Below are 56,181 nucleotides of genomic sequence, written 5' to 3'. Positions count from 1 at the left end.
CGCCCGCATCGCCATCCCCGGCGCGATCGCGGGTGCGACGCTGGCGGAGTGGCTCGCCAGCGGCACCGGTCTGGGCAGCCTTCTGGTCGCCGACTACACGGCCAGCCGCTTCGCGTCACTGTGGTCGGGCTCGGTGCTCATCGTGCTGGTCTCGGTGGGCCTTTACGCCATTGTCGCCATGCTGGAACGCCTCGTGGTGGCGCGCTACGCACCGCAGAGAGTGGATTAGCCCTGTGAATACACAAAGGCCACCCGCGATGATCGCGGGTGGCCTTTTCGTGTTTCAGCAGGACGCCACGACCGTGTAGGCGACGTACAACTTCCCGGAATTGTTCACGTTGACATTGATGTTCGCCCACGAGACGCCGGGCGGAATGTAGCCGTACAGCGGGATGGAGCCGACCGTGAGCCGGGCCTGCGTGGTCGACGTGCGGTCGAGCACCGCCGCGGAGATCGACTGGCCCCACGTGTTGCTTCCCCAGCAGGCGGCCCAGCTGCCGCCGGACTTCCGGTAGAGGACGAGGTTGCCGTCCGTCTGCATGATGAGCTTGTAGTTTCCGTTGGTGCTGAGAATGTAGTGGTCCGACGGCAGGGTCTTGAACAACGTGCCGGCGTAGACGTCCGCGTGGGCCGGCGAGGCGCCGACGATCATCGTCGCGAACAGCGCGATGACGAATGCGCCCACCACGGCCCGGAATGAACGCTTTCCGCTGCGCGCTTTGTTCTCTGCGATCTGGAGATTGGCCACGACATACCTGCTTTCGCCGGAATTGTAACGACCTCGCCAGAATATTCGACGTATCAGCGCCATCCGTATAATGGTGCATATAAGACGGGTATATCGAATTCAGACCGCTTTATTCTTGCGGCCCGGCGTCCACCAGGTGAGGTCGCCGAGCATCGCCATCGTGGCCGGGACGAGCAGGCAGCGGACAACCGTCGCGTCCACGGCGATCGCGACCGCCAGGCCGACGCCGAACATCTTGATGGTCGGGTCGTTGTTGGGCACGAAGGCGAGGAAGACGCCGACCATGATCGCCGCCGCCGCCGTGATCACCCGGCCGGTGCCGAGCAGGCCCTCGCGGACCGACCGCAGGTTGTCCCCCGTCTGGTGCCAGCGGCGCCGGACGTCGCTGAGCAGGAACACCTCGTAGTCCATCGACAGGCCGAACAGCAGGGCGAAGAGCATGAGCGGCACGAAGCTCGGAATGGGGATCGGACCGGAGAGCCCGATCCACGTGACCCCCCATCCCCAGGTGAACACCGCCGTCAGCACGCCGTAGGCCGCCCCGATGGAGATGAGGTCCATCACCGCGGCCTTGAGGGCGAGCAGCGGCGCCCGGAAGGCCAGGAGCAGCACCACCACCGACAGCAGCAGCACGACCCCGATGACCAGCGGCAGCCTGTCGGTGACCCGCTCGGCCAGGTCGACCCGGGCGGCGACGGTCCCGCCGACGTGCACGGTCATACCCGGCACCGGCTCGCCCCGAAGGCGGTGGACGAGGCCCGCCGTCGCCGGGTCGCCGCCCGAGGTCGACGGGACCGCCTGGACCGTGACGACCCGCCCGTCCCCATGCGGCGTCGGCGGCCCCACGGCGGCCACCTCCGGCTGGGCCCGCACCATCGCCACGAGGTCGGCTACCTGAGGGTCGGTGAGCGGCGTCGACGACCGGCCGAGCACGGTCACCGGAGTGCCTGTCCCTGGGCCGAACGCCGTAGAGACGGCGTCGTTGGCCTGGCGGACGGCGGTGACCTCCGGTGATGACCCGGCGTCGAGCTGGCCGAGCCGCAGGTCGATCGCCGGTGCGGCGAGCAGGACCAGCAGCACGACCGCGAACCCGCCGGCCAGCCAGGGCCGCCGGGTCACCCGGTCGGCCTGACGCGCCCAGAATCCGCCGGAGCCGGTGCGGCGGGTCAGCCGGTTGTACAGCACGCCGCCCCGGGCGAGCCGGGCCCCGGCGAGCGAGGTCAGCGCGGGGAGCAGGGTGAGCGCGGCGAGCACGGCGAACAAGACCGCGATCCCGCACGTCCAGGCGAGGGTCCGCAGCAGGGGCACCCCCGTCAGGCTCAGCCCGGCGAGCGCGACCGCGACCGTCACACCGGCGACGGCGACCGCGGTGCCGGAGTCGCGGGCCGCGCGCTCGATCGCCTCCGGCACCACCAGGCCCGACCGGGTGAGGGTGCGGAACCTGTTGAGCAGGAACAGCGAGTAGTCGATGCCGACACCGAGGCCGATCATGAGAGCCAGCGTCGACGCCTGGGCCGGCATCGAGGTCAGGTTCCCCGCCAGCCCCACGATCTCCAGCGTCGCGACCACCGAGAGCGCCGCCGACAGCAGCGCCAGCACCGCGCCGACCACGCCGCCGAGCGCCAGGAAGAGCACGAGGGACGCCAGGATCACGCCGAAGTACTCGTCGCCCGTGCTGCCCGAGCCGTCGATGGCCTGGGCGAACGCCCCGCCGGGAAGGACCCGCGGCCCGTCGTCGCCGGCTGCGGACCGGGCGGCGTCGGTGACGGCGCGGGCGACGGGTTTGGTGAGCTCCGCCCTGCGGACGTCCAGGCCCACCGTGAACCAGCCGGTGCGCCCGTCGGCCGACAGCGACCCCTCGCGTGCCGAGGGCGGCTTCACCGAGGTCACGTGCTCGGCGCCCCGCAGGGCGGCGGCCGTCGCCGCCAGGGCCGTGTCGTCGAGCCGCGCGTCTGCGGCCACCAGGATCACGGTCCCGGTGGTGAGGGGCGCCTCCGGTGACGCGGTCAGGTCGCGGACGAGCTGGGAGTCGGTGCCCGGCAGGCTCACGTCGTTGTCGGTCGGCGTGCCGATGGCCCTGGCGGCCAGCACCAGCGTGAGAACCAGCAGCACCCACGCGCCGATGACGGCGAACCGGTGCCGGACGCACGCCCGGCCCACCGCCGCGACGGTCCGGGCGGCCTTGCCGTCATGTACCGCAGCGCTCATGTGTCCTCCGGCCCTCACCGAAGTGGCGGGCGATGTCGGGTGATCTTTCCGCCGCTGCGCACGTATCGGCGGGGCACGCACCGGGCGAACCAGGCGATCACTTTGTAGACCGGGCCCGGCACCGAGATCACCCTGCCTCTGTCGACGTCGGCGAGGCAGTCGCGGACGACCCGGCCCGCGTCGAGCCACAGGGCGTCGGGCAGCTTATCGACGCTGATCTGGGACCGCCGGTGGAACTCCGTACGGACGAACCCCGGGCACAGCACCGTCACGGTGACCCCGGCGGGGGCCAGTTCGGTGGCCAGTCCCTCGCTGAACGCGATGATCCACGACTTGGCCGCGGAGTAGGTGCCGCCCGCGACCCAGCCCGCGATGCTGGCCACGTTGACGATCGCGCCTTCGCCCCGGTCCCGCATGCCACGCCCGGCGGCGTGGCTGAGCACCAGCACCGCACGGCACATCACGTCGAGGAGCGCCTCCTCGACGGCCCGCTCATTGCCGAGAAACCACTTCCTGAGCCCGAACCCGGCGTTGTTGACCAGGATGTCGACGGCGCCCGCGCGTTCGGCGACCCGTGCGACGTCGGCGCGCACCGACAAGTCGGCGAAGACGGCCTCGGCCTTGACGCCGTAGGTTTCGGCGAGCTCCGCGCAGACCATTTCGAGGCGATCGGCCTCGTTGGAGACGAGAACGAGGTGGTGGCCGCGCGCGCCCAGCTGACGGGCGAACTCCAGCCCGATCCCCGAACTGGCCCCGGTGATCATCGCAGTCGTCGTCATGTCCGGCGGGCCCCCGCCACGGCGGTGCCGCTCCGCCGGACGAGACGCCGGGGAGCCAGCCGCGCGGCCGTCACGATCGCCTTGTACCGCCACCCCGGGACCGAGATCACCTTTCCCCTGTCCGCGTCGCGCAGGCAGTCGCGGACGACCCGCCGCGCGTCGAGCCAGGCCTGAGCCGGGATCGTCTCGGTCCCGATCCCGGCCCGCTGGTGGAACTCGGTGCGGACCAGGCCGGGGCACAGGGCGGTGACGCCGACTCCGGCGGGGGCGAGCTCGCCCGCCAGGCTCTCGCTGAACACCGTGACCCAGGATTTCGCCGCCGAGTACGTGCCCGTGGCCAGCCAGCCAACCACGCTGGACACGTTGATGATCTGTCCGCCGCCGCGCTCCCTCATCCCCTGCCCGGCGGCATGGCAGACGGCGAGCACGGCCCGGCACAGGACCTGGAACATCTCCTCCTCGGCGGCGAGGTCGTTGTCCAGGAACCTCTGGCGCAGGCCGAATCCGGCGCTGTTCACCACCCTGTCGGCGGTCGCGGCCCGCTCGCCGACCCGGTCGACGTCGGCCGGGACGGCGAGGTCGGCGACGAGCACCTCGACCGGGACGCCGTAGGCGGATTCGAGCTCGGCGGCCACTTCCCGCAGCCTGCTTTCCGTCCGTGCGACGAGCACGACCGCGTCGCCGCGAGCCGCCAGCTGACGTGCGAATTCCAGCCCGAGACCGGCCGTGGCACCCGTGACGAGAGTGTTTGGCATTTCCCGAATATAAGTGAGAGTTCAACTCGTTTTCGAGAGTGCGGGGAACTCAATGTTTCTCATCGGTGTCGGTGAAGTCGTCCGGGACCGGCGCCGGGAACGTTCCCGGCGCACCGATTGTCTTGGAATGCTCACTGATGGCTACAATTCAGATGTCAGGTGTATGGGCTGTACTCCCCCGACGTAATGGCATTATTGTTTTTCCGTGGCAATCGCGAGCATTCCCAGCCCATCTGTCGGAGTCTGGTCGGTGGACCTCGGGTTTGCTGAGATTCCGATCCGGGCTTATGCGCTGTGCATGATCGCCGGCATCGTCGCCGCGAGCATCGTCACCGACCGGCGGATGCGCAGCCGCGGCGCGCCGCCCCGGCTCGACTCGCAGATCGTCACGTGGGCGGTGCCGTTCGGTCTCGTCGGCGCGCGTCTCTACCACGTCATCACCAGTCCGGAGAAGTACTGGGGCGCCGGAGGCGAGGGCATCGTGGGAGCCCTCAAGATCTGGGAAGGCGGCATCAGCATCTGGGGCGCGGTCGCCGGAGGTGCGCTGGGGGCCTGGATCGCGTGCAGAAGGCTGGGGCTGAGCTTCACGTTCTTCGCCGACTGCATCGCGGTGGGGCTGCCGGTCGGGCAGGTCATCGCCCGTCTGGGCAACTGGTTCAACAACGAGCTCTACGGCGGCCGGACCGATCTGCCCTGGGGCCTCGAAGTGCACCAGATGGCCAACGGCGCCGCGGAGATCGGCGTCGACGGCAGGCCGGTCCTGTTGGAGGGGCTCTACCATCCCGCGTTCCTCTACGAGATGGTCTGGAACCTCGGGGTGATCGCGCTGGTCCTCTGGCTCGAACGCCGCCACGGGCTCGGCAGGGGACGCGCGTTCGCGCTCTACGTGATGGCCTACACCGCGGGCCGCGCCTGGATCGAGGCACTGCGGGTGGACGACGCCCTGGTGTTCTTCGGCCAGCGGCTCAACGTCTGGGTCGCGATTGCGCTATTCCTGCTCGCACTGGCCTATTTCCTGCTGCGTAGGGGGCCGCAGGAGTTCGTCATTCCCCATCCCGGCGGCAGGGGGTTCCTGTCCGTCACCGAAGAAGAGTTCCGCGACCACGACGCGGGTGAACAGACCGCATCACGATCAGACGAAAGACAGGTGCACTGACCGCGGCTGTCGCGCCGCACGGGGGTGAGTCAGGTCATGGCCATTTCCATGGCTGGTATTTTCACATTTGCGCCACGATTATCGTCCACTCGTCAACCGGTTTTATGGCGGTGGCCCTTCCTGGCGGGGGGCGTTCTGCTGTCCGTGGTGAACACGGCGATGTTCGTCCTCCGCGTTCCCCTCTTTTTCCTGCTCGCGCTTCCCGTGGTCGTCTGGGGCGTGTCACTGGTGCTCGGGCGCAAGGGGAGGCGGCGGAACGACGCGTGTCCGCGGCAGTTGCCGGACGAGCGCGCGCGGATCGCCCGCGAGCTGCACGACATCGTGGCGTTCCACATGTCGGTCATCGCGGTCCAGGCGGCGACCGCGCCCTATCGCATCGAAGACGGGGTGTCGGAAGAGGTGAGCAGGGAGTTCCAGACGATCAACGTCGGGGCCCGGGAGTCCCTGCGGGAGATGCGGCAGCTCCTGTCCGCGCTCCGCCACGCGGGCGACGCGCCGTCGCCCGGTCTGGCCGATCTGCCCCGGCTGGTGGAGTCCACCCGCCACGCGGGGCTCGCGGTCCGGCTGACGATCGCCGATCCGCCCCATCCACCCGGCCCCGCCGTGTCCCTCACCGCCTACCGGATCATCCAGGAGGCGCTCAGCAATGTCGTACGCCACGCCACCGGAGCGCCGACGGCGGTGCGGGTGCGGACGAACGACGCGGGAGACAGGTTGCTGGTCGAGGTGGAGAACGGGCGGCCCGGCGCCGACCTGCCCGACCTCACGTCGGCGCGGTCCGGGTTCGGGCTGGTCGGCATGCGGGAGCGGGTGGCCGCCCTCGGCGGCGAGCTCACCACGGGCTCGGACGGCCACGGCGGTTTCACGGTCAGCGCGACCCTGCCGCTGGCGGCCACCCGATGATCACTGTGGTGATCGCCGACGACCAGGCGATGGTCCGGGCGGGGTTCGCGGCGCTGCTGAACGCCCAGCCGGACATCCGGGTGGTGGGCGAGGCCGGTGACGGCGTCCGGGCGGTGGCGGCCGTGCGGGAGTCGCGTCCCGACGTCGTGCTCATGGACATCCGCATGCCGGAGCTCGACGGCCTCCAGGCGACGCGGCAGATCTTCGACATGGCCGCCGACCGCGGCTACCGCCCGAAGGTGCTGATCCTCACCACCTTCGACGTCGACGACTACGTCTACGCGGCGCTGGGCAGCGGGGCGAACGGGTTCCTGCTGAAGGACGCGCCCCCGGACGACCTCATCAACGCCGTCCGGATCATCGCCCGGGGAGACGCCATGCTCGCCCCGTCGGTGACGCTGCGGCTGATCGAGACGTTCGCCACCCGGACCCCCGCCGACGCCTACGAGGCGACCCGCCTCAACGCGCTGACCGCCCGCGAGATCGACGTGCTCCGGCTCATCGCGGGCGGCCTGTCCAACACCGAGATCGCCGCGGCGCTGAGCGTCGCGGAGGAAACGGTGAAATCACACGTCGGCCGGGTATTCCGCAAACTCGGTCTGCGCGACCGGGCACAGGCCGTAATCTTCGCCTACGAAAGCGGACTCGTCGGTGCGGGAAGGCGCGGCGGCTGACCGTCTAATCACCCCCCGAGGGGTGAATCGGACGCGCGGGATTGGCTCCCCAGTGGGATATACCGCCTCGCATTCCCGCGTTTAGGTTCGACCGTGTGAATAGCGCCTTCCGGCTCAGTGTCCTGGACATGGCATTGCGTGGTTGTGCCACCGTGTCCATCAGCGAGCCAGAACTGCTCGGGCTGGCTCAGCTCGTCCGGCCCGGCGACGTGTGCTTCGACGTCGGCGCCTCGTACGGGATGTACACCTATCCGCTGGCCGGGCTCGTGGGCCCGGCCGGGCAGGTGCACAGTTTCGAGCCGCTGCGGAGCCCCTACCGGATCCTGGCGGCGGGCCGCCGCGCCTCGGGGGCCGACCAGATCCACGTGTACAACGCGGCGCTCGGGCCGGTCGACGGCTCTCACCAGATGACGCTGCCCTACCGGTTCGGCCTGCCGATCTCCACCTGGGCGCACCTGCAGATCGGGCTGCAGCGCCCGCTGCGCAAGGTGTCGCGCCGCACGCTGACGGTCCAGGTCCGCACGCTCGACGAGATCTGCGCCCGGCAGGGCATCGACCGTGTCGACTTCGTGAAGGTGGACGTCGAGGGGTTCGAGGCGGGGGTGCTCGCGGGCGCCGAGGGGGTCGTCGAGCGGTGCCGCCCGACGCTCCTGCTGGAGATCATCGAACGGCATCTGGACAAGTACGGCATGACCCCCGACGACATCGTCGGCTACCTGCGCGACCGCGGTTACACCATGTACCGCTGGGCGGCCGGCCGCTGGGCCGGGGCCGAGCGGGTGACGGCCGCGCGCCGCAATTACCTTTTCTCGGCAAAGGACCTGGTGTGACATCGGGAACAGAGTTCCGCGGCTCATTGCCGGATGAATACTTCCGTCCAGTCTCCTGGCAGATGTGGAAGTTCCCGGCCTATGTCTTGTTGCTGATCGCGGCGGTCGCGTTCGGGTCGAATTATTCGGGTTCATTGGAAATACTGGTGAAAGCGATCGCCCTCGTCGTCGGCGCGTTCTCGTTCATCGGCGTCTTCGGCCTGATGCACGAGTCGGCGCACGGGCATCTGGCGCGGCGCGGCAAGGTCAACAGGCTGATCGGCGAGGCGCTGTCGATCGTGGTCGGGACGTCGTACACGGGCTATCGCATCGCCCACCTGACCCACCACGCGCGCTTCCGCACCGAGCGCGACCCGCAGGAGATCATCTATCCCCGCAAGCCGAAGCCGGTCACGATGGCGCTGCTCGCGGTCGCGGCCGTGATCGGCGCGCCGATCTTCCTGCTGGTGCGGGCGCCGTTCCTGGCGTTCCGGCAGAAGGGCGGGGTGGCGGCGCTCCGGGGTCCGCTCCTGGCGGTGGCCTTCTACTGGGGGTGGAGCCTGCTGCTGCCGGCGGCGCAGTGGCAGTTCCTTCTCTGGACGATCCTCGCCGGGTGGGTCCTCGGCAGCATGAACGACATCGTCTACCACCAGGGGCTGGACGACGACGACACCCTGGCGGCCAGCACGTCCTTCGACTGCGACGTCTTCGGGCAGGCCTTCCTCAGCGGCGCGAACCGCCACGCCGAGCACCACCTCTATCCGGCCGTGCCCGGACCCCGGCTGGTCGCGGCCGCGGAGGCGCTGCGCGGTGATCTGCAGGCCGCCGGGGTGCCCTACGAGCGTGGGTTCGCCGTCGCCTTCGTCCGGCGGCTGATCGGCAACCCCCTCTTCCTGCCCAAGTCCTGGCAGCGGAAGGTCGGTGCGAATGACTGAGGCCCAGCCGTACCGGATGATCCCCGCGAAACTGGGCGTTGCGGGCACCGGCGCGGCGCTGCCCGGCAAGTCCCGCTCCAACGAGGACATGGTCGAGTTCATGGCCCTGCGGGCCGGCAAGCACACGTCCGAGTTCGTCGGCGCCATCGCGGGCCAGCTCGGCATCTACTCCCGCTACCTGTCCCGTGATCTGGCCGCGCCCCGCGAGCTGCCCCGTCCCGGCGACACGAACCCCGAGCTGTGCGAGCGGGCCGTCCGCGCCGCGCTCGACGCGGCCGATCTCACGGTCGGCGACGTCGACCTGCTGATCGGGCACACCACCTCGCCCCACACACTGCTGCCCCCGAACATCGCGTGGGTCGCCGACCGTCTCGGCTACCCCGGCCAGTTCATGGAGCTCCGGCAGGCCTGCACCGGCTTCGCGAACGCGCTCATGATCGCCAGTGCCATGCTCACGTCGCGGGCCGCCGACTGCGTCTGCATCGTGGGGAGCGAGACCGGTTCCGTCCTCTTCGACCCCGAAGACGCGCTCGTCGACCGGGGCCAGCTGGTGAACGTCGCGCAGATGGGCGACGGAGCGGGCGCGGTGATCCTGACCCGGTACGACGACGGCCCGGGAGCCCACCTGCACAGCGTCTACTTCGGCTCGCAGGGGCTGGGGAGACCCGCCGGTTTCAGCCTCGCGGCCGGAGGGTCGTCGCACCCGGCGCATTCCGCCGGGGACTCCCCGGTCCGGCGCAGTTTCATCAACGACTACGCGCTGACCCGCGAGCACGGCCTGGCGCTGTTCAGCGCCGGTTTCGAGGCGCTGCGGGCCGCCGGCGTCGACGAGGTGTCGCGCTACCTCGCCCACCAGACCAACGGACGCCTGGCCGAGATCCTGGCGCCCATCCTCGGCGTCCCCGAGGACAGGTTCCACAACTGCGCGGCCGACTACGGCAACACCGGTTCCGCCTCGACGTGGCTCGGCCTGCACAGCGTCCGCGAGCAGCGCATGCTGCGCCCCGGCCAGACGCTCGGCGTGCTGGGCGCGGAGGCCACCAAGTTCATGTACGGCGGCTTCGCCTACGTCGAGGGGGTGCGCTGATGCGGCTGAGTCTCATGTTCTTCTCCGGCGAACTGGAGGCGAAGACCGGTGACCAGTACCAGACGATCCTCGACCTCGCCGAGATCGCCGACCGGCGCGGTTTCGCCGGAATCTGGCTGCCGGAGCGGCATTTCTCCAGCTTCGGCGCGCCCTTCCCGAACCCGATTCCGCTGCTGGCGGCCATCGCCGTCCGGACCAGCCGCCTCACGCTCCGCTCCGGCAGCCTGGTGGCCACGCTGCACCATCCCCTGCGGCTCGCCGAAGAGCTCGCGATGCTCGACCACCTCTGCGGCGGGCGGCTGGAGGCGGGCTTCGCCTCGGGCTGGATGCCGAGCGACTTCGCGTTCTTCCCCGACCGCTACGAGCGCCGGCACGCCCTGCTGTTCGAGCTGATCGACGAGATCCAGTCCCTGTGGCGGGGCGGCCTGCACGACGCCCGCTCCGGGAGCGGCGAGACGGTCCGCGTGCGGGCGCTGCCGCGTCCGGTGCAACGCGACCTGCCGGTCTGGATCGCGGCGGCGCAGAGCATCGAGACCTTCCGCAGCGCCGGGCGGCGCGGTGAGGGCGTGCTGACCCACGTCCTGGACGGGAACCTCCAGAAACTGGCGGAGAACATCGGCGTCTACCGCGAGGAGTTCGCCCAGGCCGGGCACGATCCCGCCGAGGGACGGGTCGCGGTCATGCTGCACACCTTCGTCGGCCAGGACCGCGACGAGGTGATCGAGACCGTCCGGGCCCCCTACTGCGAGCACCTCAAGCAGATCGCGCCCCTGGCCAGGGGCCTGGCCACCGCGCGGAACCGCAGCGTCGACCTCAACCGGCTGAACGCCGGCTACGTCGACCAGTTCGCCCGCGTCCACTTCGAGCGCGCCCTGGACGGCCGGTCGCTGATCGGGACGCCCCAGGACGCCCTCCACACGATCAAGGTCATGCGGGACATCGGCGCGGACGAGATCGCGTGTCTCGTGGACTTCGGCCTGCGCGGCGAGCGGGTCCGGCAGCAGATGCCCCATCTCGGTGAGGTCAACGATCACGTCGTACGGGGGAACAGAGCATGACCATGGACGCAGCGGACGACGTCCGCATCCTGACGCCGTACTGGGAGAAGACCGGCGCGTTCGAGCGGCGCGCGGGCAAGGAGGCGACGTGGGTCGTCCGATCGTGGGGCCCGAGCCGGACCGCCGACCGCCTCGCCGCGATCCTGCCGGCGGCGCGCGAGGACCTGCGCTCCGCTCCGGGCACCGCCGAAGGCGACCATCACGTCTTCTTCGTCGAGGAGAGCGCGGGCGACTGGGAGTGGGCGCACGCCGTCGTCCGGGCCTGTCAGCGGGCCTCGTCCCGGCCGGGAACCCGGCTGTGGATCGTCACCAGAACCGGCCTGCGCGGCCCCGCCAGGGACGGCGTGCCCCGCCCCGAGCAGGACTTCGCCTGGGCGCTGGGCCGCTGCCACGCCGTCGAGAACCCCGGCAGCTGGGGCGGGTTGGTGGACCTGGACGTCGACGACCCCGGGGTGGCCGCCGCGATGCTGGCGGACTACCTGCTCTCCGGATCCGCGGAGGACGAGGTCGTGCTGCACGACGACGGCTGGTCCGTCGCCCGGCTGCGGGCCTCCACGCTGCCGCCCGTCGTCAGCGGCCGGGGCATCTCGATGGAGCGCCTGCACATCGTCAGCGGCGGCATGATGGGCCTCAGCTTCGAGATCGAGCGCTGGCTCGCCCGCAACGGGGCGAAACGGCTCCTCGTCCTTGGCCAGAGTGCGCTCGACGGCGACCGGAAGCGGAACCTGCGCCAGCTCGAGAGCCTGGGCTGCGCCGCCGAATACGAGGTCCTCGACGTCGGCGACCCTGAGCCGGTGCGCCGGCTCACCGCGCGCCTGCGCGGCGAAGCCGTCGGCGGCGTGTTCCACCTGGCCTCCCGGTGGCAGGCCGACGGCCGTTCGTCCGTGGCGTCCCTCGGTTCCACCACCCCGGAGCAGACCCGGCTGCTGCTCGGCGCCAAGGCCGGCGGGGCGCTGCTGCTGAGCGAGCTCGCCGAGGAGGTGGGCGCGGAGGCGATGGTCCTGTTCTCCTCGGCCGCCGCCACACTCGGCTCACCGGGACAGGCCAACTACGCGGCCGCGAACGCCGTGCTCGACGGCGTGGCCCGCCGCCTCCACGGCGGCCCGGTACGCCCCGTGAGCATCGCCTGGGGCCCGATCGGCGACGTGGGCTTCGGCGCCACACCCGAGGGAGCCGACCTGCACGAGGTGTGGGAACGCCTGGGCCTCAGGCGGCTCACCGTCGACCAGGTGCTCTCCACGGTCGGCATGGCCCTGGCGCAGGACGAGCCGAACCTCACCGTGGTCGCCTGGGACGAGTCGGCGCTCAGCGCGCTGCCGTGGTTCCGGGAGCGGCCGGTGCTGGAGCAGCTCGCCGCCGTCGAGTCGGTCGGGATGTCACTGGAACTCCTGACCGGCCTGGACGAGGAGCGGCGCGTCGACCTCGTCGCTGAAGTGATCCGGGCGCATCTGGCCACCATGCTGCTCCTCGATCTCCAGGACGTGGACCCTCATCGGCCGCTGTTCGAGCTGGGCATCGACTCGCTCATCGCGCTCGAACTGCTCTTCGTGATCGACCGCGAGTTCGCCGTCCGCTTCGAGCTGGACGAGCTCCTGGTCAACATGGACATCACGCTCAGGACCCTGGCCGTCAAACTCGGCGAGCGCATCCGATGAACGGCGTCACGGTGTCCGGCGCGGGCGTCCTGACCTCGATCGGGTCGACCCTGGACGAGTTCTGGACGTCGCTCACCCACCCGCTCCCCCACTTCGCCCCGCCGTCGGCCTACCCGCAGGTGAAGGTCCCCGTGGCGGAGATAAAGACCGACTTCCTCACGGACTCCCTGCTCAGACCGGCCCTGAGCGACCGCTCCGCCCTGATCGCCGTGGCCGCCGCCCGGAGCGCCCTCGACGACGCCGGACTCAAGGCCGAGCTCTGCGACCCGGACCGGGTCGCGGTGATCGTCGGCAGCGGCGCGGCGGGCGTGGCCACCATCGACGAGCAGTACGACCTGCTCTACCGTCAGCGCCGCCCGCGCGTCAGCCCGCTGACCGTGCCGAGAATGATGAACAGCGCGGTCGCCAGCTGGATCGCCACCGCCTTCGGCTTCCAGGGCCCCGCCTTCGTGGTGAACAGCGCCTGCGCGTCGGCCACCCACGCGATCGGCATCGCCGCCAAGCTCGTCGAGTCGGGCGTCGTCGACGTCGCCGTCTGCGGCGGCGCCGAAGCCTGCCTGGCGGAGGGCCCGCTGACCGCCTGGAACGCCCTCGGCGTGCTCTCCAAGGACACCTGCCGTCCGTTCGCCCGGGGACGCGCCGGCCTCGTCCTCGCCGAAGGCGCGGGCATGCTGGTCCTCGAATCGGCCGCACACGCGCGCGCCCGGGGTTTCGTCCCCCGCGCCGAGGTGCTCGGCACCGGCTGGAGCGCCGACGCCGGGCATCTCACCAGGCCGTCCGCCGACGGCATGGCCATGGCCATGCGGAAGGCGTTGCGGGAGTCGGGGATAGGGCCCGGCGACATCGACTACATCAACGCCCACGGCACCGGGACGCGCGCCAACGACCCCACGGAGACCGTCGCGCTCAAGACGGTGTTCGGCGCGGGCGACGTGCCGCTCATGTCGTCGACCAAGGGCACCACCGGCCACAGCCTGGGCGCGTCCGGCGGGATCGAGGCGGTGGCGGCGCTGCTGTCGATGGACCACGGGGTGGCCCCTCCGACCGCCAACTTCGACGAGCCCGACCCCGAGTGCGACCTCGACTGCGTGCCGAACGTCCCCCGGGAGCACGCCATCCGCACCGTGATGTCGAATTCGTTCGCCTTCGGCGGGCTGAACGCCTCCATCGTGTTCCGGCAGGCGCCGTGATGTTCCTCAGAACGGCCGTCGCCGTAGTGGCCGCGGGCGCGTTCCTGGGGGTTCACGCCGCTGTCGACGGCATCACCGTTTCGCGCGTGATTTTCGTCTGTGTGGGCGTATTCACCATTGCCATGCTGGAGCGATGGCGACCGGTCGCCAGTTTCCTTCTTCCCGCCATTCTCCTGGTCGCCGCCTACGACATCCACGGTTTCTTCGTGCCGAGGTTCTTTCCCAGAACCGTTTATGTGGGCGAGCTACGCGACTGGGAACTCGCGTGGTTCGGCATCGCCACACCGGCGGGCGAGATAACGCCGGCGGCCTGGTTCCAGACGCACACACTGCCATTGCTGGACCTGCTCTGCGGCCTGGCCTATTTGGGGTTCTATCCCATATTCCTGCTCTTGGCGGCCTGGTGGCGCTTCGGCCGACGCAGGGCCGACGCGCAACTGGTGACGTGGGCGATGCTCTGGCTCCATCTCGCGGGCTACGTCGCCCACCTGGCCTTTCCGGCACCGGCGCCCTGGTATGTCGATCACTACGGCGTCGGGCCCGCCGTCCTCACGGCACCGGGCGAGGCGTCGGGCGCGGCCCGGTTCGACGAACTCGTGGGCATCCCCTGGTTCTCCAACAGCTACCCCAACGCCGTGAACATCTTCGGCGCCTGCCCTTCGCTGCACGTCGGGCTGACGTTCCTGGCCGTCCTGTTCGCCTTCAGATTCCGTTCACTGCGCGTCGTCGCGGTCACGTATTGGGCGTTGGTCACCTTGGCATCGGTCTATCTGAATCACCATTACATCGTCGACGGACTGACCGGAATGGTTTTCGCCGCCGGTGTCTACTCTTTGGTCGCCATGAAACTCAACCGCCCGGCCGATCGGCTGCCGGGAAACACCGACCAGGTCCTGGAGAAGGCGGGGTAACAAAGATGACCACACTATTGGCACTGCTGGCGAATTTCGTCGCGGGAGCCCTCACCTGGACCTTCCTGGAGTGGCTCCTGCACGGGCAGCTCTTCCACACCCGCAAACTGCGCAACTCCTTCGCCAAGGAGCACGCGCTCCACCACGCCGACCCGACCCACATGGTCGGCTGGCCACGCAAACTCCTCGGCGTCGCCTTCGTCATCGGCGTCGGCGTCGCGGTCCTGCGGCTGGCCCTCGGCGACTTCGAGGCCGCCACGGCCTTCCCCGTCGGCCTGGGCCTCATGTACGTCGTCTACGAATCGGTCCACCGCATCATCCACATGAAAGCCCCCCGCACCGCCTACGGACGGTGGCTGCGCCTGCAGCACGTCCAGCACCACTTCCACACCCCGAGACGCAATTTCGGCGTCACCTCGACCGTGTGGGACCACGTCTTCGGCACCTACGTGCCGTTCACCACGCCGCTGGCGGTCCCCAGACGCCTCGCCATGCCCTGGCTCCTCGACCCGGAGACGGGAGAACTCGCCGACGCCTACGTGGACGACTACGTCCTGGTCCGCCGGACCCGGGACGTTCCCGAGTCCGCGGTCCCGGCCTGAGGCCGGTCGTCAGCGGCCCAGGACGATCAGTCTCAGCGCCCGGCCGGGACGCTTCCGGTGGAACTCCGCGCGCTCGTTGACCCGAGGGAACGGCTCGTCGGGGACCGGCACGCCGAGGAAGGCGCACAGCGGCTCCCAGCCCTCGCGGCACTCGAACACCAGCAGGCGCTCCGCCGGGATGGCCGCCCTGACCTCCTCGACGTGGCGCCGGAACACCTCGACGCAGTGGTCGCGGTCGCCCACCCGGCCGTCGAACAGCCGGTCGTTGACCGTCGCGTTCACCATGCGCGGGAGCAGCGCGAAATCGGGCACCCGGCGGGTGATCAGCCAGGTCACCAGCCGCCGCCACCACGGCCGGGGAACAGACGCCTCGATCGCGCGCCGGAAGATGGTGTCCCGGGCGCTGTCGTACCAGCGATCCGGGTCGCGCACGGTCAGGACGACCTTCGCCTCGGGATAGTGGGCGGCCAGTTCCCGCCAGTAGGAGGAGGCCGGGAAGTCCACCGCCGAGCGGAACCCCTGGAAGATCGTGTTCCAGTCGGATGAACGCCCCTCGCCCACGTCGAGCCACTGCCGCACCCGGCGCGGCTCGGCGATGACGTCGGCCATGTGGTGGCAGGGGTCGAATCCCAGCACCTCAAGGGCCGCCTTCAGAGATCTGGTCCCGGTTCTTCCGAACCCCGCGCCGATCACGTCCATGAGTCGCCTCCGGCCGATCTGATCCGGCTCTGATGTCACGGTGGTTGTATCGCGATCGCCGCCGATTTCCCAGAGGCAGTCCCGAAGGAGAACGCGATGGTCTTCCCCGAGCCGCTGACGGCCCTCCTGCGAACCGAACCCGACCGGCCGGTCTTCGAGCACGGCCCGCGTGTCGTCACCCGCGCCGAACTGCATTCCATGATCGGCCGGATGACCGGCGCCCTGCACGCCATGGGCCTCCAGGGGAAGGCCATCGCGTTCCGCACGTCGGTCACCCCCGAGGCGTTCGCCGTCCAGATGGCCGCCCACGTCCTGGGCTGCCGGGTGGTCGGCGTCCGGCCGGGCTACTCCAAGCCGCAACTCGACCACGTCCTGGCCATGGACATCGACCACGTCATCGACGACGAGGGCATCCCGGCCGACGGCGAGGAATGGCACCCCGACCCGATGGGCCGCCCCGACGACGTGGCCCTGCTGGTCTTCACCAGCGGCAGCACCGGCCGCCCGAAGGGCTGCGCCATCACATATGGGGCACTGGACGCCCACTGGTCCTGGCAGCCGGCCAACTGGTCCCCCGTCGCCCGGAGGCTGGCCGGCGAATTCGAGCGCTATCTCCTGTTCGGCACCCTGGCCAGCATGGTCGTGGTCGACTTCCTCGCCCTCGCGATGCTAAACGGCGGCGTCTGCGTCATCCCGGAGAAACCGGACTTCCCCGCCGTGTACCAGGACCTGCGCATCACCGGCGCGATCATCACCGTGCCGAGGCTGACCCAGATCATCGACACCGAGACCCGGCTGCCCGACATGCGCGCCCTGATGGTGTCCGGTTCCCCGATCTCCGCCACGAGGCTGGAGCAGGCGACCCGGCTGCTCGGCCCGATCGTCTACCACGGTTACGGCGCCACCGAGGCCGGGTCGATCTCCGTGCTCCCCCCGGAGGAACTGGCCGCGAAGGGCGACACGGTCGGCCGTCCCCATCCGGGGGTGCGGGTCAGGTCGCACGAGGGGGAACTGCTGGTGTCCAGCCCGTACCAGATGAGGGGGTACTGGAACGCCGACGAGGACCCGTTCCTCGACGGCTGGTTCAGGACCCGGGACCTCGGCCACGTGGACGACGACGGATACGTCCACATCGTCGGCCGCTCCCGCGAGGCGGTCATGGTCAACGCCATGGTCGTCTACCTGGGTCCCATCGAACGCGTCCTGGAGTCCCACCCCGGCGTCGAGGAGGCCTACGTCGTCGGCGCCCCCGACCGGTCCACCGGTGAGGCCGCCCACGCGTTCGTCGTCGGCGCGAACCCCGACATTGAGGGCCTGAAGGCGCACGTGCGGGAGGAGCTCGGGGCCGACCACGTCCCGGCGACCATCACGGTCATCGACCAGGTCCCGATGGCCGAATCGGGCAAACCTGACAAGCGGGCACTACTGGCTCTGACCATTCTCTGAGAATCGCCCGCCAACACTGGGGGCATGCTGGATTACCTGGTGATCGGCGCGGGACCGGCCGGTCTGCAGATGGGAAGGTCTCTGGGGGCGGCCGGAAGGTCGTACACGATCATGGAGGCGGGCCCGGCACCGGGCACGTTCTTCGCCACCTTCCCCCGCCACCGGACCCTCATCTCGATCAACAAGAAGTACAACGGCACCGACGACCCCGAACTGAACCTCCGCATGGACTGGAACAGCCTGCTCTCCGACGACCCGGAGCTGCTGTTCACCCGCTACAGCGACCGCTACTTCCCCACGGCCGAGGACATGGTGCGCTACCTCGCCGACTACGCGACCGGCCTCGATGTCGTGTACGGCGCCCGCGCCGAGACCGTCACCAGAATTTCCGAGGGCTTCACCGTCACCGACGGCCACGGGGTGGTGCGCGAGGCCAGGCGACTGATCGTCGCCACCGGCGTGAGCCGGGAGAACATCCCGAACATCCCGGGCATCGAACACGCCGAGCAGTACGGCGAGGTCTCCGTCGACCCCGAGGACTTCATCGACCGGCGGGTGCTCATCATCGGCAAGGGCAACTCGGCGTTCGAGACCGCCGACAACCTGGTCGCGACCGCCGCCGTCGTCCACGTCGCCGGTCCGCACTCGATCAAGATGGCCTGGCGCACCCACTACGTCGGCCACCTGCGCGCGGTCAACAACAACTTCCTCGACACCTACCAGCTCAAGTCCCAGAACGCCCTGCTCGACGGCGAGATCAGGAACATCGAGCGCCGCGACGACGGCACCTACCGCGTCACCGTCGCCTTCATCCGGGCCGACGAGGTGACCAAGGACATCCCCTACGACCGCGTCATCGTCTGCGCCGGCTTCCGCTTCGACACCGGCGTCTTCGACGACACCTGCCGCCCCGACCTCCACTTCAGCGGCCGCTTCCCCGAGCTGACCCCGGCCTACGAGTCGGTCAACGTCCCCGGCATGTACTTCGCCGGCACGATCACCCAGTCGCGCGACTTCAAGCGCGGCACCAGCGGCTTCATCCACGGCTTCCGGTACGGCTCCCGTGCCCTCCACCGGATCCTGGAGGAGCGCCACCACGGCACCCCCTGGCCCGCCAGGGAGATCGGCGCCGACCCGAAGGCCATGGCCCAGGCGGTCCTCGACCGGGTCAACCGCAGCTCGGCGCTCTGGCAGCAGTTCGGCGTGATCGCCGACGTCATCGCCCTCGACGGCCGGGGCGGCGCCCGCTACCTGGAGGAACGCCCGATCGACCTGCCGATCGATGCCGATTCCCACGTCACGATCACCCTGGAGTACGGCCCCGACCACGACAAGGCCGACCCCTTCGACGTGACCGTCGGCCGCATCCGCCAGAGCGACGCCGAACGCGCCGACGAGGGCCACTATCTCCACCCGGTCGTCCGCCACCACGGCCCCGACGGGGAGACGTCCGTCCACCACGTGACGGAGAACCTGGAGAACGAGTGGACCTCCCCTGACGTCCACCTGGAACCTCTCCGGGCCTTCTTCGCCCGGCGGGTCTGATGTCCCCGCTGGCGCGCTTCGAGGCGGCGGCACGGGAGCGCCTGCCGAAGGCGCACTACGACTACTTCGCCGGAGGGGCGGGCGACGAGAGCACGGTCACCGAGAACGAGGCCGCGTTCGCGCGGTTGCGCCTGGCCCCGCGCGTGCTGTCCGGCTCGGCGCCCGATCCGGCGGTGACCCTGCTCGGCTGCCGCGCCTCGCTGCCGCTGCTGATCGCCCCCACCGCCTTCCACCGGCTGGCCTGCCCGGACGGGGAACTCGCCACCGCGCGGGCCGCCGCCGCCGAGGAGACGGTCATGATCGTCAGCATGGCCTCGACGACCCCGATCGAGGCCCTCGCCGACACCGGGGCCGACCTCTGGTTCCAGCTCTACGTGCAGCCCGACATGGCCTTCACCGAGCGCATCGTGGCCAGGGCGGAGAAGGCGGGCTGCCGGGCGCTGGTGGTCACCGCCGACTCGCCCGTGTTCGGCACCCGGCCCCGTGACCTGCACAACGGGTTCCGCGAGCTGCCCGAGGGGCTGGCCTGCGAGAACCTCCGCGACGGCGAGACGGTGCGGCCGATCGAGTTCTCTCCGGAGATCTCGTGGGGGCATCTCGACCGGCTGCGGGAGGTCACCGACATGCCGCTGGCGGTCAAGGGCGTCACCCATCCGGCCGACGCGCGGCTCGCGGCCGGGCACGGGGCGGCCCTGATCATGGTCTCCAACCACGGCGGGCGTCAGCTCGACCGGACGGCGGCCGCGGTCGACCTGCTCCCCGGCATCGTCGACGCGCTGGTCGGAGCCGTGCCGGTCACCCTCGACGGCGGGATCCGGCGGGGCACCGACGTGGTCGCCGCGCTCGCCCTGGGCGCGCAGGCGGTGCTCCTCGGACGGCCGATCCTCTGGGCGCTGGCCGCCGACGGGGAGGCGGGCGTGCGCGAGGTGCTGCGCTGGTTCCGTACCGAGATCGAGATCGCGATGGCCCTCACAGGGAGCCCGCTCGACCCGAGCGTGGTGCGGCGATGCTGACGCTCGCGCTGGTCGCCGCCGTCGTGTTCGCGACGCTGCCGTGGTGGCTGCCCGGCCGGATCGTGGCGCTGCGGCTGCTGGTGTTCGAGCGGGTCAACGGCCAGGAGGCGATCGCCGTGCCGGGGCCGCAGGTGCCGGTCGAGCGGTTCCGGGAGGTCTACTCGCATCCGGCGGCGTCCGGGCGCAGCCAGGGCGCGGTGCTGTCGGATCTGTTCTGGTACTGGCTGTCTCCCGGCGCCGACCTGCACCAGGAGCACCTCGAACCCGGGGAACGCTACGACGCCGTCGCCGCGGCGACCCGGGGGTTCCTCGCCGTGTCGAAGACCGAGGTCGAGCAACTGGCCGCGCGCTGCGCCCGCCGGGCCGAGGCCACCTATCGGCTGCGCGACCTGGCCATGCCGATCTGGGCCGAGTTCTCCTACGGGCTCGTCTTCGGGACCGAGTGCCCGCCGGAGGCCCGCGACCTCATCGCAGGCAACGCCGACGACGTCGTCACCGCGCTCAAGTGCACCGGCCTGCGGCACATGGACCGCCGCGACCGGCTCACCGACTATCTGGAGTCACGGCTCGACGGGGTCCGCCGGCCGCTGCCGGAGGGGCTCACCCCCCGCGAGCAGGCGCTCTATCTGCAGGGTGTGTTCTTCAACACGGCCGTGGTCCAGATGGCCGAGGCGACCGCGCACATCGGCATGGTGCTCGCGCACCGCCCGGAGGTGCAGGCCGCCGCCCGTACCGGGGACGACCGCTTCCTCGACCAGGTGATCAACGAGACCTTCCGGCTCTATCCGCTGTTCGGTGTCGCCCACCGCATCACCCGGGGAGACATGCCGGACATCCCGGAAGGGTCGGTGCTCTGCTTCAGCTACCCCGACTTCCACCGGGCCGGATTCCCCGACCCCGACCGGTTCGACGCGTCGCGGTTCGAACACGGCGTGCGCGACCTCAACCACATCCCGTTCGGCATCGCCGCCAACCGGCCCTGCCCGGCCTGGCGGGTCGCCCCGATCGCGCTGCGCGCCGTCTTCCGTGAGCTGCTGCGGACGTGGCAGCTCACCTCGACGGCCCGGCACACCCGCTCGCTGCCGAACCGGGGACCCTGCCTGCTGACCCCCGCCGGCACCCGCCCGCCCGCCTGGCGGACCCGCGTCATGCGGCTGCGCGACCGCTGGGAGGACGTCTGGCGCAGTCTCGTCCAGCTCGTGCTCGGCGGATACATGGTCTGGGACGCCCGCCGGCAGGCCCTCTGCGCCCGCCACTTCGGAGACAGGTGATCACTTGGACGCCAACCTCGAACTCGTGCTCAAGGTGCTGCCCGCCCTGGTCGTCATCCTCGCCGCCTCCGCCCTGTGCGGCCGGCTGGCGCTGATGGTGCGCCAGCCGAGGGTGCTGGGAGAGATGGTCGCGGGCGTGCTGCTCGGCCCGACCCTGTTCGGCTGGTTGTTCCCGGCCGCGCAGCAGACCCTGTTCCCGGCCGAGATCAAGCCCATCCTGTACGTCCTGAGCACCATCGGACTGACCCTCTACATGTTCCTGGTTGGGGCGGGCCTCGACCACAGCGCCAGCAGCCCCGGTCAGGTGCGGCGGGCCGGGGTGCTGGCCCTGTCGGGCTTCGTGCCGTCGCTGGCGCTCGGCTTCGGCGTCGGTCTCCTCCTGTACGGAAGCCTGTCGGGCGGCGAGGTCAGCCGCTTCGAGTTCGCCCTGTTCCTGGGCGGCGCCCTGTCGCTGACCGCGTTCCCGATGCTGGCCCGCATCCTGTACGAGCGCCGCCTGCAGAACTCCCCGCTCGGCCGGATCACCCTGGTCGCCGCCTCGGTCGACGACGCCGTGGCATGGTGCCTGCTGGCCGTGCTGACCGCCCTCCACCTCGGCACCGGGACCGGCGGCGCCGTCCGCACGATAGCGCTGACCGCCCTGTTCGCCGTGGTCATGCTCAAACTCGTCGCCCCGCTGCTGCGTCCCCTCGGCGCCCGCTTCGCCCGGACGGGCGTCTTCACCCCCGCGATGATGTACATCGCCGTGCTCGTCCCGCTGACCGGCGGCTGGCTGACCGACTGGATCGGCGTCTACGCCGTGTTCGGCGGCTTCATCGCCGGTCTGGCCATGCCCCGCGACCCCGCCTTCAGGGAGGCCCTCCACGGCCGCATGATGGAGGTCGTCACCACCCTCCTGCTGCCGATCTTCTTCACCTTCTCCGGCCTCAACACCCATCTCGACGGCATCGCGGGCGGCGCCATGCTGCTGGCGTTCGTGCTGATCCTGGGGTCCGGCTTCGTCGGCAAGTACCTCGGCTGCGCCCTGTCGATGCGCGCCATGGGCTTCTCGTGGCGCGAGTCGTACGCCGTCGGCGCGCTGATGAACGCCCGGGGCCTGATGATCCTCATCTTCATCAACATCGGCCTCACCCACGGCATGATCGGCCAGGAGGTGTTCGCCATGCTCGTCCTGGTGGCCGTCATCACCACGGCGGCGGCCATGCCCCTCTACCAGCTCGCGCTGCCCGCGCGCCTCGAACCGACCGACGAACGGGACCGGGAGGACCAGTTGGTGTAACTTTCATTTATTTTGTGGTGCCCTCGCAGGTGGCGGCAGAGGGCCTCTGGAATTTCCGTGACCGGAGTGACACGGTATGTCCGTGGCAGGGACATCGGGAACCGCCGACCCGCACTCCCGTCGGCTGCTGCTCATCGAAGACGACCGTGAACTGGGCGCCCTCCTGGTCGAGGTGCTCACCGACCACGGCTACGAGGTCGACCACGCCCTGGAGGGCCAGCGCGGCCTCCACCTGGCCCTCAGCAGGCCCTACGACGCCATGATCGTCGACCGGGGCCTGCCCGCCGTCGACGGCCTGGACCTGATCCGCCGCCTCCGGCGCCGGGCCGTCACGGTCCCGGCGCTGTTCCTCACCGCCTTCGGCACCCTCCACGACCGCGTCGCCGGCCTCGACGCGGGCGCGGAGGACTACCTGGTCAAACCCTTCGAGATCGACGAACTCCTGGCCCGTGTACGCGCCCTCCACCGCCGCCACACCGACCACGCCGAACTGCTCCCGCTCGGCGCAGCCTGGCTCGACCTGGGCGCCCAGGCGGTCTGGCTCCCGGGCGGCGCGCAGGTCCCGCTGTCGGGCCAGGAGTGCCGCCTGCTGCGCGCCCTGGCGAGCCGCCCGAGACACGTGCACACCAGGTCCTCACTCCGCCGCGGCGTCTTCGACGGCGCCTCGACCGAGTCGATCGTCGACACCTACGTCTACTACCTGCGCGGCAAACTCGGCGCAGGCGTGGTCAGAACCGTCCGCGGCGTCGGCTACCGCCTGGGCGCCCTGTGAACGCCATGCTGGCCCGGGCCAGGCGCCGGGTGACCGTCAGGGTGACCGGCACCATCGCGGTCCTCCTGCTGATGATGGGCGTCCTCGTCTACGGCGTGATGGCCGGCCAGCAGGACTCGGCCGCCCGCCGCGAACTGGACTCGGCCGTCCAGCGGGCCTCGATCGCCTTTCCGCCCCCCTGCCTGTGGCTGGTCGAGGTCAGGGGCCAGTCGGTGCTGACCTCCCCAGGAACGCCCGAGGCGTTCCCGTGGCGTACCCCCATCAGAGACGTCACCCGCGACGGCGGAGTCAGGGTCGACCGCATCGAGATCGGCGGCCTCGACTACATGGTCCGCACCGAGCGCCGGGGCGACGTCATCCGCCAGGCCGCGCTGGACCTGCGCTACCAGGCCTCCGAACGCCGCCGCCTCCTGCACACCCTGATCGTCGCCGAACTGGCCGCCCTGCTGGCCGCCGCCGGCATCGGCCACCTGACCGCCCGCCGCGCCATCGCCCCCCTGGGCGAGGCCCTGGCCCGCCAGCGCCGCTTCACCGAGGACGTCAGCCACGAACTCCGCACTCCCCTGGCCCGCCTGCACACCCGGGCCCAGCTCGTCTCGATCCGCCTGAGACGCGGCGAACTCCCCATGGAAGACGTCGACAGAATGGTGATCGCCACCCGCGAATTAGGCGAGGTCGTCGAGGACCTCCTGCTCAGCGACCGCCTGAGACGCCCGGTGGACCTGGCCCTCCTGGCCGAGCAACTGGCCGAGGCGGAATCGGCCCGCGCGGAGTCGCGGGGCGTCGTCATCGAGGTACACCGGGAGAACGGCCCCGCCGTGGTCAGCGGCGCCGAGACGGCACTGAGGCGGGTGCTGTCGTCCCTGGTGGACAACGCGCTGACCCATACAGGCCCCGGCGGGCACATCCGGATCACGTTGTCGACGTCCGAGGACCTGGTCAGGCTCACCGTGGCCGACGACGGCGCGGGCCTGAACCCGGGCGATCCGATGCGGCTGTTCGACCGGCGGGTGACGGAGAGCCGCGGGTTCGGGCTGGGGCTGGCCCTCGTCAAGGAGGTCGTGGACGGGCACGACGGGATGCTGACTGTGCGCAGCAGTCCGGGCGAGGGGGCGACGTTCACGGTCATCCTGCCGGCCGACCGGGTCCTGGTCCTCTGAGTGACAGTTCTTGACGATGGATCGACGAATCACGTGTCGTCGGCCACGTCCAGGCGACGCGAGTGATGACCAGCAGAAGCGCTATCTCGATCAGGGTCCCGGCGATGTAGTAGAGCCACGTCTCACCGATGAGCGAGGTCGCCGCGGTCACCACGTAGAACAGGCTGACCACGATGTTGGCGATCCGATTGACCCGCGCCCGGGCCAGCAGCGAGAAGACAGTCATCAACGCCGCGACCACGATGTACAGCGTCGTGAGCACAAGGAACCTCTGATCGATCGCGAACCCCGGGCCGGACACCTCGCCGCCGAGCACTCCGTTGATCACATCAGCGCGGTAGAAGCCGAAGATGTCGACGTAGGCGAACACGAACAGCGTGGTGACCCATAAGCCGCAGAGCACGACCTTGACGTCGATCTTGGTGTCGAGAAGTTCGCCTGCCTGATCTGTGTTCACGGGGTCGTCTCCCAGTAGCGAAGCGGTGGCCGGTCCCAGTGTCAGCCGCACCGGCGACCGGGCGCCCGAGTCCTGTGGCCGACGCCTCCCTGGCTCATCGGCCAGGGAGGCGGCTGGTCGTGTGGCGGGTTCGCGGGGCATGCCCGATCGCTACTGTGGCTGTCGTGTCGAACGCCGCGACGACGTTGTGGGCCGCAGTGCGGCGCCCGTCGCCGTACACCTGGCGCGACTGGACCCTCGCCGCGCTGGTGCTGACCGTGCTCGGGTACGAAGCGGCCTTCCGAGACCTGGTCTGGCGACCGGTGGCCGTGGCGTTCGGATGTGGGCTGGCGCTCGCGGTGCTGGTCCGACGGGCCTATCCGCTGCCCGCAGTGGTGTTCGCCTTCGGCGGGTTCGCGATCCTCGACGTCGCCACGTTCGCCGCGGGAACCGAACCAGTGGTCCTGCACAGCGGATGGGTGGTGTTCGTCCTGGCCTACTCGCTTCTGCGCTGGCGTGCCGGCCGCGACGCGGCCATCGGGATGGCGGTCATCGCGGTGGCACTGGTCGCCATCGTCAGCGTCGACTTCCCCGGATTCGCCGAGACGACCGCCGCGATCGGCATGTTGCTCTTCGCCGCCGCCTTAGGGGCCTCCGTCCGTTACCGGACCATCGCCCGCGAACAGCTGATCGTGCAGGCCAAGCTTCAGGAACGCGAACAGCTGGCCCGGGAGTTGCACGACACCGTGGCACACCACGTCTCCGCGATCGCGATCCAGGCCCAGGCAGGCTTGTTCCTCGCCAGGTCATCGTCGCTGAGCGGAGCGACAGAAGCCCTCGAAACCATCGACCGCGAGGCGGCCCGGACCCTCGCGGAGATGCGCACGATGGTCAGCGCACTACGCGACCGCAGGCAGCAACCGCCGCTGGTTCCCCAGCGCCGGATCGCCGATATCGAAGGCATCTCCGCCGACAGCACCGAGGCGCTGCGCATCGACGTCGAACTGCACGGTGACCTGACGAACCTCCCGCCGGCCGTCGAGGGTGCCCTCTACCGCGTGACGCAGGAATCGATCACCAACACCCAGCGCCACGCCCAGCAGGCGACCCGAGTCAGAGTCGAGGTCACCGCCAGCGCCACCGATGTCCAGCTGACAGTCAGCGACGACGGCGTCCGCATCGCGTCTGCCTCCGGTCCGTCCGGATTCGGGCTGGTCGGCATGACCGAACGCATCACGCTCCTCGGTGGCACGCTCACCGCCGGACCGAATCCGGATCGCGGCTGGGTCGTCCGGGCCGTCCTCCCCCGCCGAGGCGCCGCGCCATGACCATCCGCGTCCTCATCGCCGACGACCAGGGCATCGTCCGGGCAGGACTGACAACGATCCTGAACGGTCAGCCCGGCATCGAGGTGGTCGGGCAGGCAGCCGACGGACGCGCGGCCGTCGCCCTCGCCCTTCGCCTGCGGCCGGATGTGTGCCTGTTCGACATCCGGATGCCCGTCCTGGACGGCATCGAAGCCACCCGTCTGCTCGCCGGACCAGAAGTCCCTGATCCGATCGCAGTAGTAGTGATCACCACGTTCGACACCGACGAGTACATCTACGGAGCCCTCAAGGCGGGCGCCCGCGGCTTCCTGCTCAAGGGCGCCGAACCGGACCAGTTGGTCCAAGCGATCCACGCCGCCGTACAGGGCGACGCGCTCATCGACCCGGCCATCACCGGCAGGCTACTCGCCACGTTGGCCACCAGCGGCCCTGCCGCCGCACCGGCCCAGCCGATCCAGGCCCTGACCGACCGGGAGGAGGACGTGCTGGCCGAGGTCGCGCGGGGCAGGACGAATGCCGAGATCGCACGGGACCTGCACATCAGCATGAGCACGGTCAAGTTCCATCTCACCGGTCTCATGACCAAGCTCGGGGCCCGCAACCGCGTCGAACTCGCACTGTGGGCCTACCAGACCAACCGCGTCACGTGACGTCCATCGCGGGTGTGTCAGGCGACGAGCCACAGGGCTGCGGCACACCCCCACGTGAGTCGAGTGCACGCCATCTGCGGCGCCCGAGCAGAGAGGGACTGGCACGGGCTCATGCCGACAGGAGCGACGGTCGGTCGGCGTTCGGGGATCTTCTCAGGAAGCAGGCCTTCGAAGTAGAGGTCCAGCGCCTCGGTTCGATGGGGACTACCCAACGCGAACCGGTAGACCACATGTCGCTTCGGCCCCATGTGCAATGCGCTGGCAGCGTCCCGACCAACGGGTTCATCGCCTCGCAGCCTGCCTCTGGCCAGTAGCCCTTTTCCGGTGGATCCGACACGTGAGGCGAAGCGATGAGATTCCCGAGCGAAGCGAGATCAGCCTGAGCGACAGAGACAGTCGGTCAGACCGATCTGGAAGTAGGCTTCGAGTCCGACGCTCTTATCGGAAATGCGGAGCATCTGCTCGGCGTAGTCCCGCGTGCTCAACATGCCATTTGGTCGAGAGATATCCATCTCGACCAAATGATAGCCAATCTTCACATCATTGCCCGGTTCGAAGATTACAATAGCACCCAGGGCAGTTTCTTTCTCAAATCGATTTACACCAAAGTAACCAGTCTGCCTGCGGGGAGATCAAGAAACACTCAGATCGGGACAGCCGTCCGGCTCTAATCTCTCAACCCCGATGGCCGGCACCACCCCCGGCTTGCTGTCACCGATTGTCTTCACGATCGGGGTTTCCACATCATACTGCTCTTTTCCGAACTCCTCCATGATCCAGTCCTGCCTCGCGAGGTACTCGGCATCTGTGAATGGCGGAATTCGGCAATCCGGTGGGGCAGCGGTGGTGAGTGCCGGAACGGCCACCAATGCCACGACCAGCAGAGGAGCCACGCGTCGCATCTTCACCATAATGACTCCCCCACCTCGCACCGCCACGACTGGCGAACTTAGCAGCATCCATCTTGATCACAAATGGGAGAACCGGCGACCTCACCCAGGCGGGAAGTCAGATGTGAACCGTCATCGAGAGACCTTCTGTAGCGCGAGTGACGCGCCTCGAACCAGTCGGCGGCGATGTCGGTTCCCGTGATCCGCCCGATGAGCTCCAGGCCCGAGCTCATGCTCTCATCCGATCCCAAGTATCTTCGTCGGCGTCCGGGTCGCTGAGCTCGAAACGCAGCCCCTCCATCAGGCGGTCGCCGAATGCCTCGTCTTCGAGGCCTCGCGGGTCGGCGGAGACGACGGTCCGCCCGTCGCGGGCGTAGCCGAGACGGGCGTTGTCACGATGTTCATCGCGAGGCCGATGGCCTGCCCGCCCCCGGCGGAAAGGGTTCGCAGGAACGCGTCGTCGGACTTGCCGGGCAGGACTCCGATCCAGCCGCAGGCCTGGGCCACCCATACCGAACCGTCATCGATGTTGTGATCGAGGATCTCGCTCAGGTGGCACGGGGCACGCGTGGTCAGGTCGAGCGAGAAGTGGGGCGCGACGGCGGTGATGTCCGTTCCCTGGACCCACGCGGCGCTGAATCCCATCGACCACAGGTCGTTCTCGTCGTCGAGGCCCTCGGTGAGAAGGGTTGATTCCAGCAGGTGATACAGGTGCGTCGCCCCCGGCTGTGGACAACCACAAGAAGCCCTTCTCCGACGAATCCAACCCATGGATGAGATTCGCGAGCGAAGCGAGCACCACGCGAGCAAAGCGAGGCCTGACCAGGGAGCGCGAGGGGCGGAGCCCTTCGCAAGGAGCGCAGCGACCCGGAGCAGAGCGACGCCAGGATGCGACAGCGGCCAGGGGGTGCGCGAGGGGGCGACAGCCCTCTCGCATCGGGGGGTTCGGGGGGTCGTCCCCCCGGGTAAACGACGAAGGAGACCCGGGAAAGCGGCAAAGCCGCTAACCACAGGTCTCCCTCTCCAGAGTGGGCGATACTGGGATCGAACCAGTGACCTCTTCGGTGTGAACGAAGCGCTCTCCCGCTGAGCTAATCGCCCGGGATCGTCGTTCCCCTGTGGGGTCCGACAGCAAGAACCATACCCCACTCCGCCCCCTCCACGCGAAGCGATGCGTCGGCCGAACCCCTGGAGTACCCGCAGTGTCTCGGCTCTGTCCCCGCATCGTCATCGAAAGGTTCTCCAGGAACGGGCGGCGTGGCGGTCTGTTGGCATAGCATCGTGATGCTCCACACTCGACCAATAAGCACCACCTGAAGCCCATCCACGTCTCGGAGGACACGCAAAACCATCGCAAACACCGGGTCATCTAAGGTGTTTGCGCAGGTAGATGCCAAAATGTTCGGCTGCGCTGTGTGTTACAGAACGGCCTGACAGCGGAATCTTCCCTGCAAGGTTTCTTCGTTCCGCGTCATAGCTCGGGACGTGGTCCGTCTGAGCAGTGAAAGCCCCGCAGGGGGTCCCGACGACGAAAAGGTTTGGCTGACGATGAACAGCACCACCGTCTCTGCCGAGCTGGGCCTTCGGCTTGTCGTCCCAGACCGCACGACCGTCCCGCTGTTGGCGGGGTTGAGCTACACCGCTGAAGATCCCTATGCCATTCGCATGGCCTTCCACGTCGGCAACGACGAGCCGGTCGAGTGGATCTTCGCGCGTGAGCTGCTGACCGTGGGCATCGTCCGGCGGGTGGGTGATGGTGACGTCCAGGTGTGGCCGGCGCGGTCCGACGGGGAGCGCACGCTGCACATCAGCCTGACCTCGCCGTTCGGGCAGGCTCTGTTCGAGGTGCCGCTGGCGCCGCTGACCGAGTTCCTCCACCGCACCTACGAGCTCGTGCCTGCTGGGCGTGAGGTCGATTTCATGGATCTCGACGAAGAGCTGACCAACATGCTCTGGAGCTCGTGAAACCGTTACGCATTCCCCACATAGCCGGGGCATCCGTGCCATAGCGTTCCCCCATGAGGCGGATCTTCGGCGCCCTGGTGGTGGCCCTCCTGCTCGTCGGGTGTTCTCCTGACGGCGACACTCCTCCCAAGGCGTCCCCACAGGCGGCGACCTCGGCGCCCGCGCCGGGGCTGGCGGTCGATGCGATCGACCACAGCGACAACATCAGGGTTGTCGCCAACGTCCCCTTCGAGGCGCCTTTCGACGGCGACCAGGACTGGGGCACTGATCTCGCCTTTCAGGGCGATTACGCATTCGTCGGAAATTACGCCGGATTCACCATCGTCGACATCTCAGACCCGGAAAAGCCTTCTGTTGTTTCTCGTACGGTATGCGAGGGCGGCCAGAACGACATCTCGGTCACCGGGGATCTTCTCTTCCTCTCGGTCGATTTTCCCAGAGACGGCGAATCCTGCGCGGCCGGTCCCGGTGAAGAAGGGACCGCCCAGTCGTGGGAGGGCGTGCGCATCTTCGACGTCTCCGACAAGGCGCGGCCGAAGTATGTGACCTCGATTCGTACAGAATGCGGATCGCACACCCATGCGGTGCTGCCGGGCGAGAAGACCGTGTACGTCTATGTCGCCTCCTCCGGGCCGATCCCCGACTCGGAGACCTGTCCGCCCCCGCACGCCGCCATGGACATCATCGAGGTGCCCGTGGACGCTCCCGAGAAGGCCCGGGTGGCCGCCATGCCGCCGGTCTTCGGGCAGCGGCCCATCGAGGAGGGCGCCAAGTTCATCGATCCGCGCGGGTGCCACGACGTCACCGTGTATCCGGCGCGGAAACTCGCCGCGGGGGCCTGTTTCGGGGACGGCGTGCTGATGGACATCTCCAATCCTCTGGTGCCGAGGGTGGTCCAGGTCGTACAGGACCCGAATTTCGCCGTCTGGCATTCGGCCACCTTCAACAACGACGGCACGAAACTGGTGTTCAGCGACGAACTCGGCGGCGGCACCTCGGCGACCTGCAACCGGGCGGCCGGGAAGCAGAAGGGCGCGAACGCCATTTACGACCTGACGCCCGAGAACACCCTCCAGCGGCGCGGCTATTTCAAGATCTCCAGAGAACAGACCTCGAAGGAGAACTGCGTCGCGCACAACGGATCGCTGATCCCGGTCAAGGGCAAGGACATCATGGTCCAGGCCTGGTATCAGGGCGGTGTCTCCGTGTGGGACTTCACCGACTCGGCCAACGCCCGCGAGATCGCCTATTTCGAGCGGGGACCGCTTCGACCGGGGCTTGACCTGGGCGGATCGTGGTCGGCGTATTACTACAACGGGTTCATCTACTCCAGCGACATCACCAAGGGCCTGGACATTCTGGAGATCAACGACCCGCTGACCGATCCGGCCAAGAGCGTGAAGATGCCCGAACTCAACGTGCAGAGCCAGCGGAGTTACTGAATATGAGCGGCCGTTTCACCGGTGCGGACTATTAGGTCCACGCCAGAAATACTGGCGGGGCCGAGGGGTCTCGCATGTCTCGCACCATCCACCATGTCCCGCCGAAACATCGCAAACACGAGTCCAGTCACGGTATTTTCACGCTGCGCTATTCGGCGGCCGCACTGCGGTCGAACTCGGCGCCGTCGAGGGTATACCGCACGGTTGTCGTTCGGCTGTTCGGACGCCATGACAACAGTGGGTTCATCGCGAACTGGGCGGCTCAATCCCACCGGCGCCGCCGCGCGGCCGACCGCGTGACGGCCCGAACGGCTCTTCAATTCCTCCGAGCAGACGTGGAGGCCGACATCGAGTTCGGTGATCCCCGCCACCGGCGCGATGGCCTCTGGCTGGCTTGATCACGAGGCCGGGCTGATCTCCCAGCCCTTCTTGGCGTGGATCTGCACGTAGCCGGCCTCTCTCGGGAACGTCACCTTGTCACCGAAAGGGCCACCGGGCTGGTAGTAGGAGTCGATCATTCTGCCGTATCCGTCGAGGACGCTGAGGGAGTCGTCGGTGCGCACGAAGGCCGTGGTGATTCCGGTCGGCAGCCGGAAAACACGGTCGTTGACGCCGGACGCGGATTCCGGCCAGGGAGCCGCCGCCGACAGCGGGTGGAATTTCACGGTCCATTTTCCGTCCCCCTCGAATTTCAAGCGCACCAGGTTGTCGGTCTGGCCGATGTTGTAGACGGCCGTGCCGTGGAAGGGCGAGGGGCCGGCCGCATAGGGCAGGCTCTGGACGCCGGTGTCGCCGGTGTCGCCGATGCCGCTCAGGGCGAAGTAGCCGTTCTCATCCGAGACGGTCACCTCCAGCAGACCCGCGGCCCGGGACACCACCGGGACGGTGCCCGGCCCCTCCCCGGAGATCACGTCGGCGGGCGTGGTCTCCGGGGGCAGAATCGCCACGGACGCCAGCACGACCGAGACGGCGTGGATCGCCGCCACGCCAACCCAATGGTCCATGTGTTCCGTTATGGCCGCCGATGATCCTTTTCGCGAGATCCAGTCAGCGCCCGAATCCCGGCATTTGTGGCGTCAGTCGAACGCCCGGAAGATCATGCGGCGTTTCTGAGGCTGTAGTCAAATCAGATCATTCATTCATTCCACTACATGGTGATGACATTCGGTCGGGATGGGAAGCAGCGCCGTTTCGGACCTGAATGAATTCCGGACACTCGCCTATCGATGAAGAACCTCCGACATTTATGGCAAACGTCCAAGTGCGGAGGCGGGTAACGGTTTCATCGTCGTGTTCGAGAAACTGGGCGTGACCGTCGACTCGCGCACCGATCTCGCGAACGTGCTGGCGCTGTGGTCGCACGCCATCTCCGAGTCCGATCTCGGCGAGGTGCTCGCGATCGGCAGCGCGGCCACTCCGGAGCGGGGCGGGCATGGTGGCGCTCGCGTCCAACACCTGGGGGCGATGGGGTTCGCCAACGCGGTGGCGGTGCAGATCATCAGCACGTCGGCGGGCGCGCTGGTGAGCAAGGTCGGCGGCAAGGGCGCGGGCAAGGCCGCCGCGAAGGTGACCGGGGAAGCTGGCGGCGCAGGCGATGCTGACGGTCGCGCCGAACCTGGGGGCCAAGGTGGCGGCGCAGATGGGAGACAAGCACGTCGTCGGCGCGGTGGGCGGCGGCGGCATCAACTACTGGATCATGTCCTCGCTGGCGGACGCGGCGCAGACGTACTACCGCTACAAGGCCCGCGCCTGACGAGCCCTCGGGCGGCGTGTCTTCCGGATGGTCTGACGAGAATCGGTGACGATCTTGGGACAACCACCGTGGAGGCTGCTCGTGGACGTCATCGGCGCCGGGTTCGGGCGAACCGGCACCCTATCCCTGAAAGCCGCTCTTGAGCGGCTGGGATTCGGCCCGTGCTACCACATGGCCGACATCATCGAGGTGCCGCATCGGGTGCGGCAGTGGCTCGACGTGGGGGACGGGAAGACCACCGACTGGGACGTGATCTTCCAGGGGTTCAGGTCGGCGGTCGACTTCCCCGCCGTCTCCTACTGGCGCGAGCTGACCGACCACTATCCCGACGCCAAGGTCATCCTGACCGTACGCGACCCGGAACGCTGGTACGAAAGCGCCCAGGAGACCATCTTCCACCGCCGGATGGACACCGACGAGCCCGGGCAGTGGTGGCGGCGGATGGTGCACCGGCTGGTCATCCGGCGGGTGCCCGAGTTCGCCCTGTTCCCCCAGATGGCACGTGCGACGGTGGCCGACCGGGTGTTCGACGGGCGGCTGGACGACCGGGACCACTGCATCGAGGTCTTCCGGCGGCACATCGAGGAGGTCCGGGCGACGATTCCGGCCGAGCGGCTGCTGGTGTTCGAGTGCCGGGAGGGGTGGGAGCCGCTGTGCCGGTTCCTCGGCGTGCCGGTCCCGGACGTGCCGTTTCCCCACGTCAACGACCGGATCGACTTCAACAGGCGGCAGCCGTGGCGGGAACTGAAGCTGCTCATCCGGGGGCGTTGATCACCAAGTAGGGCAGCAGTCTCCTCAGGGCGATGGCCGCGTTCGTGGCCGCCCGTTCGTGCTGGCCGTAGTGGCGATCGGGGCCCGCGCGGTCGGAGATGCCACGGACGACCACCCAACCCTGGGCCGTGTGGTCGCCGGCCTGCTCGTAGAAGGCTTGGGTGAACCCGCCCGCCTCCATGTCGACGGCCAGGATCTTGTCGTTGTACGCCTGAAGGTGCCGGACGATCTCCGACTCCTCCTCGGCGATCACCGCTTCCCCGGAGCCTATCGGGCTCGGGTGCACGCGGAATCCGGAGATCACGGCAGGTTCGCCCTCGTCGACGAAGAAGTCGTTGACGGCGTTGACGACGTGCGCCGACGAGGGTTTCTCGTCCGACCTGTGATTGGTCCCGCTGGTGGTCATCTTGCGCAGGTCGTAGTAGACGACGCTGGTGGCGATGACGACGTCGCCGATCTCGACGTCCTTGTGGATGCCCCCGGCGATGCCCGTGAGGGCGATCACCGGCGGGTTGAAGATCCGCTGCATGTTCTGGCACGCCATGATGATCGACCGGTTGCCCTGGGCGAGGGTCTGCAACGCGGCGACGCGGGCGCCTTCGACGGTGCCCTCGTGAAAGCGCAGCGTGCCCGAGCGTCGCGGAACCAGACCGAGCCGGTCTCGGACGGCCTGGGTCTCCAAGGGCTTGATGGTGATGACGCCGAGATCGGCGAGCCGTTCCGGGCGGGAGGACCGGCCGCTCCCGTGATAGACGGCGTTGGGGCCGACGGCACTGTGGTTCACGTTCACCGTGCCACCGTGATTGGCGATGCCGCTGTTCATCCGTGCGCTCCTTCTTCAGCCCTGCTGTCGTCCCTGACGTCATGGCGGTACTGCGAGTTGGGCCCGACGGCAGAGTCCTTGACGTCGACCCGCCCGCCCATGTTGAGGATTCCGGCGTTGATGATGCTGGCCGCGCGCTTGCTGAAGCCCGACACGTCCAGACCACGTTTCTTCAAGAACGTCTCGGTGCAGTTCAGCAGCCGTAGCTCGATCAACTTCACGTGGTCCTGGATGGTGACCTCGTCGAACTCCGACTTGTTCTCCCAGTCGGTGGCGCGCTCGGTCCGGATGCTGAGGATCGGACCGACCGTGCGGCCCCGGCGCGGCCGGACCAACCCGTTCCGCCCGGCAAGGCAGGCCCGCAGCAGGGTCCAGGGGGCGAGGACGAGCCGGTACGCCGCGCCGACCTCGGCGGGGAGGCCGGCCAGCGCCCGAAGCAGGGCACGCACGACCGCTCCGGCTCCAGACTCGGCATGGCCGTCGAGGATCTGGAATTCCCTCGGGGTGCGGGTGAGCGCGGTCGCCGCGAAGTCGAGGCTGAGGGTGCGGCCCTTGACGGTCACCCGGAGAAAGACCGTGGTGACGATCTCACCGGTCGCGCTCGTCCTGATCTCGAGGTAGTGGTGCAGCAGGCCGTAGGGGCTGTCGACGGCGGCGTCGATCTCGGTCTGGTCGAGGTCCTCCCACAACCAGGAAGGCCTCTCGGCCACGTCGTCCTCGGGCACGAACAGGCGGTCACGGATCTGGAAACCGGGGAGTGACGTCGGGTCGTCGGCGGCACCGAGAGGAGCCATGGTGCCCCGCAGGTGGGCGACGAGTTCGCTGGCTCGGAAACGAGGAGAGGAGGACTCCTCCTCGTCCTCCTCGGCGCGGAGTTGAATCGCAAGGGGCGGCATCCATCGGTGCACGAGCAGGCCGGCCCCGACGAAGAAGTCTTCCTCCTCCTCGTCGCCGAGTCGCCACCGGGGCAGCCGGAGCTCATCGGCCTCATCAGGGGTGGGTGGCTCGGGCCTCCGATAGACGACCACCGGGTGATACTGCTGCGCGGCTATGTCGGCCAGCCGCACGGTGGTGGGGGTGTCGTCAAGTGGATCGGCGTGGTGCATGGCGTTCATGCACCACTGGGTGAGCGCCGCACGGATGGCGACCACGCCCGCGAGCAGAGCGACCAGCAGGATCACTGTCCGCACCATCGCCTCCGGGTGCACTCCCTGTACGCCCGCCAGCAGGAAGGGCGCCGACAACAACCCCAGCACCGCCCACCCGCCGAGCCAGATCACGCGCCGTCCCTGCCGCAGGGCGTCGGTGGTGCTTCGCCACATCGCTCGGTGGAGGAAGGAGTCGGTGGCCACCTTCGCCTGGCGGCGCGCCAGGTGGACGCCGTGGCGAGCCGCCAGGCGAACCACCGTCACGACGCACAGCACGCATCCGATGCCGACCACCGCCGGTGGATTGGCCGCGAAGCCGATGGAGACCACCAGCACCACCGCGACGTGCTGCGCGTGTTCCAGGATCCACGCGCGCCAGGCGTGCCGGACGACCGGGACCAGATCGAACCCGTAGGACGGGGCGATCATGTGCCGCGTGTCGTTGTGCACCTTGTGGAGGACTTTGGTGCGGAAACCGCGGTCGAGGTACACCCCTGCGCAGAGGTGGCGAGTCGCGGTGTTCAGACGGAGGGTGTGCATCACGACCTCCTTTAGGTCAGTTCGACCCTAAATGAGGGTACGCTTTAGGTCAAGTCGACCATTACCGGTAAAGTGCTGCGGATGAGCACGACCCGCTTGCCCCGCCCCTGCGTCCAGGTGACCGCCGACCTGGTGATCCTGACCGTTCGCACGGGCGAGCTCCACATCTTGCTGATAGATCGCGGCAACCCGCCCTACCTGGGGCAACCTGCTCTGCCGGGCGGCTTCGTCCGAGACGGTGAGACCCTCGATCAGGCGGCTTACCGTGAGATGGCCGAGGAGACCGGCCTGCACGACGGCGTGGTCACTCTGGAACAGCTCCGTGCCTACAGCGAGCCGGACCGCGATCCGAGACGCCGCGTGATCACCGTCGCCTACCTGGCGCTCAGCCCCGAACTGCCGCTGCCGGTCGCGGGCACCGACGCGGCGGCGGCCCGGTGGGTTCTCGTCGAGGAGGCACTCAAGACCCAGTTGGCCTTCGACCACAACGAGATTCTGCGTGACTGCCTGGAAGCCGCCCGGGTCCGGCTCGAACACACGACGGCGGCGGCGGCTTTCTGCCGGGAGCCGTTCACGGTCGCGGATCTCCGGCGGGTCTACGAGGCGGTCTGGGGTCAGCGGCTCGACCCGAGCAACTTCCGCCGCAAGGTCACCAAGACCGCGGGCTTCATCGATCCGACAGGCGAACGGCGATTCCCTGACGTGGGACGTCCGGCCGCGCTCTACACGCGCGGAAACGCGACCTTGCTGGTGCCGCCGCTGCTGCGAACGGGTACCGACGAGTCCTAGGCGCCGTGGATCCCTGCTTGAACGCGGCCAGGTCCTGCGCCCCGAACCGCGGAAATTCCTGGACGGAGAGCTTCAGCCCGCCAGGATCGCGCGCATTCTGCCGATCTCGATCTGCTGGCCCGAGACGATGTCCATGGCCAGGGTCGTCATGAGCTGGTCGCGCCCGTCGCGGAGCTCACCGCCCGCCATCCTCACCGCACCCTCGTGGTGGGCGATCATCAGCTTCAGGAACAGCTGGTCGAACGCCGCCCCCCGCGCCCCCCGCAACTCGTTCATCTGCTCAAGGGAAGCCATCCCGTAGCCCGTCATGTGGGCGTGCCCGGCCGGAACCTCACGCCCGAGACGCCCCAGCCACCCGGTCATCACCGCGATCTCCGGCTGCTGAGCGGCCGCGATCCGCCCGGCCAATGCCTTCACCCGCTCGTCGGAAGCGCGCTCGGCGACGAGGCCGGTCATCTCCAGCGCCTGCCGGTGATGGCCCACCATCCCCTCGGCGAACCGCACGTCGGCGGCGGAGACGTCTGCCGCGTAGGTTCCCAGGGTCTGACCCGGCGTCGCGACGGTGCCGCTCGATCCGGGGGCCCCCGGCAGCACGACCGGGGGGCCCGATCCGGCCACGACCGGCCGGGGGGCGTCGACGCCGGATGAGCAGGCGGCCACCGCCAGGAAGGCGATGGCCGCTGAAACTCGTCTCACGGGTCGAGGTCGTCGGCCGAACGGGCCGCGAAGGCCTCCATCGCCGCCCGGGTCACCGGGCCGGGGCCCACGGGCAGGGCCTTGCCGTCGATCAGGCCGATCGGCTGGATGTCGCGGGTCGTCGAGGTCAGGAACGCCTCTTCCGCGTCGTAGAGCGCGGCCAGGGGGACGTCTTCCTCGATCGCGTCGGGGTACCACTCCAGGGCCAGGGCCCGGGTCACGCCGGCCAGGCAGCCCGACGACAGGGTCGGGGTGATCAGGCGGCCGTTGCTGACGATGAAGATGTTGCTGCCGGTGCCCTCGCAGAGGTTGCCGGCCAGGTTCTCGAAGATGGCCTCGCCGCCGCCGCGTTCCTTCGCGTAGGCCAGCGCCTTGGCGTTGTCGCCGTAGGACGTCGACTTCACGCCGGACAGGGCGCCGCGTTCGTTGCGGGGCCAGGGGACCACGACGACGTCGGCGGTCGCCGGGAAGGGCTTCTGCTCGCCGACGATGATGATCGTGTTGGTGCCTTCGGTGCCCCGGTCGCTGCCGAGGGGGCCCGGACCGCTGGTGTACGTGATGCGGATGCGCCCCAGCGGCCACTGCGGCGCGGCGGCGACCGTCGCGCGGACACCGTCGGCGATGGCGGCGGTGTCGGGTTCGGGGAGGTCCATGCGCTTGGCCGAGAGGGCGAGGCGGTCGAGATGGCGGGTGAGGGCGAAGACCTCACCGTTCATCACCTTGATCGTCTCGAAGACGCCGTCGCCGACCATGAGCCCGTGGTCGAAGACGGAAACGACCGCCTTCGACGGATCGAGCAAGTCGCCGTTGACCCAGATGGGAACCGCCATGTGACCGTTTTACCCTTCGTCTGAGCGGGATGCGAGCGCGATGAGCCGGGACGCCTTCAGCTCCGTCTCGCGCCATTCGTGCCCGGGGTCGGAGCCCCATGTGATGCCGGCACCGGTGCCGAAGCGGATCTCCTCACCGGTGATCCAGAAGGTGCGGATGCCCACCGCCAGGGCGGCCTCGCGCCGATCGGCGTCGACCCAGCCCACCGCCCCACAGTATGGCCCCCGAGGCGCTGGTTCGAGCGCATTGATGATGCTCAGCGCGGACGATTTCGGCGCACCCGTGACGGAACCGGGAGGGAAGGTCGCGGCAAAGATTTCCGGCCACGACTTTTCCGTCGTCGCCTGGACGGTCGACACGAGGTGCACCAGGCCCGGATGCTCCTCCACCACGCACAGCTCGGGAACCGTGACGGAGCCGACGTCGGCGACGATGCCCAGGTCGTTGCGGACCAGGTCGACGATCATCACGTTCTCGGCGTAGTCCTTTTCCAGCAGGTCAGCTGACGTCACTCCGGTGCCCTTGATGGGGCGCGAGGTGATCATCGATCCTGACCGCCCGAGATAGAGCTCCGGCGAGGCCGACACCACGGTCAGCCCCGGCACCTGGATCACCGCCGAGTGGGGGGCCGGATTTCCTTCGGCGAGCAGGTTCGCCAAGGCCAGGGGGTCACTCCTGAATCCCAGCGGCGCGGTCAGCACCCGGCAGAGGTTGGCCTGGTAGACCTCTCCCCGCTCGATGTGCGCACGGATGGCGCGGACCCCGGCCTCGTACCCCCCCTGATCGAGGGACGACCGCCACTCCGAGCGGCGCGGGCCGATCCACGGGCCTCGGGGGGCGGGCAGCGGGGCGGGACGGACGTGGTCGAACCGGGCCAGCGTCACCTTGCCCTCGAACTCCACCACCACAGCCCACCAGCCGCCCGCGTCGAGGGCGGACAGGTCGGTGGCGACGTCGCTCAGGCCGGTGGCCAGACGGCCCGCGACGTGGGCGAAGGCGTCGTGCATCCGGCCATTCTCCCAGCAGCCCCGGCGAGCACTCGAGCCAGTTCCCTCGCTGCGGGCAGGGCGACGCGCGGCAACGCGGCGAACACGGTCCGGCGCGGGGCCTGCCGGGCGATCGGCCGCAGCACCAGGTCGGGCCGCATGCCCTGGGTCGCGAGGGCCGGTACGAGGGTCACGCCCAGGCCGGCGGCGACGAATCCGAGCTTTCCGGTCCACTCCCCCACCCGCATGCCGACCCTCGGGGTGAACCCGGCGGCGGCGCACGCGGCGGCCAGCATCAGGCCCTGGCCCGGACGGGCTCCCTCGATCCAGTTGTCGTCGCGCAGGTCGCGGAGGTCGATGACCTGCTGGGACGCGAGCCGGTGGTCGGCGGGGAGGCCGACGAGGAACTCCTCCTCCAGCAGCGGTTCGAGGGCGATCGAGGGCGGCGCTTCGAGCCCCGCCGGGTAGTCGCTGACCACGGCCACGTCGATGGCGCCCAGGTCGAGCTGCTCGACGAGGTGGCCGGTCATGCCCTCGATGAGCGTGGTGTCGACGTCGGGGAACTCGGCGCGGTAGTCCTTCAGCGCGGCCGGGACGAGCGCGGCGTTGGCGGTGGCGAAGGCGCCCACCCGCAGGCGACCGCCGGTCCCCCGGTGGATGGCGGCGAGTTCCTCGCCCGCCCGCTGGAGGCGTTCGAGCACGTCACGGGTGTGCCTGTGGAGGGTGGCGCCGGCGGGAGTGAGACGTACACCCCGGGGAAGCCGCTCGAAGAGCGGGCCGCCGGCGCGGACCTCCAGGGCCGCGACGCGCCTGGAGACGGCGGACTGGGTGTACTGGAGCTCCACCGCCGCCGCGGTGAAGGAGCCGAGCCGGGCCACCGCGTCGATCAGACGGAGGGCGTCGGTGTCGAACATCGGAACTCCTGCTTCTGGGGCAGATTCACGGCGCGAGCCACGACCGGCCTCCGGCCGTCCGCGTCTCGCTTTGGTATTCCGTAGCCGCATGCCTTCCATGAAATGTACGCGCTGGTGGAATACCTTGGCCGGGGCTAGGGTCGAAATGTGATCGCTTTTCTGGGATTGGGGAACATGGGTTCCCCCATGGCCCGCCGCCTCGTCGCCGCGGGCCAGAAGGTGACCGTCTGGAACCGCACGCGGAAGGAGCTCCCCGGCGCGTCCGTGGCCGACTCCCCCGCCGAGGCGGTGTCGGGCGCGGAGATCGTCATCTCGATGCTGTCCGACCCGATCGCGGTGGCCCAAGTGGCCGAGGCGGCCAAGCCTGGGCTGTCGGCCGGGACGATCTGGGTGGAGATGTCCACCATCGGGCCTGACGCCGTCACCTCACTTCGCGGCCTGCTTCCCTTCGACGTGCCACTGATCGACGCGCCGGTGCTCGGGACCGTCGGGCCTGCCACCGAGGGCAAGCTGCGGGTGATCGCGGGTGGCGAGACGCCTGACTTCGAGCGGGTTCAGGGTGTGCTGGGGGTGTTCGGCACCGTTCATCACTACGGGGCGCTCGGGGCCGGGTCGAAGATGAAGCTCGCCGTGATGGCCGGGCAGCTGTCGGTGCAGGTGCTGATGGCGGAGAACCTGGCCTACGTGCAGCGTCTCGGGCTCTCCACCAGCGACTATTTCGATCTGCTCGACGCGACCCTGCTGGGCGCGGTCGGCCAGCGGTTGCGTCCGGTGGTCGAGGAGGGCGTGCCGGAGACGCGGTTCAAACTGGCTCTCGCCGCCAAGGACCTCACCCTGGCCACCGATGGGCCCGGTGAGGTGCAGACCCTCACGGCCGCCGCGCGGGACCGCTTCGCCCAGGCCGCCGAGGCCGGGCACGGCGATGAGGACATCACGGGCATCGTGCCCGCCGTGCTGGAACTGCCGTGAAAGTGAACCCTTCGACGGTTCCGGCCACCAATGGGCGCTATTCGCATGCCGTCCGGACCGGGGACCTTCTGTTCGTGTCCGGGCAGGTCGCCGTGGCCGACGGCGAGGTCATCGGGCCCGGCGACATGACTCGTCAGTCCGAGGTCGTATACGAGTTCCTCCGGCTGATCCTCGAAGATCAAGGGGTGACCTTCGAGGATGTCGTCCACATCCGGACGTTTCTGACGGACATGGATGGGCTGCTGGACCACGCGGCGGTGCGGGGACGGTACATGCCTTCGCCGCCCCCGGCCAGCACGACGGTCGAGGTGTCCCGGTTGTTCATGCCGGGGCTGGTGGTCGAGGTCGAACTGGTGGCCGACGTTTCGGCGCGCGGGTAGCGCGGCCGGTCGGCGCCGGCTGCGGCGGGACCCATGTGCGGGGGTCGGGGCCGGGGTAGGCCTGCCGTAACGGAAAATTCCTAGCTGAGCGGCCCCGTCACGTTTTCGACGGCCTCGACCACAGCGCCGGAGGCGACCAGGCGCACCGCCGCCTCGATCTCGGGGGCGAGGAACCGGTCGGGGCCGGGGCCCGCCACCTCCTGGCGGAGAAGCCGCAGTGCGGCGCCGGTCCCCGGAGCGGGGCTGTGCGGCGCGCGGAAGTCGAGGGCGCGGGCGGCGGTGAGCGTCTCGATGGCGAGGACCCTGGTGAGACCGTCGATGGATTTGCGGAGTTTGCGAGCGGCCGACCAGCCCATGGAGACGTGGTCCTCCTGCATCGCCGACGACGGGATCGAGTCGACGCTCGCGGGGACGGCGAGGCGCTTGAGCTCGGAGACGATCGCGGCCTGGGTGTACTGGGCGATCATGTGCCCGGAGTCGACACCCGGGTCGTGCGCGAGGAACGCGGGGAGGCCGTGGCTCCGCGCGACGTCGAGCATCCGGTCGGTGCGGCGTTCGGCCATGGAAGCTACGTCGGCGACGGCGATGGCGAGGAAGTCGAGGACGTATCCGACCGGAGCGCCGTGGAAGTTGCCGTTGGATTCGACGCGTCCGTCGTGGAGGACGACCGGGTTGTCGACGGCCGACACGAGTTCCCTGCTCGCGACCAGTGCGGCATGGTCGACGGTGTCGCGGGCTGCGCCGGCGACCTGGGGTGCGCAGCGGAGCGAGTAGGCGTCCTGGACGCGGGTGCAGGAGCCGTCACGGTGGGACTCCATGATCCCGGAGTCCTTGAGGAGGGCCCTGAGGTTGGCCGCGGAGGCGCGCTGGCCGGGATGGGGCCGCAGCTTCTGGAGGTCGTCGGCGAAGACGGCGTCGGTGCCCAGGAGGGCTTCCACGGACATCGCGGCGGAGATGTCTGCTGTTTTGAGAAGGTTGTTCAGGTCGTGCAGGGCGAGGATGAGCATGCCCAGCATGCCGTCGGTGCCGTTGATGAGGGCCAGTCCCTCTTTGGCGGCCAGCTCCACCGGGGTGATGCCGGCTTCCCTCAACGCTTCGTCTGTTGGCCGCAGGACGCCCTTCTCGTCTCTGACCTGGCCTTCGCCCATGAGCGTGAGGGCGACGTGGGAGAGAGGAGCCAGATCGCCCGAACAGCCCAGGGAGCCGTATTCGTGGACGACCGGGGTGATCTTCGCATTGAGGATCGCTGCGAGGGTCTGGGCGGTTTTGGGGCGGACTCCGGTGTGGCCTGTCGCCAGGGTCCGGAGTCTGAGGAGCATCAGTGCTCTGACCACCTCTTGCTCCACCTCGGGGCCGTTGCCCGCCGCGTGGGAGCGGACGAGGCTGCGCTGGAGCTGGGCCCTCAGCTCCGGGTCGATGTGCCTGGTAGCCAGGGCGCCGAAGCCGGTCGAGACGCCGTAGGACGGGGTGTCGCTCTCGGCCAGTTCTTCGATACGGCCCCGGGCGGCGGCCATCTCGGCGATGGCGTCTTCGGTCACCTTCACCCGGCCGCCGTGGCGGGCTACGTGGACGACGTCCTCGAAGGTCAGGTCTCCGATCTGGACGACTTCGTTGTCGCTCATGGCGCTCCCTTGCGATGTCACTATCGTGGAGCATGTTAGCTCCTTACCCGGCGTATCGATTTGGGGGTCGGGCGAAGATTCGCTAGTGTTCTCTGCGTGGCCCGGGGAACCGGGAACGTAAGCGGAAGTGGCTCAGGGGTAGAGCATCACCTTGCCAAGGTGAGGGTCGCGGGTTCGAATCCCGTCTTCCGCTCTGATGTTTCGCTTGGACGATTAGCTCAGCGGGAGAGCGCTTCCCTGACACGGAAGAGGTCACAGGTTCAATCCCTGTATCGTCCACCAGATATTCGCAGATGAGACAGGGTCTCGGAGATTCTCCGGGGCCTTTTTCGATCTTGGAGGGTCGCGGAGAGCCAATTCGGGAGCCACCTCAGGCGGACGGCGATCGTCTCGATGCGGACGCCGCGCGCGCTCATGATCGAGACGACCGAGGGGCGGGTTAGCGCGGTGTCGCCAGCCGCGACAATGCAGTCCTTTGAGGGGTGCCAGTCTTCTGCCAGCCGTTCAGGGCCGACGGAATGATCTTGAAGTAGCCAGTGCTGTCAGCGGCTCCTCATGTCCGCGACAGGATGAGCAGGTAGGGTCAAAGGCCGAACACCGGGCGACACGCTGTCATGCCTGTTCTGCTGAATCCATTTCCGCCTGGCGAGCCGTAGTCGATCGGACACGAGGGATTCGTCACCGCGGGCGTCCACCGAAACGCCGTCGTGCTCGTAGCCGAACTTGCGGGACACACTCTGCGAGCCATGCTTGTCTTGGAGCACCTCGGTACGCGCGGCACATGCGTCGAGGTGGTCGAAGGCCGGGGTGAGCAGACCGACCCAGGCCTCGGTGCCATTGCCCTTGGCCTGGCGTTCGACGCCCAGTCACGAGGACGTGGTGACCTCCCGGACGACGAACAAGTCGCGTGCTCGAAGTGTGACCAGGCCGAGTGGTCGGGCATGGTGGAAGGCCGAGCTGCCACGCCGTCACACTCCACCCTGCGAGTTGGCTCCAGTGTCCTTGGAGGACGACCGTGCGCGATCCTCGGGACGGCCATCGGCCTACGGAGTCAGGAACGGGCGTTCGCCCGCCCGGTGCACGCCTTCGCTTTCAATTCGGCGTCGACCTGCGCGTGCGTGTGGACTGACAAGTCCGTGCCCTTGGAGACGTACTGGCGCAGCAGGTCGTTTGCCATGGTCGATTCGCTCGAGACGCGTTTACGCTCTCTATCGACCACCGGATCAATGATCATCGGGCGAACGGAGGCCAAGTGCGCAATCGGTGGAGGGCCCTTCTCTCCGGAACCGCAGCATCTCAGGAAACGGCGAACACGGATGCCGATGCCCGCGCTTACGGAGCCCGATTACTGGCCGAGGCCCGGGAAGAACTGGGCCGAGCGGACGCCAAGGCACAACTCCTGCTCGGCGTCGTCGGAATCGGATTGGGCGCAGTAGCGGCAGGACTCCTGGCCGGCAGCTGGTCACCGTTCAGTCTGTCGAACGCCGTCGAGTGGCTGTGGTGGGTCGGCATCGCCGCCGCCCTGGGCTCTGTGATCGTGCTTGCCGGAGCGGTGTACCCCCAGGTGGTGCGGACCACTGACATTGAAACGGGAACCGTCATGTACTTCGGCGATGCACTCCGATTCACGAACACCAAGGACGTGGCCGAGGCGCTCCGCCGATCATCCACGCTGGATCTGGACCGGATCGCCGACCAGATCCGCCGGATCAGTGTGATCGTTGCCCGCAAATACCGGCTCGTCCGTACAGGATGCTGGCTGCTGTGCCTGAGCCTCCTTTCCACAATTTTCGCCATTTTATGGAATCTCTTTTTATAGGCAGATAAACTCATAGAATTCCGACACGTGTGCATTTGTCCCGTTTTTGGGATCTGCACATATAGAGCAGAGTGCTCTAGATTGCTGAGGTATCTGAAATTCCGGGGGCGCGTGGGGTGGACCAGCTCTTGGGGAGCGGACATGTCAGACAATCATCGGTCGGACAACCGGGAACGCTGGGCGGAGGGGACGTTCCTCTGCCGGCTCGATCACCAAAGAGACGTCGCGGAGTTGCTCGCAATGGCTCCGCCACGTCGCGTCCCCGCGGGACAGGTACTCCTTCGCCAAGGAGACATGAACGACCACCACGCACTTGTCATCAGAGAGGCCGAGGAGGGTGGCACAGCCTGTGTCAAGATCACGGCACGTCTCGAGAACGGCGTGGAGACAATGCTCGGCATCCGGATGTGCGGCGATGTCATCGGCGAACTCACCGCCGTCCACGGCGGGCCGCGATCGGCCACCGCAACCACCTGCTCGGAGGTCATCATCCATGCGATCCGCGCCGAATTCTTCCGGGCCTTCCTGAACCGCCATCCGGAGCGCTGGCTGGCGCTGAGTCACACGATCGCCGATCGGCTGAAGTGGGCCAACCAAAACCGGCTCGACTTCGTCGGATACCCGGCGCCCGTACGGCTGGCACGGGTTCTCCTCATGCTGGCCGAGCGACACGGCCAAGCCACTGAGGGGGGTCTGACTCCTGGGGTGACCTTGTCCCAGGACGAACTCGGCATGCTCATCGGAGCGAGTAAACACACAGTCAGCCAGGCCATCAGCGAATTGAAACGCGCCGAGTTGATCAAAGTGTCCTACCGGACGGTGGTCATCATCGATCTCAACGGACTACGCAGGAGCGCCGAGGGGCCCGTCTGACATCACTCGATGGAATCACATTTTGAGATTTCGTCCTAGATCTCGTATTTATACGACATCTCACTCCACCGCCACTGCCACTCTTCCGGATGTATCGGAACTACGTGAAAGGGGCGGGCAAAGTGGCCGAAGGTGATGACTTCGGGCGGCGATTGCTGGCCGCAGTGGATGTTAAGGGGTACAGCGGCAATACCGCCAACTGGCAGAAGCGCATCCAGGAGGCGCTGCCGCTGGTACTCGACCGGGCTGGCGCACGCGCCGGTCTGGAACGTGCCAAATGGGAGATTCAGGACGCCGGAGACGGTGAGCTGGCTGTGCTGCCGCCCGGCGAGCCCGAGCCGAGAGTGGTGGACGACTATGTCCGACACCTCGTGGCCGAACTGCGCCGGTACAACCGCGATGTACCTCAAGGGAAGGAGCTACGGCTCCGTCTCGCGTTGCACTTCGGGCCGACGATGCGCGCGGCCAAGGGCTTCTCCGGCGGGGGCCCTGTCGTGGTGAGCAGGCTGTGCGACAGCCCCGCTCTGCGCATCGCCCTCGATCAGACCGGTGCGGCGCTGGCCGTCGTCCTGTCCGACGGCGTCTTCTCGGAGACGGTGGCGCAAGAGCACACCTCGCTTGATCCCACGGCGTTCCGGAAGGTGGTCGTGCGGGTCAAGGAACTGGTTCAGGTCGCCTGGATCTGGGTGCCGGAGAAGGACATAGGCCAACTCGACCTTCCTGACGACGCGGTGCCCCCCACTCCCGACCCGCCGCCGCGTCCTGCGGCCGCCGGGCCGGGAGTCGTCCACGGGCACTTCGCCAATGCGCATGTCCGCGCGGACAAAGTCGTCGGGGGCGACGAGATCACTTACCTGGGCGGCAGGCCATGATGCCGCCGAGCGAGCCGGAACCGCAGCAGCCGCCTTCGCAACAGCCGCAGCAGGAACAGGAACCGGAACCCAAGAACGTCCAAACGTTGGGGCGCGAGTTCAGCAACCGGGCCGCCCAGCCGGGCGAGACGGGTGAACGGCTGAGTGCCGAGCGGGATGCGCGCTCCAACCTGACCGGCGCCCGGGTTCGGGCCCAGAAGGTCGTCGGTGGCGACGAGATCACGTACATCACCGTGACCACCACCGGCAGCAGGCAGATCCAGCTGCTTCCCTTCACCACCGACCACCACGACTGGGACGGCTCCTTCATCGCTCCTGCGGATCTCGAACGGCTGAAGTCGCGTGCCGCCGCGCTGGGCCTGCTGATCCTCCGCGGCGAGGTGGACTCCGGCCGTTCGGCCCTCGGCCGGCATCTGCTCCTCGATCACACCCGGGAAGGGGCGTCCCAGCTCCACCCGGAAACTGATCTCAGCGCCCTGGACGTCACCGATCTCAAGCCCGGCGGCTACCTGCTAGCTGATCTACCTCAATTGCGGGCGGCCACGCTGCACGCCTTCGACCTCGACCGGCTGGCGGCACAGCTGAGGGACAGGCACCGGCTGATCATCACGGTCGACACGGGCACCCGCCTTCCGGACGCCGTGGAACGTTACGTCGCCGACGTCAGGGGACCCGACCCCCGAAGCGTGCTGGAAGCCCATCTGGCCCGGCTGGTCGGGTCCGCCACGGACGCCCGCACCGTGCTGAGCGACGGTGAGGTCCACGACGTGTGCCGGGACATCCTGGCGAGCGCCAAACCCCGCTTCGCGGTACACATCGCGACACTGATCGCCGATTCGGGAACGGTCGACCTCCGAGCACGACTCGGCGCCCGATCCGATTTCGATTTGGACGACTGGTTCGCGAACCTGCCAGACCTCGACACCCAGGCCCTGGCCATCAGCGTGGCAGTGCTGGGTGGCGAGCCGTACGAGCAAGTGGCGATGGCCTCCGCCGCCCTGAAGCGACGGCTTGAGCCGGACAACCAGCCGCCCAGGGAGTCTCGCCCGTTCAACAAGACAGTGAGTTCCCGACTGCGGGGGCTGGGCGCTCATCTCGTCCCGTCCAGCATGCTCACCAGGCATGGCGGCACGGCGCCGGGCCAGGTGGTGCGCTACCAGGACGGTGATAGGCCGCAGCAGGTGATCCTGCACGTGTGGAACGAGTACGACGATATCCGGCCCGAATTTCTGACCTGGTTACGGCTGTGCGCCCGTAGCGAGGTCGGCACGGTCAGAATCCGGGCCGCAGTGGCCGCCGGACTGCTGGCCACTAAGGCGTTCGACCACATCCGCGCTACCGTGATCCTGCCGTGGGCCAAATCCCCTGACCCGGGGCTGCGTGAGGCGGCGGCCATCGCGCTCGGAACGGTCAGCGACGTCCCCGGCCTGACGAACGCGGCACACCGACTCGTGGACGCCTGGAGTTCTGGCGATGCGATCGCCAAGCTCCAGGCCACGGCCATCCGCGCGTGGCGCGTCAAGCTGGCCGACGGCGACTGCGAGAACGCCGTTTCCCTGCTTGACCTGGTCGGATCGAGCGACGAACCCGCCATCATCGAGGCGCTCTGCGAGACGATCGCCGAAATGCTGGAATACGAGGACTCCGTCTACTCCGCGCGGCTCCTCACCATGCTGCGGACCTGGATGTCGGGCCGCTCGCCCGAGAAGAGACTCAACGGCAAGTTGGCGTTCCTACTCTCAGCCGCAGATCTCGTCCGGCAGCGGCCCGACGGGGGTCTCTGGCCGACGATGCTCGCGATCACCGAGGACGACGGCGGCCAGGCCGTCGACGTCGCGGAGTTGTGGGCGCAGGCGCTCAACTCGTCCGACTTCAACCGTGAGGCCAAGGAGGTACTCGCGGAATGGGGGCGCCTGGCCGATTCCAGCCTCCGCGCCGTCGGCGTCCTCGCATCGCTCATGGCGACGTGTGCGCAGGTGAGGATCTCGACGCGCACGGAGCGGATCATCGCCTTGGCCGTCGACCGCTGGACCCACGCACCGCGTAGCCGTGCCGCGATCCTCTCCGCCCTTCAGCACCTCAATGCTGCACCAAGGAGCATTCGATGACCACCCAACCCTTTCAGCCGGGAGGCCTGATCCGTGCCCAAGGGCCTATGTCCTTCGGATCCAAGGGCCCCGCGCTCGCGCCAGACGTCACCCTCGTCTACTGGACCCGGAGCGGGCAGGCGGAAATCCTCGACCGGCGCCCCCATCGCCATGAGGCGTCGCGCTACCAGGCCTGGTACGCCGTGGACAACACCCGGCATCACGACTCAATCATCGAGCACGTCTCCAGCGCCGTCGGCTCGATGCTGTTCCGGGCCCGTATGGGCGTCATATGGGGGGTCGAGGAGCCTGCCAAGATCGTGCAGCACGGCACCCGGGACGGCCTCGCCCTCGTACGTTCAAAGCTGATCGAGATGGTGCAGAACATCACGCGCGGGTTCGACATCGACAACGTCGCCAGCGCCGAACACCGGCTTCAGCAGGAGTTCCGGCGCGGGCCGCTCCCCCTTCCCGAGGGACTGACCATCTTCAGCGTCGTGGTGGGCCTTCGATCCGACGACCACACCGCCAGGTTCGAGATCTCCAGGCGAGAGCAGCAGCGCGCCGGAATATCCGACGAGGAGACCTTCAAGAGGCTGCGCAAGCAGGAACAGGCAAACGCCGCGATGGAGAGCGACCGGATAGGCGCACTGCGGCAGATCGCCCAAGGTGAGGACGACCTGTTATTCCTGTTCCTCTCGCGCCATCCCGATCAGGTCGGAGTCGTGCTGGAGCAGGTAAGCAAGCGGCGGGAGATCAACCTTCAGGCCCAGATCAGCCTCTTCGAGAAGATGGTCGCCGAAGGGTTCATTCAGGAGGCAGACATCGAGACGATGCGGCGCATCCTCATCAACCCGCTCGAGCAGGTGGCCGACGGCAACACCAGGGGGATGCTGCAGGGCACCGTCACCCAGACGGCCATCACGCCTGCCTCTGCGCCCGCCCCCTCCCCCCAGCCTGCCCCCCCGCCGGCCGCCGGCGACACCGGCGCCGGAGACGCCGGCGTCGCCGGCTGGGTCAGGTTCGGGTCGAGGACGGACAACCGGGAGGGCGGCTGATGCAGCGGAAACCGAAGCGCGCCAAGCAGACCCCCTCGGGCATCATCCGACATCACATGATCGTCGCGATCATGGTCCTGCTCGTCACCTTGCTGAGTTGCGTCGGACTGGCCTTCAGTGCCATGGGACTCGACGGGGTCCCCATCGGAACCGTCATCGCGCTCCTCCTGACCGTTTTGGTGCTTCTGGCGCTTGAGGAGTGGCGCGGCTGGAAGGGGCAAACAGTCGCCAGAGAGAAGGCCATCGCCGCAGTGTCCGACATACAGAACGCTCCCGGTGCCCCTAGCCGTCATCAGCATGAACACCAGCGCCCGGCCGCCATGACTCCACCACCTTCGCTGGATATCAAAGTCGCGCCTATGCCCGCGCAGGCGCCGCGCGACGCAGCCAGGCGCTTTCCCCAGCCGGGGGGGTTGCCCGGAACGGCCGCCCAGCTCCCCTGGCGGCTACCGAGCGCGCCCGGCCCCTCGGGTATCTGCGCCGATTCCGCCCTCGTCGGTGATCTCGAAGTACGCGCCGCCTCGATCGTCGGCCCGGGACATCGATGCAAGGACCCGGCCGATGCCCGGCAGGACGCCTACCGCCTGGGCCTGGACAAACACGGTCGGTACCTGATCGTCACCATCGCCGACGGAATGTCCGACAGCCGTCATTCGCACCTGGGCGCCAACGTCGCGGCCGACACGATCGTGAAGCACCTGCAGGACGTCATGGCCGACGGCACCTGGAGCGAGACGGAACTCAAAAATTCCTTCCACAACGCCGCGGCGCGTATGACCGCCACCGCCGAGCAGCGCGGATTGACCCGCAACGACGTCAGGGCAGCGGCGCTCGCGGCCGTCATCGACCTGCGGCCGTGCGACGACGGTACACGGATCGCGGTCTTCGCGAGCATCGCCGATGTGAGCGCCTGGCTCAAAGAAGGCCATGGCTGGCGCCAGATCGCCGGTGACGCGAAGCAGGGGTACGACGCGGGCCGGCTGTCCGAATACCTGCCGCATCTCCCCAGTTCAGTGCGGATCACACAGTTCGAGATCCCGCCAGACACGGTTCTCGCCCTGACCACGGACGGTGTCGGCGACGCCCTGGCTGTCAAGGAGTTAGGCGCCTGGTTCGCCGACCAGTGGAACCGCCCGCCGTTCATCGGCGACTTCATCACTAGCGTCGGATACGAGACGAAGGGCTTCAACGACGACCGTACCGCCGTCGTGCTGTGGTGTCCGGGGAGATATTCATGAGGAGCTGGTCAGACTCCCCCTTTCCCCAGATCATCCCGTTGTCCTCGGTCGAGGGTTATAACGACGGCGACGTCCTGTCCCGGGACAACGGCGAGTCATCCGTCATCTACGAGATACCGGCTTCCAAAGGGTGGCTGGTGAAGCTGTATCGCCCGGAGACGAAGATCGACGCAGACACCCTGTCCCGGTTGATCGCCATGCCGGCCGGCATGTCCGCGAGCGACATCGCGTTGCTGGACAAGTCCATCACCTGGCCGGTGTCGAGAATCGTCGACGGGTATCGGACCGTCGGGTCGATCATGGTGAAGGCAAGCACCGACTTCGTCTGGGACATCAAGAAACTCGCCGACCGCACGGACCGGCGGACCGTGACGATCGACCTGCTGGCCCTCCCTCCCCAGCAACTGCAGCGGCTCGGCCTTCCCGTGCCGAACGACGACCACCGGCTTCAGGCGGTGCGGAATATCGTCGACGCGGCAGCGCTGTTCGAACGGCATGGCATGGTCTACGCCGACTGGTCGTTCGCCAACGCCTTCTGGGCTCCGCTGACCCAGGCCACCTTGATCATCGACGTCGACTCGTGCGGCGTCGGCCAGCGGCCCTTCGTGGAGACCCCCAACTGGACGGATCCGTTGATGCGAATCGGGCAGCCGGTTACCACCCACACCGACCGCTACAAGGTGGCGTTGCTCGTCATCCGGGCTCTCACGGGCGTCAGGACCAACGACAGCGAGGCACTGGCAGAGGTGGCCAAACGATTCCCCGGTCAAAGTGGGCTCGCCGATGTGCTGCGCCGCATTCTCCAAGCGAGAAGCGTCGAGCAGCGGCCCACACTTGCCGATCTGCGAACGGCGATGTACGAAGGCTTGCCCGGGTCCCGCAAAGGCGGCGACAACGTCACGCAGATGATTCCGTGGCAGCCACGGAAGAACACGGGCACCCCGGTCTCGCGGCTGACCATACCGGCCCCACAGAGGACGGCCCCGAAGGCACCGCCCGCCCGTCGGCCGACATCCTCTCCCGGCGCCCGGAGGCAGTCACCGATCGGCGCACCTGCGGCCTATCAGAAAAAGACCACGACCACATACCCACGAAATCCTCCCCCCAAGAAATCGCATGGCGTACTGGCCACCATCGGCAACTTCTTCGTCATCATCGGCATAGCGGTCTTCGTCATGTACACAATCGGGCTGATCCTCTCACTCGCCCGTTGAAACAAAGGGGGTATTAGTCATGAACGCGTATGGAGACATCACACCCATCGGTGGCATGAAAGGAATGCCGACATATGTGGTGCTCGACACATCAGGGTCTATGCAGGCATTCGAGGAACTACTCAACAACACTCTGACAGAAATCGTGGACACGCTCTATACCAGCCCCGCGATGGCCGACTTCATCCATCTGTCGATCCTGTCCTTCAATTCCTCGCCCCACGTCGTCATGGATATGACAGAAATCACCCAACTGACAGCCCTGCCGAACGTCACCTGTTCTGGCAGGACCAACTTCGCGCCGATGTTCCGCCTCGTGAAAGAGCGGATCAGCAAGGACGTCCCGGCACTGAAGGCCAGGGGGATCAAGGTCACCCGTCCGGTGATATTCCTGCTGACCGACGGAATCCCCACCGACAAGCCCGACACCGAGTGGCGGACGAGCCACGCGGAACTGACGGACCGGAATTGGCCGCCGTATCCGCACGTCATCACTTATGGCTTCGGAAACGCCAGCGAAAGTGTACTCAAGACGATCTCGACGCTCGCCGCGTACATCGCCTACAACAGCAATGACGAGGAGACCAAGTCGGCTCTCGCCGCGGCCCTGAACTCGCTGCTGAACTCTCTCATCACCTCGGCCGAAAAACAGCAGCTGGCGGTTCCGGAAGAGGTGAAGGGATTCAGGACGGTTCCCCTCGATTACATCGACCTCTGATGGGGGGCGACGCCTATGGGGCGACCATCGCGAAAAAGCGCTTGGCCGACTTCTTCGGCGCCCTTCGGCTCGATCGGGGCCTCACGGCGACGCAGATCTGCGAACGTCTCGGCTGGGGCCGCGGAAAACTCGGGCGCTTCGAGCTGAACCAGTGGAAGCGGCCGGAGATGAGCGACATGCGCGACCTTCTCCGGCTGTACCAGATCGAAGGAGAGCAATACGACCGGATCATGTCCCTCGCCCTGCTGGCGCGCGAACGCGCATGGTGGCGCGACTTCGCAGACGTGTTCGACTCGGAGTATCCCGGCTTCGAGAACGACGCATCCACGATCAGGTGTTTCTTCCCTCTCACGATCCCCGAGCTGCTGCAGACCAAGAAGTACGCCGCCCAGCGGCACCCCCGCAGCGCCCGCCAGGTGGAGTCCATTCTGTACCGTCAGCGAATCCTGCTGCGGCCGGCCGCCACCGCGCCCCGCCTGACAGCGGTCATCACGGAGGCGGCGCTGCGCTACGACTGGGGTAATGTCGGCGACCAACTGGAGCAGGTCGTCCGCCTGGTGGAACTGGGTCGGCGGCCCAACGTGGAACTGCGGCTGCACGCGTTCCACGGAGGGAGCCCGCCGGGTCCCGTGCTGCCCGTCACTCAGATGCGATTCCCCCCGGACGACGGCGACGACCTCGTCTTCGTGGACACGGGGGTGGCTCTGTCTCACATCGCGAGTCAGCCTGAGAGCGTCACGTACATGACCCACCTGGAGGAGGTGCTGCAGCAGGCCCTGGATCACGTGAGAACGCTCGACTATCTGTCCGATCTCGCCGGAGTGATCATGCGTGCCGGCGAAACTCGGGAACTCGGCCTCCACTAATCGATCAGCCCGTAGCCCGGTCAGGGGTCCTGCCAGTCGCGACAGACGCCTCATCCGAGGTCACGGCGTGTAAGAACTCTCCAAGGTTCCGCGTCAGGACAGAGTGAGGAGGCAGAACTCACGGCCCTCCAGGCTGACCTCTCAGCTCGGCTGGCGGGTCGGCACGACCGTCACCTGCTGCAGGTAGGCGCGAGGCGGCAAGGCAGCGATGGAGTCAACCGTCTCCGCCACGTCCTGCGGGGTCAGCCAGTCGATCATCCGCCTGGAGCTCCCCACAAAGCCTGGATTCCCTCATCGGTCACGTGATCCTTGAGCTCGGTGCCGACGATGCCCGGCTCGATCGCCGACACCTGCAGTCCTTAGCGCCCAGCTCGACGCGCAGGTGCCGGGACAAGTGGGTAACGTACGCCTTGTCCCGGAGTAGACGGCGAATCGGGGCAGGATGTTCTGGGCCACGATCGACGAGGTGTTGATCAAGTCCGCGACGCCATTGGCCCCGGCGGCTTCGATGAGCTGGGGGGCGAACCCCGCGATGGCGTTCACCAGCCCAGTGATGTTCAGGTCGATCTGCTGCCGTCGCTGGTCGACCGCCACGTCCTCTACGGGTGTGGGCAGCATCACCACGGCGTTGTTGAAGAGCAGCTCGACGGGGCCCCATTTCGACCTGACCCGGTCGGCGGCGGCGGCTCGCAGCGCCTCGGCGTCGGTCACGTCGATGACCAGGGCCAGCGCCTGGCCGCCGTGCTTGCCGATGCGGGTGGCCGGGTCGTGCAGGTGGCCGGTTCGGCGGGCCAGCAGGGCGCCCCTGGCAGCCAGGTGTTCGGTCGCCTCACCGATGCCGCTGGAGGCTCCAGTGATCACGGCGGTCCGGCCGTCGAGGCTGAGGGGGTTGGTTGACGTTGATCGTCCGCTTAGGTGAGCCAAGGGCTCCGCCCCTCGTGCTCCCTGGAGAGCCTCACTTCGCTCTAACTGCTCTCGCTTAGTTCGATTGATCTGATCGCTTCGCCTCACGCCGTAGGCGTCACTATCGGGAAAGAGCCCCGGATTTGCCAGTTAGCCATGGAGCAGGTCGGCTTCACTACAGCCCGCACCGACTGCCCACGTGTGATCTCAGCCCGATGATCATCGCTGACGACCCGACCCCTTACGCGCTCCGCAAGATGGCCATCATGACCATGCGCTGCTGCGACACGTCGGAGACCATGACACCACCACATGACGTCAGCCATTGAAGCTCAATCGGATCGACTCGACCTCGTCCGATCCTCCTGCGCAAGGTCCATGACCTGCGGCATTAACGCTCCGCCCGGATATAGATCGCGTATAGTGCTGTGACCGGAAACCTTCACCGGTCTCGCGTGTAGCCGCTGGCGTCGGTTGGATGTGTCGTACACGTCCGGCTGGCGCGAGGAGGCGCGGTGGGAGAACCGGTCAGAATACGAAGACTGATGGACGCCGAAGGGCAGAAGCTGCAGCAGATCGTCCGCCGGGGCAGCACCAGCTCGGTCCGGTACCGGCGGGCGATGATCCTGCTGGCCTCGGCCGGAGGAAACACCGTCCCGGTGATCGCCCGTCTGGTGGCAGCTGATGAGGACACCGTCCGCGATGTGATCCATCGGTTCAACGAGATGGGGCTGGCCTGCCTGGACCCTCGGTGGGCGGGAGGCCGTCCCCGCCTGCTCAGTGACGACGAAGAAGACTTCGTCGCCGCGACGGCCATCACCCGCCCGGCCCGGCTCGGGCAGCCCTTCACCCGCTGGTCCATCCGCAAACTCGCCATCTACCTGCGGGCTCTTCCCGGCCAGGCCATCCAGGTCGGCCGGGAGGCGTTACGCGTCCTGCTGAGGC

General features: G+C 68.2%; 56 protein-coding genes and 3 tRNA genes (1 of these 59 only partly in view). 40 read left to right on the top strand and 19 right to left on the bottom strand.

Annotated features, from left to right (window positions below):
• A protein-coding gene (locus tag AW272_RS29600) for an ABC transporter permease (RefSeq protein ID WP_066372122.1) crosses the window boundary here: on the top strand, window positions 1–229 show its final stretch. 1,355 nt of this gene lie to the left of the window's left edge; only the last 229 of its 1,584 coding nucleotides appear in the window; its start codon lies beyond the left edge, outside the window; its stop codon occupies window positions 227–229.
• 54 nt (window positions 230–283) lie between these two features.
• Here the strand turns inward: AW272_RS29600 and AW272_RS29595 are convergent, their stop codons facing one another.
• Genes AW272_RS29595 through AW272_RS29580 form a run of 4 tightly spaced genes read right to left on the bottom strand, consistent with a single transcriptional unit; the run spans window position 284 to window position 4,490 of the window.
• Window positions 284–811 (bottom strand): hypothetical protein, encoded by a 528-nt coding sequence (locus tag AW272_RS29595; RefSeq protein ID WP_169807659.1) that lies wholly within the window; start codon window positions 809–811, stop codon window positions 284–286.
• Between the two features lie 36 nt (window positions 812–847).
• Entirely contained in the window at window positions 848–2,956 is a 2,109-nt protein-coding gene (locus AW272_RS29590) for an MMPL family transporter (RefSeq protein ID WP_066372118.1), read from the bottom strand.
• 14 nt (window positions 2,957–2,970) lie between these two features.
• Window positions 2,971–3,735 (bottom strand): SDR family NAD(P)-dependent oxidoreductase, encoded by a 765-nt coding sequence (locus AW272_RS29585; RefSeq protein WP_066372114.1) that lies wholly within the window; start codon window positions 3,733–3,735, stop codon window positions 2,971–2,973.
• Window positions 3,732–4,490, bottom strand: coding sequence for an SDR family NAD(P)-dependent oxidoreductase (locus AW272_RS29580; protein ID WP_066372111.1), 759 nt, complete (start codon window positions 4,488–4,490; stop codon window positions 3,732–3,734). Before AW272_RS29580 ends, AW272_RS29585 begins: the two co-directional genes overlap by 4 nt.
• A 205-nt stretch (window positions 4,491–4,695) precedes the next feature.
• On the opposite strand from AW272_RS29580, the gene lgt reads away from it, so the two are divergent.
• The 11 genes from lgt (at window position 4,696) to AW272_RS29525 (ending at window position 15,470) form a co-directional block, all read left to right on the top strand.
• Window positions 4,696–5,646: a prolipoprotein diacylglyceryl transferase gene (gene lgt / locus AW272_RS29575; RefSeq protein ID WP_157518872.1), complete on the top strand. Its 951-nt coding sequence runs from the start codon at window positions 4,696–4,698 to the stop codon at window positions 5,644–5,646.
• Between the two features lie 147 nt (window positions 5,647–5,793).
• Window positions 5,794–6,549 (top strand): sensor histidine kinase, encoded by a 756-nt coding sequence (locus tag AW272_RS29570; RefSeq protein ID WP_169807658.1) that lies wholly within the window; start codon window positions 5,794–5,796, stop codon window positions 6,547–6,549.
• On the top strand, window positions 6,546–7,223 hold the full coding sequence (locus tag AW272_RS29565; RefSeq protein ID WP_066372103.1) for a response regulator: 678 nt from the start codon (window positions 6,546–6,548) through the stop codon (window positions 7,221–7,223). The genes AW272_RS29570 and AW272_RS29565 overlap by 4 nt, the downstream gene beginning before the upstream one ends.
• Window positions 7,224–7,375: 152 nt before the next feature.
• Window positions 7,376–8,053 (top strand): FkbM family methyltransferase, encoded by a 678-nt coding sequence (locus tag AW272_RS29560; protein WP_218011119.1) that lies wholly within the window; start codon window positions 7,376–7,378, stop codon window positions 8,051–8,053.
• A gap of 62 nt (window positions 8,054–8,115) precedes the next feature.
• The gene (locus AW272_RS29555) at window positions 8,116–8,967 is read left to right on the top strand and encodes a fatty acid desaturase family protein (RefSeq protein WP_083958790.1); all 852 of its coding nucleotides are present in this window, start codon (window positions 8,116–8,118) and stop codon (window positions 8,965–8,967) included.
• Complete coding sequence (locus AW272_RS29550) at window positions 8,960–10,054, top strand: 3-oxoacyl-ACP synthase III family protein (RefSeq protein WP_066372093.1); 1,095 nt, start codon at window positions 8,960–8,962, stop codon at window positions 10,052–10,054. Before AW272_RS29555 ends, AW272_RS29550 begins: the two co-directional genes overlap by 8 nt.
• On the top strand, window positions 10,054–11,112 hold the full coding sequence (locus AW272_RS29545; protein ID WP_218011118.1) for a MupA/Atu3671 family FMN-dependent luciferase-like monooxygenase: 1,059 nt from the start codon (window positions 10,054–10,056) through the stop codon (window positions 11,110–11,112). Before AW272_RS29550 ends, AW272_RS29545 begins: the two co-directional genes overlap by 1 nt.
• A complete protein-coding gene (locus AW272_RS29540; RefSeq protein ID WP_066372091.1) occupies window positions 11,109–12,767 on the top strand; it encodes a beta-ketoacyl reductase in 1,659 nt (552 codons plus the stop codon). The genes AW272_RS29545 and AW272_RS29540 overlap by 4 nt, the downstream gene beginning before the upstream one ends.
• Window positions 12,764–13,957: a beta-ketoacyl-[acyl-carrier-protein] synthase family protein gene (locus AW272_RS29535; protein ID WP_066372089.1), complete on the top strand. Its 1,194-nt coding sequence runs from the start codon at window positions 12,764–12,766 to the stop codon at window positions 13,955–13,957. The genes AW272_RS29540 and AW272_RS29535 overlap by 4 nt, the downstream gene beginning before the upstream one ends.
• Window positions 13,957–14,868 (top strand): phosphatase PAP2 family protein, encoded by a 912-nt coding sequence (locus AW272_RS29530; protein ID WP_066372083.1) that lies wholly within the window; start codon window positions 13,957–13,959, stop codon window positions 14,866–14,868. Before AW272_RS29535 ends, AW272_RS29530 begins: the two co-directional genes overlap by 1 nt.
• 5 nt (window positions 14,869–14,873) lie before the next feature.
• Entirely contained in the window at window positions 14,874–15,470 is a 597-nt protein-coding gene (locus AW272_RS29525; RefSeq protein WP_066372080.1) for a sterol desaturase family protein, read from the top strand.
• Between the two features lie 9 nt (window positions 15,471–15,479).
• Here the strand turns inward: AW272_RS29525 and AW272_RS29520 are convergent, their stop codons facing one another.
• The gene (locus tag AW272_RS29520; protein WP_066372078.1) at window positions 15,480–16,169 is read right to left on the bottom strand and encodes a sulfotransferase family protein; all 690 of its coding nucleotides are present in this window, start codon (window positions 16,167–16,169) and stop codon (window positions 15,480–15,482) included.
• A gap of 96 nt (window positions 16,170–16,265) precedes the next feature.
• Between AW272_RS29520 and AW272_RS29515 the strand changes: the two genes are divergently transcribed.
• The 7 genes from AW272_RS29515 to AW272_RS29485 all read left to right on the top strand — a co-directional run bounded on the left by AW272_RS29515 (window position 16,266) and on the right by AW272_RS29485 (window position 24,655).
• Entirely contained in the window at window positions 16,266–17,615 is a 1,350-nt protein-coding gene (locus AW272_RS29515; protein WP_066372073.1) for a class I adenylate-forming enzyme family protein, read from the top strand.
• Between the two features lie 24 nt (window positions 17,616–17,639).
• A complete protein-coding gene (locus AW272_RS29510) occupies window positions 17,640–19,160 on the top strand; it encodes an NAD(P)-binding domain-containing protein (RefSeq protein WP_066372065.1) in 1,521 nt (506 codons plus the stop codon).
• Complete coding sequence (locus tag AW272_RS29505) at window positions 19,160–20,173, top strand: alpha-hydroxy acid oxidase (RefSeq protein WP_066372063.1); 1,014 nt, start codon at window positions 19,160–19,162, stop codon at window positions 20,171–20,173. The genes AW272_RS29510 and AW272_RS29505 overlap by 1 nt, the downstream gene beginning before the upstream one ends.
• Window positions 20,167–21,444, top strand: a complete 1,278-nt coding sequence (locus AW272_RS29500; RefSeq protein ID WP_066372061.1) for a cytochrome P450 — start codon at window positions 20,167–20,169, stop codon at window positions 21,442–21,444. Before AW272_RS29505 ends, AW272_RS29500 begins: the two co-directional genes overlap by 7 nt.
• Window positions 21,445–21,448: 4 nt before the next feature.
• Window positions 21,449–22,723: a cation:proton antiporter gene (locus AW272_RS29495; RefSeq protein ID WP_066372059.1), complete on the top strand. Its 1,275-nt coding sequence runs from the start codon at window positions 21,449–21,451 to the stop codon at window positions 22,721–22,723.
• Window positions 22,724–22,805: 82 nt separating this feature from the next.
• A complete protein-coding gene (locus tag AW272_RS29490) occupies window positions 22,806–23,495 on the top strand; it encodes a response regulator transcription factor (protein ID WP_218011117.1) in 690 nt (229 codons plus the stop codon).
• 5 nt (window positions 23,496–23,500) lie between these two features.
• Window positions 23,501–24,655: a sensor histidine kinase gene (locus AW272_RS29485; RefSeq protein WP_066372057.1), complete on the top strand. Its 1,155-nt coding sequence runs from the start codon at window positions 23,501–23,503 to the stop codon at window positions 24,653–24,655.
• On the opposite strand, the gene AW272_RS29480 is transcribed toward AW272_RS29485, so the two are convergent.
• Window positions 24,621–25,112: a DUF6326 family protein gene (locus tag AW272_RS29480; protein WP_066372055.1), complete on the bottom strand. Its 492-nt coding sequence runs from the start codon at window positions 25,110–25,112 to the stop codon at window positions 24,621–24,623. The two genes, AW272_RS29485 and AW272_RS29480, sit on opposite strands and share 35 nt — an antisense overlap.
• Before the next feature lie 164 nt (window positions 25,113–25,276).
• On the opposite strand from AW272_RS29480, the gene AW272_RS29475 reads away from it, so the two are divergent.
• Together AW272_RS29475 and AW272_RS29470 are read left to right on the top strand one after the other, a co-directional pair.
• Window positions 25,277–26,419: a sensor histidine kinase gene (locus AW272_RS29475; RefSeq protein WP_245657783.1), complete on the top strand. Its 1,143-nt coding sequence runs from the start codon at window positions 25,277–25,279 to the stop codon at window positions 26,417–26,419.
• A complete protein-coding gene (locus AW272_RS29470; RefSeq protein ID WP_066372053.1) occupies window positions 26,416–27,069 on the top strand; it encodes a response regulator in 654 nt (217 codons plus the stop codon). The genes AW272_RS29475 and AW272_RS29470 overlap by 4 nt, the downstream gene beginning before the upstream one ends.
• A 632-nt stretch (window positions 27,070–27,701) precedes the next feature.
• Here the strand turns inward: AW272_RS29470 and AW272_RS29465 are convergent.
• From AW272_RS29465 to AW272_RS29455, 3 genes are all read right to left on the bottom strand, one after another.
• Window positions 27,702–27,962, bottom strand: coding sequence for a hypothetical protein (locus AW272_RS29465; protein WP_066372051.1), 261 nt, complete (start codon window positions 27,960–27,962; stop codon window positions 27,702–27,704).
• A gap of 297 nt (window positions 27,963–28,259) precedes the next feature.
• On the bottom strand, window positions 28,260–28,730 hold the full coding sequence (locus AW272_RS29460; protein WP_157518870.1) for a hypothetical protein: 471 nt from the start codon (window positions 28,728–28,730) through the stop codon (window positions 28,260–28,262).
• A 258-nt stretch (window positions 28,731–28,988) separates the two neighbouring features.
• Window positions 28,989–29,060, bottom strand: a tRNA-Val gene (locus tag AW272_RS29455).
• Between the two features lie 447 nt (window positions 29,061–29,507).
• Between AW272_RS29455 and AW272_RS29450 the strand changes: the two genes are divergently transcribed.
• From AW272_RS29450 to AW272_RS42640, 3 genes are all read left to right on the top strand, one after another.
• A complete protein-coding gene (locus AW272_RS29450; RefSeq protein WP_061295511.1) occupies window positions 29,508–29,924 on the top strand; it encodes an SsgA family sporulation/cell division regulator in 417 nt (138 codons plus the stop codon).
• A 53-nt stretch (window positions 29,925–29,977) separates the two neighbouring features.
• Window positions 29,978–31,366, top strand: coding sequence for an LVIVD repeat-containing protein (locus AW272_RS29445; protein ID WP_066372046.1), 1,389 nt, complete (start codon window positions 29,978–29,980; stop codon window positions 31,364–31,366).
• A 74-nt stretch (window positions 31,367–31,440) separates the two neighbouring features.
• Entirely contained in the window at window positions 31,441–31,764 is a 324-nt protein-coding gene (locus AW272_RS42640) for a hypothetical protein (protein ID WP_157518869.1), read from the top strand.
• Here the strand turns inward: AW272_RS42640 and AW272_RS29440 are convergent, their stop codons facing one another.
• A complete protein-coding gene (locus AW272_RS29440; protein ID WP_157518868.1) occupies window positions 31,765–32,370 on the bottom strand; it encodes a hypothetical protein in 606 nt (201 codons plus the stop codon). It abuts the gene before it with no gap.
• 830 nt (window positions 32,371–33,200) lie between these two features.
• On the opposite strand from AW272_RS29440, the gene AW272_RS29435 reads away from it, so the two are divergent.
• Complete coding sequence (locus AW272_RS29435; RefSeq protein WP_169807657.1) at window positions 33,201–33,890, top strand: sulfotransferase family protein; 690 nt, start codon at window positions 33,201–33,203, stop codon at window positions 33,888–33,890.
• Here AW272_RS29435 and AW272_RS29430 read toward each other — a convergent pair.
• Together AW272_RS29430 and AW272_RS29425 are read right to left on the bottom strand one after the other, a co-directional pair.
• On the bottom strand, window positions 33,874–34,713 hold the full coding sequence (locus AW272_RS29430) for a 5'-methylthioadenosine/S-adenosylhomocysteine nucleosidase family protein (RefSeq protein WP_066372043.1): 840 nt from the start codon (window positions 34,711–34,713) through the stop codon (window positions 33,874–33,876). The two genes, AW272_RS29435 and AW272_RS29430, sit on opposite strands and share 17 nt — an antisense overlap.
• A complete protein-coding gene (locus tag AW272_RS29425; protein ID WP_066372042.1) occupies window positions 34,710–36,401 on the bottom strand; it encodes an AbeC-like domain-containing protein in 1,692 nt (563 codons plus the stop codon). The genes AW272_RS29430 and AW272_RS29425 overlap by 4 nt, the downstream gene beginning before the upstream one ends.
• Window positions 36,402–36,482: 81 nt before the next feature.
• Between AW272_RS29425 and AW272_RS29420 the strand changes: the two genes are divergently transcribed.
• Window positions 36,483–37,190 (top strand): NUDIX hydrolase, encoded by a 708-nt coding sequence (locus AW272_RS29420; protein ID WP_066372555.1) that lies wholly within the window; start codon window positions 36,483–36,485, stop codon window positions 37,188–37,190.
• 72 nt (window positions 37,191–37,262) lie between these two features.
• Here the strand turns inward: AW272_RS29420 and AW272_RS29415 are convergent, their stop codons facing one another.
• The 4 genes from AW272_RS29415 to AW272_RS29400 are packed head-to-tail and all read right to left on the bottom strand — an operon-like array spanning window position 37,263 to window position 40,617.
• Window positions 37,263–37,886 (bottom strand): DUF305 domain-containing protein, encoded by a 624-nt coding sequence (locus AW272_RS29415; RefSeq protein ID WP_066372040.1) that lies wholly within the window; start codon window positions 37,884–37,886, stop codon window positions 37,263–37,265.
• Window positions 37,883–38,716: an aminotransferase class IV gene (locus tag AW272_RS29410; RefSeq protein ID WP_066372038.1), complete on the bottom strand. Its 834-nt coding sequence runs from the start codon at window positions 38,714–38,716 to the stop codon at window positions 37,883–37,885. The genes AW272_RS29415 and AW272_RS29410 overlap by 4 nt, the downstream gene beginning before the upstream one ends.
• Window positions 38,717–38,725: 9 nt before the next feature.
• Window positions 38,726–39,724, bottom strand: a complete 999-nt coding sequence (locus tag AW272_RS29405; RefSeq protein WP_066372036.1) for a chorismate-binding protein — start codon at window positions 39,722–39,724, stop codon at window positions 38,726–38,728.
• Window positions 39,676–40,617 (bottom strand): LysR family transcriptional regulator, encoded by a 942-nt coding sequence (locus AW272_RS29400; RefSeq protein ID WP_066372034.1) that lies wholly within the window; start codon window positions 40,615–40,617, stop codon window positions 39,676–39,678. Before AW272_RS29400 ends, AW272_RS29405 begins: the two co-directional genes overlap by 49 nt.
• Before the next feature lie 147 nt (window positions 40,618–40,764).
• On the opposite strand from AW272_RS29400, the gene AW272_RS45340 reads away from it, so the two are divergent.
• Both AW272_RS45340 and AW272_RS45335 read left to right on the top strand, forming a co-directional pair.
• Window positions 40,765–41,586 carry an NAD(P)-dependent oxidoreductase gene (locus AW272_RS45340; RefSeq protein ID WP_157518867.1) on the top strand — a complete coding sequence of 274 codons (822 nt, stop codon included), beginning with the start codon at window positions 40,765–40,767 and terminating at the stop codon, window positions 41,584–41,586.
• Window positions 41,583–41,966: a RidA family protein gene (locus AW272_RS45335; RefSeq protein ID WP_066372028.1), complete on the top strand. Its 384-nt coding sequence runs from the start codon at window positions 41,583–41,585 to the stop codon at window positions 41,964–41,966. The genes AW272_RS45340 and AW272_RS45335 overlap by 4 nt, the downstream gene beginning before the upstream one ends.
• Window positions 41,967–42,046: 80 nt before the next feature.
• Here the strand turns inward: AW272_RS45335 and hutH are convergent, their stop codons facing one another.
• A complete protein-coding gene (gene hutH, locus AW272_RS29385; protein WP_066372025.1) occupies window positions 42,047–43,588 on the bottom strand; it encodes a histidine ammonia-lyase in 1,542 nt (513 codons plus the stop codon).
• A gap of 121 nt (window positions 43,589–43,709) precedes the next feature.
• Here hutH and AW272_RS29380 point away from each other — a divergent pair.
• Together AW272_RS29380 and AW272_RS29375 are read left to right on the top strand one after the other, a co-directional pair.
• Window positions 43,710–43,781, top strand: a tRNA-Gly gene (locus AW272_RS29380).
• 14 nt (window positions 43,782–43,795) lie between these two features.
• Window positions 43,796–43,870 (top strand) — tRNA-Val (locus tag AW272_RS29375).
• Between the two features lie 769 nt (window positions 43,871–44,639).
• Here AW272_RS29375 and AW272_RS29370 read toward each other — a convergent pair.
• Window positions 44,640–44,822, bottom strand: coding sequence for a hypothetical protein (locus tag AW272_RS29370; protein ID WP_157518866.1), 183 nt, complete (start codon window positions 44,820–44,822; stop codon window positions 44,640–44,642).
• Between the two features lie 18 nt (window positions 44,823–44,840).
• On the opposite strand from AW272_RS29370, the gene AW272_RS29365 reads away from it, so the two are divergent.
• From AW272_RS29365 to AW272_RS29315, 9 genes are all read left to right on the top strand, one after another.
• Complete coding sequence (locus tag AW272_RS29365; RefSeq protein WP_066372021.1) at window positions 44,841–45,407, top strand: Pycsar system effector family protein; 567 nt, start codon at window positions 44,841–44,843, stop codon at window positions 45,405–45,407.
• 141 nt (window positions 45,408–45,548) lie between these two features.
• Window positions 45,549–46,280, top strand: a complete 732-nt coding sequence (locus AW272_RS29360) for a Crp/Fnr family transcriptional regulator (RefSeq protein WP_066372019.1) — start codon at window positions 45,549–45,551, stop codon at window positions 46,278–46,280.
• A gap of 122 nt (window positions 46,281–46,402) precedes the next feature.
• Window positions 46,403–47,152, top strand: a complete 750-nt coding sequence (locus AW272_RS42635) for a hypothetical protein (RefSeq protein WP_157518865.1) — start codon at window positions 46,403–46,405, stop codon at window positions 47,150–47,152.
• A gap of 86 nt (window positions 47,153–47,238) precedes the next feature.
• Window positions 47,239–49,260, top strand: a complete 2,022-nt coding sequence (locus AW272_RS29345) for a hypothetical protein (protein ID WP_066372010.1) — start codon at window positions 47,239–47,241, stop codon at window positions 49,258–49,260.
• Window positions 49,257–50,297, top strand: a complete 1,041-nt coding sequence (locus AW272_RS29340; RefSeq protein ID WP_066372008.1) for a hypothetical protein — start codon at window positions 49,257–49,259, stop codon at window positions 50,295–50,297. The genes AW272_RS29345 and AW272_RS29340 overlap by 4 nt, the downstream gene beginning before the upstream one ends.
• 56 nt (window positions 50,298–50,353) lie before the next feature.
• A complete protein-coding gene (locus AW272_RS29330) occupies window positions 50,354–51,535 on the top strand; it encodes a protein phosphatase 2C domain-containing protein (RefSeq protein WP_218011116.1) in 1,182 nt (393 codons plus the stop codon).
• Complete coding sequence (locus AW272_RS29325) at window positions 51,532–52,749, top strand: serine/threonine-protein kinase (RefSeq protein WP_066372001.1); 1,218 nt, start codon at window positions 51,532–51,534, stop codon at window positions 52,747–52,749. The genes AW272_RS29330 and AW272_RS29325 overlap by 4 nt, the downstream gene beginning before the upstream one ends.
• Window positions 52,750–52,768: 19 nt before the next feature.
• On the top strand, window positions 52,769–53,467 hold the full coding sequence (locus AW272_RS29320) for a vWA domain-containing protein (RefSeq protein WP_066371998.1): 699 nt from the start codon (window positions 52,769–52,771) through the stop codon (window positions 53,465–53,467).
• Window positions 53,467–54,333, top strand: a complete 867-nt coding sequence (locus AW272_RS29315; protein ID WP_066371990.1) for a helix-turn-helix domain-containing protein — start codon at window positions 53,467–53,469, stop codon at window positions 54,331–54,333. The genes AW272_RS29320 and AW272_RS29315 overlap by 1 nt, the downstream gene beginning before the upstream one ends.
• A gap of 291 nt (window positions 54,334–54,624) precedes the next feature.
• Here AW272_RS29315 and AW272_RS29310 read toward each other — a convergent pair whose 3' ends face one another.
• Window positions 54,625–55,194 (bottom strand): SDR family oxidoreductase, encoded by a 570-nt coding sequence (locus tag AW272_RS29310; RefSeq protein WP_245657781.1) that lies wholly within the window; start codon window positions 55,192–55,194, stop codon window positions 54,625–54,627.
• 587 nt (window positions 55,195–55,781) lie between these two features.
• On the opposite strand from AW272_RS29310, the gene AW272_RS29305 reads away from it, so the two are divergent.
• The coding region (locus AW272_RS29305; protein WP_245657780.1) for a helix-turn-helix domain-containing protein at window positions 55,782–56,181 on the top strand (400 nt) is incomplete at its 3' end.

It is taken from the genome of Herbidospora mongoliensis, assembly GCF_001570545.1.
GTDB lineage: Bacteria > Actinomycetota > Actinomycetes > Streptosporangiales > Streptosporangiaceae > Herbidospora > Herbidospora mongoliensis.
This window is presented reverse-complemented; position numbering and strand designations above follow the sequence as displayed.

Excerpts from the sequence above, each read along its gene's own strand:
- AW272_RS29595 (WP_169807659.1), bottom strand. The coding sequence starts at position 811 with ATGGCGCTGATACGTCGAATATTCTGGCGAGGTCGTTACAATTCCGGC.
- AW272_RS29590 (WP_066372118.1), bottom strand. The coding sequence starts at position 2,956 with ATGAGCGCTGCGGTACATGACGGCAAGGCCGCCCGGACCGTCGCGGCG.
- AW272_RS29585 (WP_066372114.1), bottom strand. The coding sequence starts at position 3,735 with ATGACGACGACTGCGATGATCACCGGGGCCAGTTCGGGGATCGGGCTG.
- AW272_RS29580 (WP_066372111.1), bottom strand. The coding sequence starts at position 4,490 with ATGCCAAACACTCTCGTCACGGGTGCCACGGCCGGTCTCGGGCTGGAA.
- AW272_RS29565 (WP_066372103.1), top strand. The coding sequence starts at position 6,546 with ATGATCACTGTGGTGATCGCCGACGACCAGGCGATGGTCCGGGCGGGG.
- AW272_RS29555 (WP_083958790.1), top strand. The coding sequence starts at position 8,116 with ATGTGGAAGTTCCCGGCCTATGTCTTGTTGCTGATCGCGGCGGTCGCG.
- AW272_RS29550 (WP_066372093.1), top strand. The coding sequence starts at position 8,960 with ATGACTGAGGCCCAGCCGTACCGGATGATCCCCGCGAAACTGGGCGTT.
- AW272_RS29545 (WP_218011118.1), top strand. The coding sequence starts at position 10,054 with ATGCGGCTGAGTCTCATGTTCTTCTCCGGCGAACTGGAGGCGAAGACC.
- AW272_RS29540 (WP_066372091.1), top strand. The coding sequence starts at position 11,109 with ATGACCATGGACGCAGCGGACGACGTCCGCATCCTGACGCCGTACTGG.
- AW272_RS29535 (WP_066372089.1), top strand. The coding sequence starts at position 12,764 with ATGAACGGCGTCACGGTGTCCGGCGCGGGCGTCCTGACCTCGATCGGG.
- AW272_RS29530 (WP_066372083.1), top strand. The coding sequence starts at position 13,957 with ATGTTCCTCAGAACGGCCGTCGCCGTAGTGGCCGCGGGCGCGTTCCTG.
- AW272_RS29525 (WP_066372080.1), top strand. The coding sequence starts at position 14,874 with ATGACCACACTATTGGCACTGCTGGCGAATTTCGTCGCGGGAGCCCTC.
- AW272_RS29520 (WP_066372078.1), bottom strand. The coding sequence starts at position 16,169 with ATGGACGTGATCGGCGCGGGGTTCGGAAGAACCGGGACCAGATCTCTG.
- AW272_RS29515 (WP_066372073.1), top strand. The coding sequence starts at position 16,266 with ATGGTCTTCCCCGAGCCGCTGACGGCCCTCCTGCGAACCGAACCCGAC.
- AW272_RS29510 (WP_066372065.1), top strand. The coding sequence starts at position 17,640 with ATGCTGGATTACCTGGTGATCGGCGCGGGACCGGCCGGTCTGCAGATG.
- AW272_RS29505 (WP_066372063.1), top strand. The coding sequence starts at position 19,160 with ATGTCCCCGCTGGCGCGCTTCGAGGCGGCGGCACGGGAGCGCCTGCCG.
- AW272_RS29500 (WP_066372061.1), top strand. The coding sequence starts at position 20,167 with ATGCTGACGCTCGCGCTGGTCGCCGCCGTCGTGTTCGCGACGCTGCCG.
- AW272_RS29485 (WP_066372057.1), top strand. The coding sequence starts at position 23,501 with ATGCTGGCCCGGGCCAGGCGCCGGGTGACCGTCAGGGTGACCGGCACC.
- AW272_RS29470 (WP_066372053.1), top strand. The coding sequence starts at position 26,416 with ATGACCATCCGCGTCCTCATCGCCGACGACCAGGGCATCGTCCGGGCA.
- AW272_RS29460 (WP_157518870.1), bottom strand. The coding sequence starts at position 28,730 with ATGGGTTGGATTCGTCGGAGAAGGGCTTCTTGTGGTTGTCCACAGCCG.
- AW272_RS29450 (WP_061295511.1), top strand. The coding sequence starts at position 29,508 with ATGAACAGCACCACCGTCTCTGCCGAGCTGGGCCTTCGGCTTGTCGTC.
- AW272_RS29445 (WP_066372046.1), top strand. The coding sequence starts at position 29,978 with ATGAGGCGGATCTTCGGCGCCCTGGTGGTGGCCCTCCTGCTCGTCGGG.
- AW272_RS42640 (WP_157518869.1), top strand. The coding sequence starts at position 31,441 with ATGTCTCGCACCATCCACCATGTCCCGCCGAAACATCGCAAACACGAG.
- AW272_RS29440 (WP_157518868.1), bottom strand. The coding sequence starts at position 32,370 with ATGGACCATTGGGTTGGCGTGGCGGCGATCCACGCCGTCTCGGTCGTG.
- AW272_RS29430 (WP_066372043.1), bottom strand. The coding sequence starts at position 34,713 with ATGAACAGCGGCATCGCCAATCACGGTGGCACGGTGAACGTGAACCAC.
- AW272_RS29425 (WP_066372042.1), bottom strand. The coding sequence starts at position 36,401 with ATGCACACCCTCCGTCTGAACACCGCGACTCGCCACCTCTGCGCAGGG.
- AW272_RS29420 (WP_066372555.1), top strand. The coding sequence starts at position 36,483 with ATGAGCACGACCCGCTTGCCCCGCCCCTGCGTCCAGGTGACCGCCGAC.
- AW272_RS29410 (WP_066372038.1), bottom strand. The coding sequence starts at position 38,716 with ATGGCGGTTCCCATCTGGGTCAACGGCGACTTGCTCGATCCGTCGAAG.
- AW272_RS29405 (WP_066372036.1), bottom strand. The coding sequence starts at position 39,724 with ATGCACGACGCCTTCGCCCACGTCGCGGGCCGTCTGGCCACCGGCCTG.
- AW272_RS29400 (WP_066372034.1), bottom strand. The coding sequence starts at position 40,617 with ATGTTCGACACCGACGCCCTCCGTCTGATCGACGCGGTGGCCCGGCTC.
- hutH (WP_066372025.1), bottom strand. The coding sequence starts at position 43,588 with ATGAGCGACAACGAAGTCGTCCAGATCGGAGACCTGACCTTCGAGGAC.
- AW272_RS29370 (WP_157518866.1), bottom strand. The coding sequence starts at position 44,822 with ATGATCATTGATCCGGTGGTCGATAGAGAGCGTAAACGCGTCTCGAGC.
- AW272_RS29360 (WP_066372019.1), top strand. The coding sequence starts at position 45,549 with ATGTCAGACAATCATCGGTCGGACAACCGGGAACGCTGGGCGGAGGGG.
- AW272_RS29340 (WP_066372008.1), top strand. The coding sequence starts at position 49,257 with ATGACCACCCAACCCTTTCAGCCGGGAGGCCTGATCCGTGCCCAAGGG.
- AW272_RS29330 (WP_218011116.1), top strand. The coding sequence starts at position 50,354 with ATGATCGTCGCGATCATGGTCCTGCTCGTCACCTTGCTGAGTTGCGTC.
- AW272_RS29325 (WP_066372001.1), top strand. The coding sequence starts at position 51,532 with ATGAGGAGCTGGTCAGACTCCCCCTTTCCCCAGATCATCCCGTTGTCC.
- AW272_RS29320 (WP_066371998.1), top strand. The coding sequence starts at position 52,769 with ATGAACGCGTATGGAGACATCACACCCATCGGTGGCATGAAAGGAATG.
- AW272_RS29315 (WP_066371990.1), top strand. The coding sequence starts at position 53,467 with ATGGGGGGCGACGCCTATGGGGCGACCATCGCGAAAAAGCGCTTGGCC.